50 protein-coding genes (1 of these 50 running past the window's edge) are annotated in these 57,671 nt (G+C 48.6%); 40 read left to right on the top strand and 10 right to left on the bottom strand.

All coding sequences use genetic code 11. The annotated features are described in order from the left end of the window. The 17 genes from JXQ28_08705 to JXQ28_08625 all read left to right on the top strand — a co-directional run. On the top strand, positions 1-1,472 hold the 3' portion of the coding sequence (locus tag JXQ28_08705; GenBank protein ID MBN2277810.1) for an SLBB domain-containing protein. The gene continues 805 nt to the left of window position 1, outside the view; the window shows 1,472 of its 2,277 coding nt (coding positions 806-2,277); its start codon lies beyond the left edge, outside the window; it ends in the stop codon at positions 1,470-1,472. 283 nt (positions 1,473-1,755) lie between these two features. Then, on the top strand, positions 1,756-2,580 hold the full coding sequence (locus JXQ28_08700) for a PHP domain-containing protein (protein ID MBN2277809.1): 825 nt from the start codon (positions 1,756-1,758) through the stop codon (positions 2,578-2,580). 32 nt (positions 2,581-2,612) lie between these two features. Beyond that, the gene (locus JXQ28_08695) at positions 2,613-3,824 is read left to right on the top strand and encodes an aminotransferase class I/II-fold pyridoxal phosphate-dependent enzyme (GenBank protein MBN2277808.1); all 1,212 of its coding nucleotides are present in this window, start codon (positions 2,613-2,615) and stop codon (positions 3,822-3,824) included. A gap of 198 nt (positions 3,825-4,022) precedes the next feature. After that, positions 4,023-5,522, top strand: coding sequence for a sugar transferase (locus JXQ28_08690; protein ID MBN2277807.1), 1,500 nt, complete (start codon positions 4,023-4,025; stop codon positions 5,520-5,522). Positions 5,523-5,553: 31 nt separating this feature from the next. After that, positions 5,554-7,023 carry a hypothetical protein gene (locus tag JXQ28_08685; protein ID MBN2277806.1) on the top strand — a complete coding sequence of 490 codons (1,470 nt, stop codon included), beginning with the start codon at positions 5,554-5,556 and terminating at the stop codon, positions 7,021-7,023. A gap of 143 nt (positions 7,024-7,166) precedes the next feature. Further along, positions 7,167-9,236, top strand: coding sequence for a thioredoxin domain-containing protein (locus JXQ28_08680; GenBank protein MBN2277805.1), 2,070 nt, complete (start codon positions 7,167-7,169; stop codon positions 9,234-9,236). 118 nt (positions 9,237-9,354) lie between these two features. Further along, on the top strand, positions 9,355-9,774 hold the full coding sequence (locus tag JXQ28_08675) for an OsmC family protein (GenBank protein MBN2277804.1): 420 nt from the start codon (positions 9,355-9,357) through the stop codon (positions 9,772-9,774). 3 nt (positions 9,775-9,777) lie between these two features. Continuing rightward, positions 9,778-10,164, top strand: coding sequence for a DUF302 domain-containing protein (locus tag JXQ28_08670; protein ID MBN2277803.1), 387 nt, complete (start codon positions 9,778-9,780; stop codon positions 10,162-10,164). A 177-nt stretch (positions 10,165-10,341) separates the two neighbouring features. Then, positions 10,342-10,536 carry a zinc ribbon domain-containing protein gene (locus JXQ28_08665; protein MBN2277802.1) on the top strand — a complete coding sequence of 65 codons (195 nt, stop codon included), beginning with the start codon at positions 10,342-10,344 and terminating at the stop codon, positions 10,534-10,536. Between the two features lie 45 nt (positions 10,537-10,581). Further along, the gene (locus JXQ28_08660) at positions 10,582-11,121 is read left to right on the top strand and encodes a hypothetical protein (protein ID MBN2277801.1); all 540 of its coding nucleotides are present in this window, start codon (positions 10,582-10,584) and stop codon (positions 11,119-11,121) included. Positions 11,122-11,375: 254 nt separating this feature from the next. After that, positions 11,376-11,804 carry an NfeD family protein gene (locus JXQ28_08655; GenBank protein ID MBN2277800.1) on the top strand — a complete coding sequence of 143 codons (429 nt, stop codon included), beginning with the start codon at positions 11,376-11,378 and terminating at the stop codon, positions 11,802-11,804. Between the two features lie 35 nt (positions 11,805-11,839). Beyond that, positions 11,840-12,769, top strand: coding sequence for an SPFH/Band 7/PHB domain protein (locus tag JXQ28_08650; GenBank protein MBN2277799.1), 930 nt, complete (start codon positions 11,840-11,842; stop codon positions 12,767-12,769). A 148-nt stretch (positions 12,770-12,917) separates the two neighbouring features. Further along, positions 12,918-14,354 carry an AmmeMemoRadiSam system protein B gene (gene amrB, locus JXQ28_08645; GenBank protein ID MBN2277798.1) on the top strand — a complete coding sequence of 479 codons (1,437 nt, stop codon included), beginning with the start codon at positions 12,918-12,920 and terminating at the stop codon, positions 14,352-14,354. A gap of 162 nt (positions 14,355-14,516) precedes the next feature. Then, entirely contained in the window at positions 14,517-15,509 is a 993-nt protein-coding gene (locus JXQ28_08640; protein MBN2277797.1) for an NAD-dependent epimerase/dehydratase family protein, read from the top strand. Further along, the gene (locus tag JXQ28_08635) at positions 15,506-15,928 is read left to right on the top strand and encodes a hypothetical protein (GenBank protein MBN2277796.1); all 423 of its coding nucleotides are present in this window, start codon (positions 15,506-15,508) and stop codon (positions 15,926-15,928) included. The genes JXQ28_08640 and JXQ28_08635 overlap by 4 nt, the downstream gene beginning before the upstream one ends. A 19-nt stretch (positions 15,929-15,947) precedes the next feature. Further along, positions 15,948-17,114, top strand: a complete 1,167-nt coding sequence (locus JXQ28_08630) for an aminotransferase class V-fold PLP-dependent enzyme (GenBank protein ID MBN2277795.1) — start codon at positions 15,948-15,950, stop codon at positions 17,112-17,114. A gap of 138 nt (positions 17,115-17,252) precedes the next feature. Next, complete coding sequence (locus tag JXQ28_08625; GenBank protein ID MBN2277794.1) at positions 17,253-17,762, top strand: DUF2914 domain-containing protein; 510 nt, start codon at positions 17,253-17,255, stop codon at positions 17,760-17,762. 106 nt (positions 17,763-17,868) lie between these two features. Here JXQ28_08625 and JXQ28_08620 read toward each other — a convergent pair whose 3' ends face one another. From JXQ28_08620 to JXQ28_08600, 5 genes are all read right to left on the bottom strand, one after another. After that, on the bottom strand, positions 17,869-18,252 hold the full coding sequence (locus JXQ28_08620) for a hypothetical protein (protein MBN2277793.1): 384 nt from the start codon (positions 18,250-18,252) through the stop codon (positions 17,869-17,871). Further along, positions 18,216-19,049, bottom strand: coding sequence for a glycosyltransferase family 39 protein (locus JXQ28_08615; GenBank protein MBN2277792.1), 834 nt, complete (start codon positions 19,047-19,049; stop codon positions 18,216-18,218). Before JXQ28_08615 ends, JXQ28_08620 begins: the two co-directional genes overlap by 37 nt. A 438-nt stretch (positions 19,050-19,487) precedes the next feature. Beyond that, a complete protein-coding gene (locus JXQ28_08610; protein ID MBN2277791.1) occupies positions 19,488-20,573 on the bottom strand; it encodes an SGNH/GDSL hydrolase family protein in 1,086 nt (361 codons plus the stop codon). A gap of 13 nt (positions 20,574-20,586) precedes the next feature. Beyond that, entirely contained in the window at positions 20,587-20,766 is a 180-nt protein-coding gene (locus JXQ28_08605) for a hypothetical protein (protein ID MBN2277790.1), read from the bottom strand. A gap of 43 nt (positions 20,767-20,809) precedes the next feature. Beyond that, the gene (locus tag JXQ28_08600) at positions 20,810-22,549 is read right to left on the bottom strand and encodes a carbamoyltransferase (GenBank protein MBN2277789.1); all 1,740 of its coding nucleotides are present in this window, start codon (positions 22,547-22,549) and stop codon (positions 20,810-20,812) included. Positions 22,550-22,918: 369 nt separating this feature from the next. Between JXQ28_08600 and JXQ28_08595 the strand changes: the two genes are divergently transcribed. From JXQ28_08595 to JXQ28_08580, 4 genes are all read left to right on the top strand, one after another. Then, positions 22,919-23,335 (top strand): hypothetical protein, encoded by a 417-nt coding sequence (locus tag JXQ28_08595; protein ID MBN2277788.1) that lies wholly within the window; start codon positions 22,919-22,921, stop codon positions 23,333-23,335. Between the two features lie 220 nt (positions 23,336-23,555). Then, positions 23,556-24,290: a DUF4159 domain-containing protein gene (locus JXQ28_08590; protein ID MBN2277787.1), complete on the top strand. Its 735-nt coding sequence runs from the start codon at positions 23,556-23,558 to the stop codon at positions 24,288-24,290. Between the two features lie 19 nt (positions 24,291-24,309). Continuing rightward, the gene (locus JXQ28_08585) at positions 24,310-27,720 is read left to right on the top strand and encodes a hypothetical protein (protein ID MBN2277786.1); all 3,411 of its coding nucleotides are present in this window, start codon (positions 24,310-24,312) and stop codon (positions 27,718-27,720) included. Beyond that, complete coding sequence (locus JXQ28_08580; GenBank protein ID MBN2277785.1) at positions 27,710-29,569, top strand: hypothetical protein; 1,860 nt, start codon at positions 27,710-27,712, stop codon at positions 29,567-29,569. Before JXQ28_08585 ends, JXQ28_08580 begins: the two co-directional genes overlap by 11 nt. Positions 29,570-29,572: 3 nt before the next feature. Here the strand turns inward: JXQ28_08580 and JXQ28_08575 are convergent, their stop codons facing one another. Further along, on the bottom strand, positions 29,573-29,824 hold the full coding sequence (locus tag JXQ28_08575) for a hypothetical protein (GenBank protein MBN2277784.1): 252 nt from the start codon (positions 29,822-29,824) through the stop codon (positions 29,573-29,575). Between the two features lie 167 nt (positions 29,825-29,991). Here JXQ28_08575 and JXQ28_08570 point away from each other — a divergent pair, with 167 nt between their 5' ends. Next, positions 29,992-32,748: a DUF2723 domain-containing protein gene (locus tag JXQ28_08570; GenBank protein MBN2277783.1), complete on the top strand. Its 2,757-nt coding sequence runs from the start codon at positions 29,992-29,994 to the stop codon at positions 32,746-32,748. A gap of 49 nt (positions 32,749-32,797) precedes the next feature. Here JXQ28_08570 and JXQ28_08565 read toward each other — a convergent pair whose 3' ends face one another. After that, a complete protein-coding gene (locus JXQ28_08565) occupies positions 32,798-33,271 on the bottom strand; it encodes a DUF2087 domain-containing protein (GenBank protein ID MBN2277782.1) in 474 nt (157 codons plus the stop codon). A 145-nt stretch (positions 33,272-33,416) separates the two neighbouring features. On the opposite strand from JXQ28_08565, the gene JXQ28_08560 reads away from it, so the two are divergent. From JXQ28_08560 to rpmA, 12 genes are all read left to right on the top strand, one after another. After that, on the top strand, positions 33,417-34,259 hold the full coding sequence (locus tag JXQ28_08560; GenBank protein MBN2277781.1) for an EamA family transporter: 843 nt from the start codon (positions 33,417-33,419) through the stop codon (positions 34,257-34,259). Between the two features lie 16 nt (positions 34,260-34,275). Next, a complete protein-coding gene (locus JXQ28_08555) occupies positions 34,276-35,790 on the top strand; it encodes a glycosyltransferase family 39 protein (GenBank protein MBN2277780.1) in 1,515 nt (504 codons plus the stop codon). A gap of 68 nt (positions 35,791-35,858) precedes the next feature. Continuing rightward, entirely contained in the window at positions 35,859-36,230 is a 372-nt protein-coding gene (locus JXQ28_08550; protein ID MBN2277779.1) for a helix-hairpin-helix domain-containing protein, read from the top strand. Beyond that, complete coding sequence (locus JXQ28_08545) at positions 36,224-37,075, top strand: hypothetical protein (GenBank protein MBN2277778.1); 852 nt, start codon at positions 36,224-36,226, stop codon at positions 37,073-37,075. Before JXQ28_08550 ends, JXQ28_08545 begins: the two co-directional genes overlap by 7 nt. Before the next feature lie 3 nt (positions 37,076-37,078). Further along, the gene (gene rsmD / locus JXQ28_08540) at positions 37,079-37,630 is read left to right on the top strand and encodes a 16S rRNA (guanine(966)-N(2))-methyltransferase RsmD (protein ID MBN2277777.1); all 552 of its coding nucleotides are present in this window, start codon (positions 37,079-37,081) and stop codon (positions 37,628-37,630) included. Then, the gene (gene coaD, locus JXQ28_08535; protein MBN2277776.1) at positions 37,617-38,117 is read left to right on the top strand and encodes a pantetheine-phosphate adenylyltransferase; all 501 of its coding nucleotides are present in this window, start codon (positions 37,617-37,619) and stop codon (positions 38,115-38,117) included. The genes rsmD and coaD overlap by 14 nt, the downstream gene beginning before the upstream one ends. 41 nt (positions 38,118-38,158) lie before the next feature. Beyond that, positions 38,159-39,388 carry an ABC transporter permease gene (locus tag JXQ28_08530; GenBank protein MBN2277775.1) on the top strand — a complete coding sequence of 410 codons (1,230 nt, stop codon included), beginning with the start codon at positions 38,159-38,161 and terminating at the stop codon, positions 39,386-39,388. A 102-nt stretch (positions 39,389-39,490) separates the two neighbouring features. Beyond that, positions 39,491-40,198, top strand: coding sequence for an ABC transporter ATP-binding protein (locus tag JXQ28_08525; protein MBN2277774.1), 708 nt, complete (start codon positions 39,491-39,493; stop codon positions 40,196-40,198). Between the two features lie 3 nt (positions 40,199-40,201). Continuing rightward, the gene (locus JXQ28_08520; GenBank protein MBN2277773.1) at positions 40,202-40,723 is read left to right on the top strand and encodes a UvrB/UvrC motif-containing protein; all 522 of its coding nucleotides are present in this window, start codon (positions 40,202-40,204) and stop codon (positions 40,721-40,723) included. 5 nt (positions 40,724-40,728) lie between these two features. After that, the gene (locus tag JXQ28_08515) at positions 40,729-41,781 is read left to right on the top strand and encodes a protein arginine kinase (GenBank protein MBN2277772.1); all 1,053 of its coding nucleotides are present in this window, start codon (positions 40,729-40,731) and stop codon (positions 41,779-41,781) included. Between the two features lie 55 nt (positions 41,782-41,836). Next, the gene (locus tag JXQ28_08510; GenBank protein ID MBN2277771.1) at positions 41,837-44,296 is read left to right on the top strand and encodes an ATP-dependent Clp protease ATP-binding subunit; all 2,460 of its coding nucleotides are present in this window, start codon (positions 41,837-41,839) and stop codon (positions 44,294-44,296) included. A 97-nt stretch (positions 44,297-44,393) separates the two neighbouring features. Next, the gene (gene rpmA, locus JXQ28_08505) at positions 44,394-44,645 is read left to right on the top strand and encodes a 50S ribosomal protein L27 (GenBank protein MBN2277770.1); all 252 of its coding nucleotides are present in this window, start codon (positions 44,394-44,396) and stop codon (positions 44,643-44,645) included. 127 nt (positions 44,646-44,772) lie between these two features. Here rpmA and JXQ28_08500 read toward each other — a convergent pair whose 3' ends face one another. From JXQ28_08500 to JXQ28_08490, 3 genes are all read right to left on the bottom strand, one after another. After that, positions 44,773-47,322 (bottom strand): hypothetical protein, encoded by a 2,550-nt coding sequence (locus JXQ28_08500; protein MBN2277769.1) that lies wholly within the window; start codon positions 47,320-47,322, stop codon positions 44,773-44,775. Positions 47,323-47,577: 255 nt separating this feature from the next. Then, a complete protein-coding gene (locus JXQ28_08495) occupies positions 47,578-50,175 on the bottom strand; it encodes a hypothetical protein (protein MBN2277768.1) in 2,598 nt (865 codons plus the stop codon). A gap of 119 nt (positions 50,176-50,294) precedes the next feature. Continuing rightward, positions 50,295-51,197, bottom strand: a complete 903-nt coding sequence (locus JXQ28_08490; GenBank protein ID MBN2277767.1) for a DMT family transporter — start codon at positions 51,195-51,197, stop codon at positions 50,295-50,297. Between the two features lie 213 nt (positions 51,198-51,410). Here JXQ28_08490 and JXQ28_08485 point away from each other — a divergent pair, with 213 nt between their 5' ends. From JXQ28_08485 to JXQ28_08460, 6 genes are all read left to right on the top strand, one after another. Further along, positions 51,411-52,253, top strand: coding sequence for a fumarate hydratase (locus JXQ28_08485; GenBank protein ID MBN2277766.1), 843 nt, complete (start codon positions 51,411-51,413; stop codon positions 52,251-52,253). Positions 52,254-52,283: 30 nt separating this feature from the next. Further along, a complete protein-coding gene (locus JXQ28_08480; protein ID MBN2277765.1) occupies positions 52,284-52,841 on the top strand; it encodes a Fe-S-containing hydro-lyase in 558 nt (185 codons plus the stop codon). Between the two features lie 949 nt (positions 52,842-53,790). After that, the gene (locus tag JXQ28_08475) at positions 53,791-55,449 is read left to right on the top strand and encodes an NFACT family protein (GenBank protein ID MBN2277764.1); all 1,659 of its coding nucleotides are present in this window, start codon (positions 53,791-53,793) and stop codon (positions 55,447-55,449) included. Positions 55,450-55,595: 146 nt separating this feature from the next. Next, positions 55,596-56,171, top strand: a complete 576-nt coding sequence (locus tag JXQ28_08470; protein ID MBN2277763.1) for a hypothetical protein — start codon at positions 55,596-55,598, stop codon at positions 56,169-56,171. 12 nt (positions 56,172-56,183) lie between these two features. Further along, entirely contained in the window at positions 56,184-57,020 is an 837-nt protein-coding gene (locus tag JXQ28_08465; protein ID MBN2277762.1) for a nitroreductase family protein, read from the top strand. Continuing rightward, the gene (locus JXQ28_08460) at positions 57,017-57,508 is read left to right on the top strand and encodes a hypothetical protein (protein ID MBN2277761.1); all 492 of its coding nucleotides are present in this window, start codon (positions 57,017-57,019) and stop codon (positions 57,506-57,508) included. The genes JXQ28_08465 and JXQ28_08460 overlap by 4 nt, the downstream gene beginning before the upstream one ends. Positions 57,509-57,671: the final 163 nt, after the last annotated feature.

Here is a 57,671-nt window from a genome sequence, read left to right as displayed (position 1 = left end):
TGACTATCAAGGGTGAGATCAAGCGTCCCGCCATTTATGAATTGAAAGGTTCGGAGACCATCGGCGAGTTGATGGAACTGGCCGGAGGGCCGACTGCGGAGGCTTATCTCGACCGCCTTATGCTGGTCCGAATTTCGCCCGATGACGAGCGCCATGTTATTGATCTCAATCTTAACGATGCCATCGGAGAAGTTGATGATATCGAATTGATCGATGGTGATGATTTGACGATTTTTTCCATTTACGATATGAAACGCAATGTGGTGGCTGTGGCCGGGATGGTCAAACATCCGGGGCAGTTCGAAAGGACCGATTCGACTACCCTGCGATCGTTACTCGACCAGGCGGAATTGCTTCCGAGTGATGTTTACTTTGATCGCGCCAACCTTTTTCGCCGTTATGCCGACCGGCGGGTGGAAATCATCCCGATTGATTTGAAAGAAGTTATCGATGGTTCCATGGACTATCCCCTGTGTGATCTCGATTCCCTTCATATTTACAGTATCGATGAAGTGAAGCGGAAGGAATACGTTTCTATCGAAGGTGAAGTAAAAAAACCCGGACAATATCCTCTTTATGACAACATGACGGTTGAGGATTTGATTTTCATGGCCGGGAGTCTCAATAAGAACGCCAACCAGATTAATATCGAGCTGGCCCGGACCGACAGTCTTGGGGGTGTCTCGGCCATAAAAATCGATCTGACCGATCCTGGGATGCACCACTATCGGCTTTGCGAGGACGACCGGTTGTTTGTTCGAAAGATTCCCGAATGGTCGCACCAACTTACGGCAACCATTGATGGCGAAGTCATGTATCCCGGCCAGTATGCCCTTTTATCGAAAAATGAGACCCTCTATGATTTGATTCAAAGGGCCGGCGGATTTACCGAAAATGCCTTTCCGAAAGGAACCATTTTCACCCGAAATACGATTTCTCGTGATCTGGAACGCCAGAAACTCCCTGAAATTATTGCCCATACTCATCCGTTGCGCGAGGATTCTACCGGTAATATTCAAAGGGTGGAACTCGGCGTATTTCATCCCAATGATGTCAATCGGATTATAATCGATATTAATCAGATTATGAATTCCAATGGAAAACAGGGTAATCTGGTTCTGCAGAATGAAGATTATGTCTATGTTCCGGATATCCCGACCGGGGTTTCGGTTATGGGGGCGGTGGGCGCCAATGGAACCATCAAATATGTAGCCGGTAAAAACACTAAATATTATATCGAACGGGCGGGAAATTTCACCAACCAGGCGGATAAAAAAGGAACCCGGTTGATTAAGGCCGATGGACGGGTTTTTTCAGGGGGTGGTACTATCGGTAAAAGAGTCGAGCTTGGAGATGTTCTCTATGTCCCGATCGAAATCAAAAAGGACCGCGACTGGCTGAAAACCATATCCACGACAGTATCTATCATTGGAGGTATTGCTACCTCGGTATTTATAATCGATAGGCTTTAAAGGCAACAGTAATATTTACCCATTCTCACCTTCCAGTGAGCGTCCGGGGTCAGATCCTGACTTCCGGACGCTCTTAATTTATATGGAAATTTTAAGCTCCACCGGCCGGAAATCTTTTCTGGTTGGATTCCGAAAAAGGGTTTGTAGTATTTTCACAGAACATCCGACCGAGTCCGCATCATATTGTTAATCAATGCATTAGGTGCATATGTGCAAAATTTTTCCGGTCCGGCATTGGTCTTGCAATAATAAAAAAACGGAAGGTAGAGAATGAGAGGAAGCGATGAGAATCGATCTGCATATTCACTCGGAACACTCGTTTGATTCAAATACCAGTATCAAATCCATAGTCCGCCGCGCCGAGGAAATGGGTCTCGGAGCCATCGCTATAACCGATCATGATACCATGTCGGCCTGCAGGTTGGCCCGCAAAATAGCCAGGAAAGTTACTATCATCCCGGGTATGGAAATCACCTGCGAAGGCGGAACCCACCTGATCGGGCTGTTTCTCAAAGATGAAATAAATTCTCGAAACATTTTCGAAGTCATGGATGAAATTCATAGTCAGGGAGGTTTGGCGGTTATGCCGCATCCCTATCGCCCCCGTACCGGACTTGTATTCGGCCGCGAGAAGGAACGGCTTTTCGACGGTGAGGAATTCGCTCGTATCATGACCCGTATTGATCTTGTCGAAACAGTCAATTTTCATGATAAACCCGAAGATGTGGTTGCGGCCGACCGCTGGTCATTGATGCATCCTGATCTTCCCCGGGTGGCCGGTAGTGATGCCCATCTGGTTCATGAGATCGGCCATGCCTATGTCGAACTGGAAGAGGTCAAATCGGAGTCACTCGATGATATCAAAAGAGCGCTTTTATATTCACCGCGCCTGATTCGCTATGAAGCCTATACCCACGAACAGGAATGGATCGAGAAGACATCCCGGAGCCTGGGAAGGAAACGGTCCCTGATATTTAGAACCAAGAACCTGGTGCCTGCGGTTATTCGCAAATCATTTCGCAGAATTTATGAACGATCGGCCGGGAAAATTCGGACCGAGCAGAATCACCCGACTCGAGAAATCGAGGAAGCCCGTCGGGACCCATGATTGATTAAAAATTTGTCGGGAGTTTCAGGAGCATGGAAAGCACCACCCCAAAAGACATGGAAGCCGAAAATCAGAGAAAATCGGGAAATCTCATCCGTCTCAACATCCCTGATTCCAATCAGAAATTCCGTTTGAATTCTTGGAAATCAGGAATCGACCGACATCTTTCAACATCAATTATCCGGCAGATACAGCAACTGATCCATAATCGGATCAATCATGGTAATTTATCGGAATATCAAAAGGAGCTGAATGGAAGGCTAAGCCGGTATTTCGGACTTCCCGAAACGAATTTTGGGCTTTTCTCCGGACACCGTTATACGCTGGAACGACTGATAAAATCGTTTTGCCGTTATGGTGAAAAGGCGGTCATATCCGGTCCGGCCGATGATGAAACCGGTCTTATTCTGGATAAATACGGAATAAGAAATGAGATTCATTACGGGCCATCACCCTTTACAGCCGATCCTGACGGCTTAATCGCATCCGCCCGCGAGGCGCGAATCGTTTTTCTTAATAATCCCAATCACCTGTCGGGAACGGAGTACAGCCGTTTTGACATTGAATTGATTCTTTCCGGATGTCCCCGGGCCATCCTGGTTATTGATGATGCCGGCAGTCAATATCCAGGCGATTCTCTTGCCGATCTGGTCGCCGAATATCGTCATCTAATAATCCTGAAGTCATTTGGAAGAACCATGGGATTGGATACCCTTCCGGTCAGCTGTCTGTTGGCCCACCGGGATACCCTGGCGGAATATGATTCCGGTCACATAAGCGAACAGGCTAAAATTCTGAGGGTGGCCGCGGCCACCGCCGTTCTCAATCATCTCGATCGTTTGCGGATTGATGATGACCAGATGGGGGAGATTATTTTGTGCCTTATGGTACGATTACGCCGGGTCGGAGTGACATGTCGTACGGGATGCGGTAATCATTTATTGATCCGGGTTGATAATCCCGCCCGGGCGCAGTTTTTCCTCAAGAAAGCCGGTTTTGTCGCACGCAATCTCGGCCGTTATAAACAGCTTGATGGTTATCTCTCGCTGGCGATTTCGGTCGATTGTCCCATTAACAGACTGGTCGAGGCTTTTGAACGAATGCCGGCCGGAAATTATTGGCGGACCGAGCGCAGATCCAGGGATAATCAAATGATTTTCGCACCGGATCGATCATTTACGGTTTCTGATTCGATGCCGGATGCAAAGGATAACCGGTTGAGTAACGGCTTCATACAACAATAATGAAGAAGAAGCATGGAAGTCAATTCCGCAGAAAAGATGGATCATATGGCCGGCATCCACAGGCAAAAAATGAATGAAATAGTCGATTATCATGAGGATTTGCCGAAGACAATGATAAGCTCGAAGGATGCTAAAGGTATTGACAGAGTCGTCGAAATAAAGCGAAGAGGGAGCTTTAAAAAGGGGTTAAGCAAATTAATGAATTTTTCAGCGGATACAGCCGCCGTAAAATCTCTGCGCCGGGAATCCATATCACCTCACAGAATCATTACCGGGGATATCGAGAAAGCTGCCGGGGTCAAGAAAACGGCCGCAGGAATCCCGTTCAAAATCGAAACGCTGTTATATCATGGAATAAAGCTGCTTCTTTTGCCAATAGGACTATGGCTTACCGATAAAATATCTTCTGGTGGCGGATCGTTACCGGTTATGATGGTTTTAATTGTGGCCGCCTATTTGGCATCCGGTTTTGCCATACCATCAGAGCGGCTTACATCCATCCGCGTCAGGAGAGCCAGTATAAAGACATTTGTCATCGGCCAGGTGAAATTTGCCCTGATTCTTACGGCCATTGTTTATTTCAGCGGATATTCGTTATCAGGCGAGACTCTGGGTTTGTACCTGTCGATTAACGGCGCTATTCAATCATTTCTATTTATTTTCTGGCGCAGTTATAATCAAAAATTGACTGCCTATGGCAGAAAGACGGCCAGAGCCAGAAAGATGCTGGTAATCGGTACCGGCCGACGAGCCCGGGCCGCGGTCGATCTTATCATGAGTGATAATAACCCCGACATAAGCCTTGTAGGTTTTATCGATTTTCGCGCAGAAAGACTATGGCGATATCACGATATCCCGCTTTTGGGGGATACCGGGCGTTTGACGGAAGTAATTATTCAAAATCATATCGATGGTGTTATCCTGGCAGTTGAACCCGATGATTTCGGGGCCAGCCATGACGTATTCAACGTGGTGGAGCAAATGGGTGTGGACATATGTATCTTTTCCGGCCTCTACCAGCCCCGGCTATCGAATTGTCATCAGGCCGATCTTAATGGCCACCCGGTTTTAATTTATCGGACCGTGAATGGAACCGATCTGGGCCGGTTTCTCAAGAACTTCGGCGATAAGCTGGGAGCCCTGTTGGGTCTGATAATCGCTTCCCCGATTCTTCTGACGGCGGCCGTAGCCATAAAGCTGAATTCACGAGGTCCGATCTTTTTCAAGCAGAGAAGATGCGGCAAGAATGGCCGGACATTCCAGATGTACAAATTGCGTACGATGTATAACGGGGCCGATAAGCAGAAAGAAAAATTGCTGCATTTAAATGAGATGACCGGGCCCGTGTTCAAAATCAAAAATGATCCGCGGGTGACACCAGTGGGCAGAATTTTACGCAAATTTTCCATAGACGAATTTCCCCAGTTTATCAACATTCTCAAGGGAGATATGTCGCTTGTCGGTCCCCGGCCCCCGCTACCGTCGGAAGTGAAGCAGTATGAACCATGGCAACGGCGAAAATTATCGGTCAAACCCGGAGCGACTTGTCTCTGGCAGATCAACGGACGCAATCATGTCGATTTCGATAAATGGATGAAACTGGATTTGCACTATATCGACCACTGGTCGTTGAAAGAGGATTTCCGGATCCTGATGAAAACCGTTCCGGCGGTTTTTAAGGGAAACGGCGCCTCGTAGTCAATCATGCCGACCAGGCATAGGACAGCCGATGAAATATCTCGGGAAAATACTGTTTCTGACCATAATTATTGTCTGTCTGGCCATATCACTTAAGGCGGCCCTGTTTCTTCCCGTCAATCAGCCCGAATATGGATTTCTATACGAATCCGCTCGTCACGAGGAAATTGGTTCCGGTTTTTATAATTATAATTACAATGTCGGACCGTACGATTTCGAGACTATCCGGATCAACAATCCCCTGGTTAAAACTCTCAATCATCCCGATCAAAATAGCTTGACGATTTTTCTTTTCGCGGCTGGGAATTTCCGTGGTGCGGACGATATTCGGGGAAGGGTGTATCAATCATTCCGGGGCGGATTGGCCGCCCGACCGCTTAAGAATGTCTTTGTATATGGTAATTTCCTGATAGATGAAGCGCTGGCTGACAATCCCGATTACACCGGCAAAATATGGCATGGTGCCGGGGGGGAAACGGAAAATGCCTATATAGCCTATTCCACCAAAAGAATCGATATTATTGTCGGTCGTTACTCATCCTTCTGGGGCCCGGTCGCTCATTCCCTGATTTTATCATCGACCGCTCGTTCGATGGATGCTCTTTCATTTCGTCTGAAGTGGGGCCGACTGGGTTTCACTTTTCAGACGGGGAAGTTGAATTCCAGCCTTCTCTTAACCGACTCAATCGAAGTCTATGAAAACCGTTATTTTGCCGGACATCGTATTGATTTCAGAGTTTATGACAATTTACAGTTGGGTTTATTCGAGACTATAATCTATGGCGGGATGGGACGCGGTTTGTCATTGTCGTATTTCAATCCCCTGTTATTTTACCATGCCGTGCAACTCAACGACAATACCGACGACAATACCTTCCTGGGTCTGGATCTTTGCTGGTATATCAACAACCGGCATAAATTATATGGTCAGGTACTGGTTGACGATCTTCAGATCGATGATGACGAACCCGGTGACCGGGAACCGCCGGAAATCGCCTGGCTGGCCGGTGTGCATACCATCGATCTTTTTAATTTCATTGATTTGCAGATCGAATATGTTCGGATCGCCAACCGAACTTATAATCAAAAACTGGAACTCAACCGCTATGAAAACCGGGGCGAACTACTCGGTTATCCGATGGGACCGGATTTTGATCGCGTGAATCTTGTGTTGACCCACTGGTTTGAATCACATCAAAAGGCGGCTATCGCTCTGACATACCAGCGCCGGGGAGAGGGGCGGTACGATGATCCCTGGACCGAACCATGGCTTGAAATGGAAAGTGATTACCATGAATCTTTTCCTTCCGGTACGGTCGAAAAAACCGTAATCGGTACGATTTATCTGTCAGGTTTTTACTTCGATCATTTGTTTATGGATTTTAATGGCGGCTTGAAGAGAGTCACCGACTATGATAATCAAGCCGGTGATAACCGCACGATCCCATTCTTTAAAGCGACCATCTCTCTTTTTCTCTCGACCGATTTGAATATCGACTGATATTAAACATTATTTCGGAACATTAAAATATCCCTCCGGTTTATATCAATAAATATGGCGGGATTTTGCACTTGTTCGGGTCATTGAATATTATGACAAGCGTCCCCGGTCAAGTATTGGTCGGAACGACGAAGGATTGAAGTATGGATTTGAATTCGCAAGTTAAGGATACATATAAATACACCAATCATCTGATAAGGGAGAGCTCTCCATATCTGCTTCAGCATGCCCATAATCCGGTGGATTGGTATCCATGGTCGGAGGAAGCGCTGGAGAAAGCCAGAAAGGAGGACAAACCGATTTTTCTATCAATCGGTTATGCGTCTTGCCACTGGTGTCATGTAATGGAACGGGAATCTTTTAAAGACGAGATGATTGCCAAAATTCTAAGGGAGCATTTTATCTCCATCAAAGTTGATCGGGAGCAGCGGCCGGATCTCGACCAGATATATATGGCCGCCACTCAGGCTGTCACCGGTTCGGGGGGATGGCCGATGTCGGTCTTTTTAACCCCCGATCTGAAACCCTTTTTCGCCGGGACATACTTCCCGCCCGAAGATCGTTATGGCCGTCCGGGATTCAAACGCCTGCTTACCGAATTGATCGAGATGTATGAGACCGATCGGGCGCGGATTGAGGATTATGCCGGGCGACTGGTGACGGCCTTGCAATCGTCATACCGGGCGAGTACTGATTCCGTTTTGCCGGATCGCTCTATTGTGATGTTGGCCGCAGAATCGCTCTTAAATAATTATGACCGGATTCATGGCGGATTCGGGAATGCCCCTAAATTCCCACATCCGACCGAGCTTTCCTTCCTGATGAAAATCTATGCCAATTCGGGGCGGACGGAGATTCTGGCGGCAATCGAGCAGACTCTTACTTCAATGGCCCGCGGCGGCATTTATGATCAGATCGGCGGAGGTTTTCATCGATATGCCACCGATTCCCTCTGGCTGGTACCGCATTTTGAGAAAATGCTTTACGATAATGCTATGCTGGCGGTCGTATACAGCGAAGCCTTTCAACTGACCCAAAAGGACTTTTACCGGAAAATTGTTAGGGAAACGCTCGATTTCATGATTCGGGAAATGAAGGATGGTTCCGGCGGTTTCTATTCCAGTATCGATGCCGACAGTGAGAGCGAAGAAGGGCGATTTTATGTCTGGACCAGGGCCGAAATTAAGCGTTTACTGGGTGATAGATCTGACATTTTCTGTCACTATTTCAATATTACCGAGAAAGGTAATTTTGAGGGAAACACCAACATCCCCAATATTGACAATAGTTCAATTGAGTATAAAACCGGCTTCGGTTTAGATGATGGGCAATTCGAAAAAGTAATCGATGAGTCGAGGAAGATTCTTTTTGAGGTGCGGTCAAAACGAGTCAGACCGGTCACTGATGATAAAATTCTTACTTCATGGAACGGTCTGGCCATATCGGGTCTGGCTAAGGGATACCAGGTAACAGGTAATATCCGTTATCGTGAAGTTGCGCTGAAGGCCGCTGATTTTATAAAAGAAAATTTGTACCATGATGGAAAACTGATTCATTCCTATCGCCAGGGAGTGATTTCGCCGGGGCTGTTTCTCGAAGACTACGCTTATTTGGCAGCCGGGCTGATCGATCTGTACGAAATCAGTTATGATTATGATTGGATTAATATGGCGGCGGGTCTGGCCGGGGAGGCCGTTGATCTTTTCTCCGATGAATCCGGGAACCTGTTTCTTTCCCCGGCCAATCAATCCGATCATTTCATGCGGCCCAGGGATATTGGCGATGGAGCCCTGCCGGCCCCGGGCTCGATTCTTATCCAGGTTTTCCTTAAACTGGCCGATATTACTGGCCGGGAAACTTTTGCAAAGCAGGCTGAAAAATCTCTTGAGCTCCTGTCGGGTAATATGATCGGAATGCCATCGGGTTTGATATCAGCCGTAACAGCTCTGGATTTCAGATATTCGCCCAAAACGGAAATAGTCGTGGTAGGGAGACAGGATAGAACAGTCCTTATGGATGTCATTTATAGGCATTACCTGCCGCACCGGGTAATAGTCGTTTCGGACCGGGGAGATGAGGCCATCCCGCTTCTTGAAGGTCGTGGTAATGATACCACAATTGCCTATGTTTGTCGTGATTTTGCTTGTCAAAGGCCCGCACGGACACCTGATGAACTCAAGCGGCAACTCAACCCATTCAGATTCCCCCTATAATAATCACTGCCGGAATAGTCCCAATACGGGTCTATTCGGACGGTTAAAACTTTGTTTTTTAGGGAACAATGCCTATAATAAAGTCATTATAAAATAACAGAAAATTGGGGATGATGGTATGTTCGAGACCAGAGTTAAATGGACGGGCGGTATGAGATTCGAAGGTGTTTCGGCTTTCGGTCTCCCGATTGCCACCGATGCCTCCCGTAAATCAGGAGGTAATGAAAACGGTTATAATCCGGTCGAACTGGTCTTATTCGGATTAGCCGGATGCACCGGAGTCGATGTTCTCAATATTCTGAAAAAAATGAAACAGCAGGTATCCGGACTCGATATCGAAGTCAGAGGACATCAACCGGAGCAGTATCCAAAACCGTTCAATCGGATTGAGGTAAAATTTATTCTGAGGGGAAATAATCTTAACCCGCAAAAGGTTGAACAGGCGATCGAGATGTCCGAGGAGAAATATTGTTCGGTGAGTCTTTCTCTCAAAGGAGTGGCCAATATTATTACGTCATATGAAATCATCGAGGATTAACCCATGGATAAAATGGCCTACACGGTTGTTTCGAATAAATCATTTAATGAGGTCTCCCGTCTGCTTGAAAGCACCTCGAAGGACAAGGGATTCCGGGTTTTGACGATTCATAATGTCCGGGAAACACTGGCGGAAAAAGGATTCGAGGTTGCGCCGTTGAAAATCTACGAACTGTGTAATGCCGGTTTCGCATATCAGGCAATCAAGAACGATATCAACGTGGCGATGTTCATGCCCTGCAAAATAGTGGTGCGGCCCGAGGGTGACAAAACACTGATGACTCTGGTCCGGCCGTCAATGATCGCTGAAATGATGCCTGATACCGGATTGGACAATATGGCGGTCGAGGTGGAAAGACAGCTTATAGGGTTGATTGATGGCATTAAATAAAAAGCCGCTTGTCAGATTGGTTTTCGGCGTTATATTGGGTGGACTGGCCGGGGCCGGTATGAGTTTTATTTATGCCAGGGTTGGAGTAACCTGAGCGTTGATGTGTAACACTGCCCTGGCGGCGGTGCTGGGAATGGTTGCCGGTGCAGTCGTGGCCATGAGTGGAGTGAAATAATTATGCCGATGTACGAATATACCTGTCTGGATTGCAGCGAGAAATTCGAGGAACTGGTCTCTTCTTCGACGGTAACGGTTACCTGTCCGCACTGCCAATCCCAAAATACGGTCAAGCAGTTTTCCACATTTGCATCCAACGCCTTAAAATCCAATTCATCTTGTGGAACCTGCAAGCCGACATCGGGATTCAGTTGAGCATCATGTAAGTAGGAGGTCGGTCGACCTCATAGCCTTTTCGTTATGTCGAAGCTACTGCTAAAAATAATCATTATACTTGGCCTGATGCAAATAGCCTGTGGGGGCAGTCAAAAGACTCCGGCCGATATCAAGGATCGGGTGGCCTGGCTTGACGCCCGTTCGGCCCTGCCGGTGTTCCCCTTCGGCACCAATCCCATCTACCTTTATTTCCATTCCGAAGGCAGTCCGATTTGCTCCAGTATGACGGCGAATGTATTTGACCGCCCGGAAATTATCGAATACATGAACAAGCATATTACCAGTATTTCGGTGATGCCGGAGATTCTCGATTCCACCGATTTCATGGGCCGTCGAATTAGCTCCGGGGACCTGATAAAAGTCTTCCAGGTTGAGGGTTATCCGTCACATTATTTTTTTAATAAACAGGGCCAACTCAAAGGCGCCCGAACGGGTTATATTGGATTGCGGGAATTCAAACAACTTCTTATTTACATATCTGAAGGTTATGTTGAGAAAATGGATTTCGGATCCTTTTTGGGTACCGATGGAGCTGATATCGACACCGTTTGGGGCAAGTTTTAACAGCCGGTTTTAACGCCGTTTGCTTTCGAAGATTAATTAACCGGTAGCCATTGGATATTTACCAATTCCGGTTTTAATAGCCGGGCCACCGTTTCCATCTATGTTTCTTCTTGACAAATAAGCACTTAAACGATTTTCATTGAGCGTTACTGATTTTTTCGAATAGCCGAAATACAACCGGGTATATATATCGAAGATTTTTTTTAAGTTAAATCCGGAAGGAAATAAAAGTTTTCAATAGAAAGGAGTATCTTATGCCCACTATATTTTGGCTCTGGCTGGCCGCGGCGGTAATATTCTTGATTATCGAGCTTGGCACACCCAGCCTGGTTTTTGCCTGTTTTACGGCCGGTTCCATAGGGGCCGCCATAACGGCTCTGATTACCGATAATTACCTGGTCCAGGCGGCGGTCTTTGCCGGGATTTCCATAATCCTGATCCCTTTAACTCGGCCGCTGGCCAGGAAAATAACCAAACCTTCACCGCAACCGACCAATGCCGATGCTATGATTGGCCGCCCCGGAGTAGTGACCAAAAAGATTGATCCTGCCCATGATATCGGTCAGGTTCGGGTTGATGGTCAGGTCTGGCAGGCTCTGGCCGATGATGTTATCGATGAAGGAGTTAAAATTAAGGTAAATAAAGTTATCGGGGCCCGGCTTCAGGTCTCGAAACAGGAATAGAAATACCGGGAAGATAAAAGGAAAGGATGGATAAAATGGAAGCATTAGCCTTTGTCGCCGTAATAGTGGTTTTGGCGTTTATTCTGGGCGCCATGTCAATCAGGATAATCCGCCCCTACGAAAAAGGATTGGTGGAACGTCTGGGTCGTTACCAGAGAACTCTGGATTCGGGTCTTAATTTGATTCTGCCGTTTTTTGATACGGTCCAGAAAGTCGATATGCGTGAGATTGTGCTTGATGTGCCGCCACAGCTGGTTATCACCCAGGACAATGTCAGTGTTGAGGTGGATTGTGTTATCTATTGTCAGGTGACCGATCCGGTGCGGGCCAAGTACGAGATTTATAATTATATCATGGCGGCTTCGAAACTGGCCCAGACCAATATCCGTAATGTCGTCGGCGAGATGGATCTGGATCAATCGCTATCCTCGCGTGATACAATCAACGCCCAGCTTCGTGATGTTCTCGATACCGCCACCGATAAGTGGGGGGTCAAGGTCAACCGGGTGGAAATACAGCGGATTGATCCGCCGGTCGATATCACCGAAGCCATGAGCCGTCAGATGAAGGCCGAGCGTGATAAGCGAGCGGCTATTCTTGAGGCTCAGGGGTCAAAACAGGCGGCCATCACCCGGGCCGAGGGAAGCAAGGAATCAGCCATTCTGGAAGCCGAGGGTCAGGCCGAGGCAGTTCGGAAACGGGCCGATGCGGAAAAATACCGCCAGGTGGCGGTGGCCGAAGGACAGGCCGAGGCTATATTGAATGTCTTTAAGGCTATTCATGAAGGTAAACCGGATCAGGAACTGATCACCCTGAAATATCTCGAGATGCTGCCCAGCCTGGCTCAGGGTTCGGCCAATAAATTGTTTCTTCCTTACGAGGCCAGCGGGATAATCGGGGCGCTATCAGCAATGGTCGAAGGGATCAAGAACGATAAAAAGGCGGCATCAACCCCGGCGGCATGATTAGACAAACAACGATATTGAAATAACTCAATTTCTAAGGCGGCTTCTCAATAATGGAGAGGCCGCCCATCTTTTTTGCCATTTCTCCTGTTTACAAGCGTAATCAATTTGTGTACATTGTTGCGGGTTTTGGATTAGAAGAACTGATATGAAAAATAATTTGGAAATAAGACGGCCGGCCGTGGCCGGCGCATTTTATCCCGGCGATCCGGTTGCTCTTTCACAGACCATCGCCGAGTTGTTTTCCAAGGCTGATAAAAAACCTCTCACCGGTCGGCCGATAGCGGTGATTGCCCCCCATGCGGGATATATGTATTCGGGGCTGACGGCGGCCCGGGCATACAAGCAGCTTGAGGGGTACAATTATGATACGGTGGTGGTTATTTCACCATCCCATACCGTTTTTTTCGCGGGGGCTTCCGTTTATGATGGGGGGGCCTATCAGACTCCCCTGGGTGAACTGGAAATCGACCGCAAATTATCCGAAGCTATAAGTTCAATCAATCCCGCGGTTTACCGCTCCAATAAGGGTCATACCGGCGGTTCAATCCGGGGTGAACACGCTCTCGAAGTACAACTGCCGCTTTTACAGCAGGTGCTTGGCAAGTTCCGGCTGGTGGCCATTGTTATGGGCGACCAGGAAGAAACTACCTGTTCTGCCCTGGGTGAAGTTCTGGCATCGGTGCTATCAAAACAGAATTGCCTGATTGTGGCTTCCACCGATTTATCCCATTTCCATAATGAAAAAGAGGCCCGTCGACTGGATAAAAATATCCTGCAAGCGATAGAGGAGTATGATACTGATAAATTACTGGGAATCCTTTCCTCGGGACGGGGTGAAGCCTGCGGCGGCGGTCCGGTAGTGGCAACTCTTATGGCCTCAAGAAAGTTGGGTGGTGAAAAAGTGGTAATCACCGGCTATTCTACTTCAGGGGAGACTACGGGGGATTTCTCGGAAGTCGTTGGTTACCTTTCGGCCGTCGTCGTCTCATCCAAAGAGGCTCCGCAGCGGAATCATGTCATGGGAACACCGCTTCGGAAGAAGCCCAATGTTCTGACCAAAACCGATAAAGACTATTTAAGAGAACTGGCCGTTGAATCCATCCGATCCGCTCTGAAGCGTCGGGAGCCGCAGTACCGCGAGCCTGAATCATGGATTCTCAAAGAAAACCGGGGAGCCTTCGTGACCTTGAAAATACGGGGTATGCTACGCGGGTGTATCGGTATGATCCGCGCCGCCAAACCTCTTTATGAAACGGTTCTTGAGATGGCCCGTGAGGCGGCCTTCGGAGATCCGCGATTCGTACCTCTATCGGAGGATGAACTGGATCATCTGGAGATCGAAATTTCGGCCTTATCCCCGCTGGCCCGTGTTGCCGACCTGAATGATATCCAGATTGGCCGGGACGGGCTGATGGTTATTCTCGGTTCTCATTCGGGATTGCTCCTCCCGCAGGTAGCCACCGAGAATAATTGGGATTTAACGACCTTCCTGGAGCAGACCTGTCTCAAGGCGGGATTACCCAAAATCAGTTATCGCGATAAAGCCGCTCAGATTTATAAATTTTCCGCTGATATTTTTTAGTCGATACCTGTTAAATCGGTTTATCGAATTAATCCTAATTTGGGAAAATACTCGATTTTGATGCGGTTAATATGGATCAGCCGCTACAGCCGCCGACAGCCTAATATAGCTCGTAATTCGATTTAGGTTGTCTTATGACAGGAGATAACGTACATTCGTTATATGCCCGAGGAAAACAAAAAAAGCATTCTGATTACGGGGGCGAATGGTTTTGTCGGCAGCAGGTTGTGTCGCCAGATGATTGCCGGGGGATACCATGTTATTGCGGGAGTCCGCGATGGGTGCGATGCCTCGCTTATCGATGATCTTAAGCTGGATTACCGGTTCGGCGATATTCTCCATCCCGAAACCCTGGCCGGAATGGTTGATGGTGTCGATTATATCATTCACAATGCGGGAGTGGTGAAAGTCAAAAACCCGGAGATGTTTTTTACCGTCAATCAGACCGGCACCATCAATATTCTCAATGCGGCCAAAACCAATAGCCGTTTGAAAAAATTGGTTTACATTTCATCGATGGCCGCTTCCGGCCCATCGCAACCCGGTTATCCCCGGACCGAGGATATGAAACCAGAACCAGTTACGGTTTACGGACGATCAAAGCTGGCCGGGGAACAGGAGGTTCTTCGGGAATCGAATCGGATTAATTCGGTAATTCTGAGGCCATCGGGAGTCTATGGGCCGGGTGATAAAGAAATGTATGCCTTTTTCGGTGTTTTGAATAACAGGATTAAACCGTATCTCGGTAATTTGAGACGCCGGATACAGTTAGTGCATGTTGATGATCTTGCTTTGGCCGCCGCCAAGGCTTTAAAAGCCGATACTGTATCAGGTTCGATTTATTTTGTTGCTGAAGGCAGAAGTTACAGCTACTATCAACTGGTGAAAAACCTTCGAAAGGCGGTTGGCAGATCAGGTCTTCCGATATATATTCCCGGTTTTATGCTGAAAATAACCGCTTTGGTATCGGAAAGGACCATGAAATTGCTCGGGAAAGTACCCATGTTTACAACGGATAAAGCCAAAGAGCTTCTGGGCAACTGGGAAGTGTCGGTGGTAAGGGCCGGAAATGATCTGGGATTCGAGGCGGAAATTTCATTTCCGGAAGGAGCCCGGGAAACGGTTTACTGGTATCGCGATGAGGGCTGGTTGTGATTTTTAGTTTTAAATTGCTGTCATATTGCCTGATTCTGGGCGGGGCATATCTGATTATTATTGACCTGATAATAGGGCGTCTTGAAAAACGTGTTCCGCTCCTGGGTGATTTCCCCCGGGAACTGGTCGAAGATAAGAATTTCGCCTGGTATTTTTACAATTTCATCGTTGAGTTCATTTTTTTCGTTATGATGCCTGCGGTTATTTATGATCGGTTCTATACGGTCATGCCGTTTTCCGGGATTCGCGGCGGCATGGCGGTCGGGCTGTTCCTGTTTGTGTTCGGGATGGTACCGCTGGCGATTCTCCATATTTTTCGGATTCGGATTCCGGCGGTTTTTATATTGTACCAACTACTGGGAATGATGCTTCGGGTAATCGGAACCATGACCATTATCGGTTACCTGTACTCACTGTAATATTCAAGGGTGAAACCTGATGAATAAAGAAACAATGAAAATGTTTGCGGAAGTACGGCGTAATTTCCCGCTGACGGATCAGAATAAGGGAATTACGTATTTAAACAGCGCTTCGACCGGACCGCTGTGCCGCCCGGTCAGAGAGGCTCTGGAACGGTACTATGATGCCGCTCAGTTTCTGGTCAGCGAGCATGATACGGCGGCCTTCGCGGATTTGGAGAAAATCCGCAAATTGGGGGCAAAGTTTATCGGAGCCGATTCTGATGAAATCGGTTTTGGTTTTCATACCGGGTTCGGATTAAATATTGCGGCTTTCGGGCTGCCTCTGAAACAGGGCGATGAGATTCTTCTCTCCGATATAGAATTCCCTTCCAATGTTTATCCCTGGCTGGCTTTAAGGGAACGCGGGATTGATATCAGATTTATCGAATCGAGCGATCACTTTTTCGATATAGATAAATTCGAACGGGCCATCGGCTCCAAAAGCCGGGTCCTGTCATTATCTTTCGTTCAATTTTTCAATGGTTATAAAAACGATCTGAAAAAGATTGGAGAAATCTGCCGGAAGCATGGCCTCTATTTCGTGGTGGATGGAATTCAGGGGTGCGGTCACCAGATTCTTGATATCCATGAATGTCAGGTTGATATCTTCTCCACCGGGGCCCAGAAATGGCTGTTATCGCCATTGGGAACAGGGTATTTTTATGTCCGGCGGGAACTTCAGAATAATTTGCAGATGCCATTTGCCAGCTGGCTTTCGGTTGACTGGAAATTGAATTTCGGGGATTTGTTTCATTATGATTTACCTTATTTCGATTCGGCAAGGAAGTTCGAGATGGGGACTTATCCTTATGCCCATGTTCATGCCATGGCGGCGGCCCTGGAGTTGATCGATAACCTGGGAGTGGAAAATATCCAGAAGCATAATCACAGTCTTCTGGATATATTAATCGACTACCTGAAGTCATCAAATACTTATACCGTTGTTTCATCGCTGGATAAGAATCATCGGTCGTCGATTTTATCATTCACGTCAAGCCGGGCGGGAGATTTATTTCAGGAATTGAAATCGCGAAAAGTAATATGTTCCTTCAGGCAGGGTGCTATCCGAATTGCCGTACACCTGTTCAATGACGAATCGGATATCCGGCGGTTGCTTGACGTTTTGGAAATTTTCGAAAATTAATTCTGATTGTCGCAAGGATTGCCGTCGATACGGAATCCGCATCACCGGGGAATTTCATCCGGAATTAAAAATCGTTGCGTATCAGTTTCAAAAATAGCTTTTTGGCTTTAACCGGAAACCAAATCAGAGGAGGAGAGCATGAGTAGAAAAATTCTGGCTATTATGATTCCGGCCCTGTTTGTCCTGGTGGCGGCGGGTTCGGCTCAGCAGTCGGAATCGACCAAAATACCGGTCAAGGCGGAACCTGTGACCCAGCCGGTCGATAGTATGAAAGCCCAGGCCGAGTCAAAGCCGATACCCAAAACAGAGCCCAAACCGGTCGTGGCATCGGGTATTACGGTCGAGGCCAAAATCTGTACCGGAATAGAGGAACGCCAACCGACCGGCGCGGCAGAAAAATTCCCCCCTGAAGTCGATATGCTGTACCTCTGGTCCCGGATCGATGGTTGTATGGATACAACCGTGGTGCATCATAAGTGGTATCATAATGGGATGGAGATGGCCAATGTTGAATTGCCAGTTAAAAGCGGCTACTGGAGGACATGGTCCTCGAAAACAATTCTGCCGTCTTGGACGGGAAACTGGGAAGTCAAGGTAACCGATGCCGAGGGTCGAGTTCTGGCGACGGTACCCTTTGTCATTGAATAGTCCCGAAGTGTGGTCTCGAATTCGCCATTGAGGCAGTCGAATATGTGGCGGGTGGACGATTGTTCACCCGCTTTTTTGTTGATACTTTCCGTTTCAGGTTACCCAACTATCCGTTGATATATCGGTAACCGATGCGCCAATGAAATCTACCGACAATGCGACCTAATTTCACAACCGGTTCGGTGGAGATTTCTCCAAGGCTGTTGAAATGGCCACCGAGGTTTGAATCTTCAAGGCTTCCACGGTCAAAGCTGACGAGAATTATATTTTTACCCGCGGCCATTGTTCCCGAAAGCCATTTATTCCATATCAAACTCTCGCCGCCCACAAGTCGTCGTCCGCCGAATTCGTACAATTCGTCATATAAGTCGGCATCATTAAGATCATAAATATTATTACTGTCATCGTCATAAAAGCTCAACTCGCTTGACAACCAGTAATGATCCATGCCGATTATAATGGTTCCTGACCCGATTCCGCCGTATCCCATGCAACCAGCGGCAGGGCCGCAATCCAGACCGGTTCGGTCCAGTTCAGCTTGAGTTGGCTGTGCAGACTGAAAATAATAAAGACTGCCAGCGGTATTAAAGTATAAATCATCAAAAACAGGCGATTTCTTCCGGTTGGTTTTGCTTTGGCATATGAATCCGGGATTGGCCGGTTTTTTTTAATAGGGACCTTGACTACCGCCACCAGGCCGGTTGGCGTAAGAAGGATTAATGCGCCGCCCAGAAGCAAATGCAGAGAAAACTTCGAATCACCCGACCAGCGACGCGGACCCTGGAAGAAGAATGAGGCCCAGTCGTTATTGTAATTCCAGATAATAACCGGGGAAAAGATGACTGCGGCCATTATGGCGGCCAGATACGGCTCCGGGCGAGCGAGCCAGCGCCGCGATTTTCTGTCTATCAAGATAAAAGCCAGGGTCGCTATGTCCATCAGCCCAATGGTATATTTGGAGAGAAGTCCCAAGCCAAGGGATATTCCGACACCATACCAGGCATGCCTCTTTTGCCCCAATAAAGCTCTTTCCAGGAAATATAGGGCCGCCGACCACGCCGCATACATCGGCAAATCGGGGGTCATAAAACACCCGGTGGTGAAAAAAATCGGGAGGGCTACAATCAGAACCAGACTTCGAATGGCGGTCGATTTATCGAACAGGTTAATGGTCAAACGGTAGAGAAACAACGCGGCAATAACCCAACTGATAAAAGCAGGCAGGCGGACGGTGAATTCATTGTTACCCAACAGGTGAGTCGAAAGCCAGATCAGCCACCCCACCATCGGGGGTGATCGAGATATCCGATATCAATATGCCGGGCGTAATTCTAGTAATAGGCTTCTTCAGGAAGAAGATCTATCAATCCGGAAAAAACCAGCCTGAGGATAATGAAGTAGGCTATGATTATAATGGCCGGTTTTTACCAATCGTTCGATGACTTTTTTTCGTCTTGAATAGAGTTCATTTTATTCTATTTGTTTTGGTCACGAGATATTAGGCCCATCATTCAGTTGTTTGATTTTCAAAGGTGAATAATGATAATCCGGCAATATTCGATTCCTTCATAGGCAGAGTGCTGACAACCGGATACCAATCCCGGCGATATATCAAATGCCGGAATATAAGATTATCCTTTCCCCCCAATTTGCCCGTAATATAATATGTATTTCCAGTTTACCGGTAACAGGTTTTCATGGATAATTGTTCCTCCTGCAAGTCTTTTAATTTACTCCCCTATTTAATATCTGCGGATTTTTTTTAATAAACCCGTAAATTGTTTCCGCCGCCACCCGGTGACCACGGGCGTTGAAATGGATCGGATCATAAGCGGCATCATCGAATAAATCGTCATATTTATCGAATTCAGCCGCGAGATCCACCATGAATGTTTCGGTACTGCTGGCCACCAACCGGGTTTGCCTAATATAACATTCGTGATAAGTATGCATCAGGGAACGACTTCCCGGCGGATAATAACCTGTCAGTGAAGGAATTGGCGAGGTAAGTAGAATCGGCGTGAGACCTTTTATCCGACAGGCTTGAATTATGGCCGTCAGGTTATTATTTAAATCGGTCTCGCTTACCCGATAAACCGGATTCTCTTTTATCAATTTAGTTCGCAGCGGTTGTTCCACAGCCGAAAGAGCCAGCTTTTTTATCAGACGGTAGATTTTCAGGCGGGAAAACAGATTCTGAAGATCGATGATAAATTGCGGCGGCATTTTCTGTTCACAGTCGGGTATGTTATCGGCAGCGGCCCATTGATCATTCCAGGCAAACATAATCAGGACCACTCGGGGTTTCAGAGGAAGAATATCCGATTGAAAGAGACGCCGTCCCTGCCATGAGCTGTACCCCGGAATACCCGCGTTAATTACTTCAACCTGAGGCAAATCTGAATCGCTGTCGATTAGTTTCTTCAATTGGTTGATATATATCCCGCTGTCATCAATTCCCCAGCCGAAGGTGCAGGAATTGCCAAGAGCCGCGATTCGGATTTTATCGGTTTGGAGATCGATTTCATCACCGCGCAATCCAAGGGAGTTGATATGATAGGTTTTGTTCTCAAAGAAACGGGACGAGACGGTTTGTGAGGGGCGAAAACGCCAGAAAAGATTTTTATCTTTCTTGAATACTTCCAGGTAATCCAGGGCGCGGTTGACCAGAAAAAATCGGTTTTCGAAACGGGTGTTAATCGGGATAAGTGTCAAGATTAATTCGCTTACAAAAAGGAAGGCCGGAATCGAGACCAGCATAAGAGTGATCTTCCAACCGCGCGGGATTTTTTTTATATTATTGGCAGTCAATCCGGATTTCCGCCTAAAAGAGGGAATAGATGAACGGGGCCAGGGCTGATGATTCGGTGAAGACAATCAGCAGTGACAGCAGGATTAAGAATAGAATAATCGGGGTCAACCACCAGCGTTTGGAAGTTTTAAAGAAATACCAGAATTCCCCGAAAATTTTCAGGCGGTCTTTGATAGTTTGAATAAACGTCATATTTTAAATATAAAAGACATCGGTGAATCTTCAACCGAATTTTTCAATCATGACCGCTTACGATTTTGAATTCGGAGAAGTCCGGTAAAACCAGTCTTTCTTTTTCCAGAAAATAATCTTCAATCAGGAGAATATCAATCCCCGAGGAAATAAATGTGGCAAAGGCTTCCTCGGGCGTTCGGACAATCGGATGTCCGCGCAGATTTAATGAGGTGTTGAGCAAAACCGGCACGCCCGTAATTTTTTCGAATTCTTCCAACAGGCGATATAGAATCGGATTGGATAAAGGATCCGCTGTTTGAATACGGGCGGTTCCGTCGATATGGGTTACCCCCGGAATAACCGATTGCATCTCTTTTTTAACTTCAAAATTGAAAAGCATATAAGGCGACTTGACCGCCCCCTCAAAATAACGGGCGGCTTTTTCCTCGATAATCACCGGTGCAAATGGCCGAAACGGCTCGCGAAATTTAACGGCCTTGTTGATCTTCTCCTTTACTGCGGGATCGCGCGGATCGGCCAAAATCGACCGGAAACCGAGCGCCCGCGGTCCGAACTCCATCGCTCCATTGAAGAGTGCCACGATTTTACCTTCAGCCAATTTCCCGGCGACCAGGCGGGTTCTATCATTTTCATCCAATCTCCGATATGGCACCCTGATTTTATTTAAAAAGGTTCCAACCTGATCGGAAAAATAGGCCGGGCCCAGACCGAAGTATGGCTGACTTTCGGTCTTTGGCCGATCGGTCAGAGAATGCGAGATATATAACGCCGCTCCGACTGCCCCGCCGCTGTCCGACGAGGCCGGTTGAATATAAATATCATCGAATAAACCGCTTGAAAGTAATTTGCCCGCCGCCGCGCAATTAAGTGCCACCCCGCCCGATAGACAAAGGTTTTGCCGGCCGGTGATGGTCCTGGTATGAGAGGCCATCTTGTAAATTATTTCCTCGGTTACCTGTTGAATCGAAGCCGCGATATCGCGATCGGAATCGGTCAATTCCGCTTCCGGTAAACGCCTCGGACGGCCGAATAATTTTACGAAACCTCGTCCAGTCATTTCCAGGCCGGAATGAAAACGGAAATGTTTCAAATTCAGGACAATCGAGCCATCATCACAGATTCGAACCAGGTTTTCTTTTATCAGGTCGACATATTTCGGCCGGCCGTATGGCGCCAATCCCATGACTTTGTATTCCGCGGAATTAACCCGGAACCCGAGAAAATAGGTGAAAGCAGAATAGAGCAGACCTACCGAATGCGGGTAGTTCATCGCCTGCAGAAGACGAATCCGGTTACCCTCGCCGATACCGATCGAAGCGGTGGCCCATTCGCCGACCCCGTCGATGGTCAAAATAGCTGCTTGTTTGAAAGGCGAGCCAAAATAGGCTCCAGCGGCATGGGATAAGTGATGCTCGACAAACAGCACCTGGCCCCGATAGTCTAATTGTTTTTTTATAATAATCGGTAACCACAGTTTTTCTCTCATCCAGACTGGGATAGCCAGTCGAAAAGCCCGGTATGAGAATGGAACGGTTTGAAGATAACCGTTGAGTATCCGGTCGAATTTGATCAGGGGTTTATCATAGAAAGTGACTTTATCCAACCCATTGATATCGATTTGGCCTTTTTCAAGGCAGAAATGAATAGCATTGATGGGAAAAGCGGCATCATGTTTGATACCGGTGAAGCGTTCTTCAAGTGCCGCCGCTGTCAGGTGACCATCCTTGACAAGGGCGGCCGCGGAATCGTGATAGAAACATGAGATTCCCAGGACATTCATTTTTTAACTCTGATGTGAGGCTTTTTTGAGATCAAAATCACCGGATTCGATTTTTTGCCAGTTGCTTTTGCCGCTGAATTTATTCCGCAGGGGATCAAATCCAAACAGCCGGAATAACAAACCAAGCGGCGTGAATATCAAAAAATAAAAGAGAAATAATACAATTTCGGTATTTACCCTTCCGATAAAATGGGCGAATTTGGTCCACCCGATCCAGAGTTTTTTAAGGAATAATTTCATCCCAGATTATATTAAATGATTAACCGGCTCTTGGCAAGCCGCGTCCCGAAATGTTTATCTTTTATTTTCGAATCAGGAGAGTTATTTTAACGCCAATCGGGAGCCTTTAATTTTCAATTGGAGCGAATTATGAACTCATTACGATCGTTGATATTATACTGGATCTTTTTATTTTCGGTCGCCGGACCGGTGTTTTCTTTACCGACCATTGACGGACGGGTGTTCGGATTATACCCGATCACCAACGAAATTTCATTATTCAGGAATGTCGATGATGCCGGTTTTGACCGGGGAACGACGGTTCAGGTGGTTGCCATTAACAGCTTCAAAATTTTGACAGAATTCACGTTTGAATTTACGGCCGATTTCAATTATGAACTGTCCTATGATGTCATCAATGATCAGCGGGATTATTTTCGGGATCATTATATTGAGTTATCTCTGGTCAAACCGATCGCCGGCCATATAGCTATCAATTATCAGCGGGTCATTTCTACTTTTGAAAATGATTCAATCAACCAGGTGGGTTTGCGGATTTCGTTTTAAACAGGCCAAAAACGCTGTTTATCCGGGATTTTTATGATTTTTTGGACTTGACAAGGGCAGTATTTAATATATATTTTATTTATCTTTATACATAATCCCTCCCACCTCTTGGCTTGCAAGAGCCAAGGGGTTTTTTTGCCCATATCCGATTCCCGGACAACATTTTTTCGCCGAAAACCCGATTTTTAGAGTATATTATATGATATAACCGGGTATAATTATGATCCGAATTGCACTACTTGCCTGTTTACTGGCCATTTCGACGAATCCGCTTACCCTGGCTCAGAGCCGGGGAGGAGATATTTTAATGCCGCAACAACTCCTTCCGACTCCTGTTCGGAGTAGTCCCCCGATTAATCCCTCGGCGGTAACCATAGCTCGATTGCATTATGGAGGAGGCGGCGATTGGTACTGGGGGAGTTCGGCCCTTCCCAATTTACTTAAATTTATCAGGAATAACAGCAATTTGCCAGTGGATACGGTTGAAAAGGTAGTCCAGATCATGGATGACAACCTGTTTCGCTATCCCTTTTTATTTGCCACCGGACATGGTTTGATGAAATTCAGCGATGATGAACGGGAAAGACTGAGAACCTATTTATCCCATGGCGGTTTTTTGTTTATCAATGATTCCTATGGCATGGATAAAAATCTCAGGGTGGAGTTGGCTCGTCTTTTCCCGGAACGCGAACTGACTGAAATTCCATTCGAACACGAGATCTATCACAGTTATTATGATTTCCCCGGCGGGCCACCCAAGATCCATGAACATGATAAAAAAACCGCGCAGGGTTTCGGTATTATTATCGATGGCCGGGTAGTGCTTTATTACCTGTACGAATCCGATATCGGCGACGGCTGGGAGGACCCGCAGGTACACAATGATCCGCCGGAAAAAAGAGAGGCGGCCCTCAAGATGGGTCTGAACCTTCTTGCCTACGCCTTGAGTCATTAAAAAACGGAAGTGGTATATTATGGCCGATACCGAGAAAATAGTCGCATTGAAAAAGAGAATAAAAAATATCCTTCTCAAGGAACGGTTGATTTTATTTCTGGCCGGTATTCTGGGAACATTCTCCGGCCTGCTGGCGGTCTGGATAGTCCTTTCACTTCTGGCCGGAATTGTTATACTGCCGGTCTGGACTAAGATTGGATTATTAAGTGTAGCCGGGCTTTCTACCTTCTATGCCTTCTGGCGACTAGCCTTTTCGCGATTTTTCCATGGGACGCCGGAATCGGTTGCTATTCGGCTGGAACAAAAATTCCCGGGTTTGAAAGGGCGTTTAATTGCCGCCTTGCAATTTTCCGCATCCCCCGAGACAGAAAAAATCGGGTATTCCCCGGATTTGATTGAAGCCACTCTGATCCAGGCTGCGGAGACTGCAAATGGATTAAATTTCAATGAGATTGTCTCGCCCCACACTCTGTGGCGTAATCTGAAAACGCTGGGTATATCAACGGCCCTGGCATTATTACTGTTGTTTGTTTTCCCGGGTCTGTTTTCATATTCGTATCAGGTTTATTCTAATCCGACCGAAACTGTCGCACCACCCCTGGGGTATCAACTCAAAGCTTACCCGGGAAGCGGACTGGCAGTGAAATACCGTGATGTCGATCTGGGAGGGGTGCTTCTTGGAGATAAATTCCCCGAAGCGGCCACCGTTTACTACAAATTCGCCGGTGGTATCTGGCAGAAGACCGAGATCGAATTGACGAATCGGCCCCGTATCTCCGGATCTCTCGGAGATTCCCTGATGTTTTTCACGACTCTCAAACAGGTTCGCCGGTCTGTTGACTACTATGTCAAAGCCGGACGCGAAACCACCACGGTTGAGCATATCGACGTGGTTGATCGTCCGAGAGTGACCGGGATTAAGATGTCCATGTTTTATCCGCAGTACACCGGTTTACAGCCAACCGTTATTGATGAGAATGAAGGTTCGATATCGGCGGTGTACGGCACCCGGGTCAATATGCAGATCGAAACCAACTTGCCGGTCGTCCGGGCGGAAATGGTTTTCGCCGATTCCTCTCGTGCGCCCTTTACCATCTCCGGTCAGACAGCCGAGCAATCTTTCAGGATTGAGCAGGATTGGAGTTATTATATTTACCTGGTCGATGTGCAGAATGAGGTCAACCCGGATCCGATAGAATATCATATCACTTCCATCCCGGATGAATATCCTGTAATTGATGTCATCCGCCCGGGCATTGATGTCAATCTTAACGAGGAAATGATAGTTCCGCTTCTGGTGAGAATTTCCGATGATTATGGTTTCTCCTCGCTGGTGTTGAAATACTCCATAGTCTCGGAAGGACGGAAGAGCGATGAGAATGTGGCGGTTCTTCATTTCAACGATCGTATCAAAACCGAGGGAGAAATAAATTTCAACTGGAATGTGGAACCACTTAATTTGATGCCCTCAGACTATATTCAGTACCATTTTGAGCTGGCCGATAATGATCGGATCAGCGGTCCCAAAATAACTTCATCGCGGGTTTATATCGCCCGGTTGCCCTCGCTCGAGGAGATAATCGCCCAAACCGATGAGGAATACAATCAGAATATTGATAGATCCGAGCAGTTTTTAAAGGCCTCCAAAGATCTGGCCGAGCGGCTCAAGAATATCGCCCGGAAACTCGACCAGGATAAGGGTCAGACCGATCAAAAACTGCCCTGGCAGCATAAAAAAGAGCTGGAAGAAATCGCGCGGAAGAATGCCGAGATTTCCGAGGAGATGGATAAAACTGCCCAAAAAATAGATGAGATGGTTAACCGGTTGCAGGAAAACCGGCTGGCCAGCCGAGAACTCCTGGAAAAGCTGGCCGAGATTCAGAAGCTGTTCGAGGAAGTCGCTACCCCGGAAATGAAAGAGGCCCGACTGAAACTTCTTGAGGCTCTCAAGCAGATGGACCCGCAGAAACTCGATGAAGCCATGAAAGATTTCCAGCTTTCGCAGGAAGAGATGATGCAGCGGCTGGAGCGGACTATTGCCCTTCTAAAGAAAATGAAAGTCGAGCAGAAAGTTGAAGCCATGACCGAGATGGCCCGTGAACTGGTTGAAAAGCAGACCCGGGTCAATGAACAGACGGCTGATGCAAAATCAGAACAATTACCCTCGCTGACACCGGCCGAGCAGAAAGTCAAACAGGGTCTGGAAGGCCTGAAAAAGGAGGCCGCCAATCTGCGCCAGATGCTCGGAGCGACCCAATACCAGAAGGCCAATGAGGCGGACCAGTTCTGCAAGGCGGTTGAAAACAGCACCGCCGGGGAGAACATGGAAAACATGATGAATAATCTGGATGGGATGAAAAAAGAAAAATCACTTCAGGAGGGAGACCAGGCACGTTCGAAATTACTCTCCATGCTCGATAAACTTCAACAGGGTCAGCGGAGTATGTGCCGCGGCGGCGGGCAGGAAGTGGCTCGAAAAATGCGTGAGGCCATTGATGATATCAATTACCTGTCCAATGAAGAAGAGGGACTGATTGGCGATGCTGCGTCATTTCAGGGGGAATCGGAAGTCCTTCGTGATCTGGCCGCCCAACAGCAGATTGTCAAGGAATCGGTTGGGGGACTGGAACGCCGGATTGAGGCCCTTGGCAAAGAATCGCCTTTTATTGCCGCCCAGTTACAGAGCCTGATCCAGAAATCGATGGGGAATCTCGATCTGGCAATCGATCAGCTAAGTGACCGTCATGGCTCGCAGGCCATCCAGTACCAGCGTGAGGCGCTTTATAATTTGAATCGAGCAGCAGTCCAGATGCTTGATGCCCTGGAATCACAGAAAAACTGCGATAAAGGCGGCAATTGCGACAAACCATCACAAAAATTGAGTTCCCTATGCGATAAGCAGATGGAGCTTAATCGGCAGACCCAGTCGCAATGTCCCAATCCGAGCCAGATGAATCCAGGCGGAGAGGAAGCTATGCGGCGTTTGGCCGGCGAACAGGGGACTATCCAGAAGTCACTCCGGGAACTGCAGGATGAATTCGGCAACAGCCGGGAAGTCCTGGGTCGTCTGGATGCTATTGCCGATGATATGCAGAAAGTGATCGATGAACTCAGTAGCGGCGAAGTCGGGCAGAATACCCTCGATCGCCAGTTGAAGATATATTCACGGATGCTCGATGCTTCACGAACCATGCAACGTAAAGACTTTACCGAGCAACGCAAGGCCTCGGTTGGGGAAGATGTCCTTCGCAATTCACCACCGGCTCTTTCTGGCGACCAACTTCAGGGCGGATTGGATATTGAGGATCGGTTGCGCCGATTCCTTAATGAAAGCTATCCCCCGGAGTACGAACAGCATATCAAAGCCTATTTTAAAGCCCTGCTGGAACAAATCGAAAATAAGGGAAATCCTGAACAGAATGAAAATTAAGCTACTTTCGATTTTGATATTGATGTTTGTGGCGATGTCTGGATTTGTCGGAATCGTTCTGGCCGATGATCAATCGCCCAAAGCCATCCCCGGTTTGAAGATGGGCAACGAAAGCGGGAAGGCGAGATCAGCCGCCGATGAAATAGCTATGGTTCGGCAATTCATGAGTCGCGGAGCTTATATTAGTGCCGCCGATATGCTGGAAGATATGTATTCGAAGGATCCTTCCAATCGTGAGGTGGTTGATCTTTTATTGACTTGCTATGACATTCTCAAGGCCTATCCCAAAGCCGAATTGCTGTTGAATCGACAGCTTGAAAAAAATCCCTTCGATTATCAATACCATGACCGCCTGCTGGAAATCTATTTGCGGCTTGGAGTCGATTCCGTTATCACCACCTGCCTGTCCAATATTTTGATCAGGTTTCCCGGTAATCCCGATGTCTATCGATCGATTATCGCCAAACTGGTGCTTTTTGGCTACAATGACCGGGCGGCCGAGATGATTGCCGAGGGCCGCCGGACATTCGGAAACGTGGCCCTTTTTGCCATGGAAAACGCCTCGATTCTGGAAATCAAGGGGGAATATTATCGAGCGGTCAGGGAGTATTTTACGGCGGTTCAGAATGATAGTTTACTTAAACCTCAGGTGGATCGAAAACTTTCTCTTCTTGTTCGCTATCCCGATGCTCCTGATGAAGTCATCCGGGCGCTTCGAGAAATCACTGATAGTCTGCCGGGGAACCTTTTCGCTCATACTGTGCTCCAGGAAGCCTACATGACCGGCCGCCGCTATAGCGAGGCCTTTGATGTCAGTCTCAAGGTTGATTCCCTGATGGCGGGTGACGGTCGGCAATTGCTTGTTTATCAACGTCGATGTTATGAACGGCGGCTTTATGACCAGGTTATCCGGGTGGCCGAATATATTGAACGCCGCGATTTTAACAGGGATATTATTTCGGATTATAAATTTTATTATGCCGATGCCCTGGCCCAGTCCGGCCGGCCGGCGGAAGCGCTAACCCAATATTCCGAAATAGTGAAAAAATATCCCCAGCGGCGCGATCAGGCCCGAGCGCTAATTGAGATGGGGCGGGTGTACCGTTACCAGATTCGTGATTACGATTTAGCCCGTGTTTATTTCGATTCGGTAGCGGCCATGCATCACGGCGGGACTTTTTATGCTGAGGCAATGGAAGAAATGGCCCTGATGGCGATGGTCGAAGGGCAACTCGATTCGGCCGAAGCGGCCTTCGATCGCATCGGGACGTTGCGGAATCAGGAGGAATTAACCGAAAAAATTGACTACCATCGAGCCATGATTCTGCTCTTTCGGAAAAAATACGAGGAGGCTGATCTGGCTTTCAGAAAGTTAATGACGATCTTTCCACGCGGCTTTTATTTCAATGACGCCTTGGCCAACAGCCTGAATATTCGCGAATCCCAATTGGGGTATCCTAAGGCCCTGGATAAATATACCGAGGCACTTTATTATGAAGTCAGGCTGATGCCCGATTCGGTCGAGGAGCGATTTCGGGAAGTCATCGGGATGGGAGAGACACCCCTGGTCGGTCAATCATCCTACCGGCTGGCCGGATATTATCTGGAAATGCAGGATACCATTTCTGCCCTTGAAGTGATCAATGAAATGGAAAGGAATTATCCCGAGGATTATTATTTTCCATATTGCCTGAAAATGAGAGGAGATATTCTGGCTCAGGGAGAAGCAACCAAAGACCGGGCGGCTGAAATATACAGAACCCTGTTGGGGAAATACAATACCTATCCGTTTATCGGCGAAGCCCGTGAGACGCTTCAAAAAATCAAATTACTTCAGCCGCCCAGTTAATGATTAAAAATCAGCCGAGACTTTTTCTTTATCGTTCTCCAGCTTTTTCAGTGTCATTTCGAGATTGTGAACCCGGCCCTGTAATTCTTCCATCCTGGCCGCCTTGATTTTAATCGTGGTTCGGACCAGTAAAGCCAGTGAAATCAACATGAATAAAACCGAGTTAATCTGACGGAAAATCTCGCCATAATTGACTATGGAATCCAGAAAAGCGGCTATGCCCAGAAAAAAAAGAATGGCACACCAGATGAACATGTATCCTCCTGATTTTTTTGGTCTTTGATCTCTTCCTAATGGTATAATTTTTGTTGTGAATTATGCTTTTATAATTATATTTGAGCCAAATTTTATTCAGGTTTCATTAACATATATTGACTTATATGATTATCGGTAAGAGGATATTAGAGCTTTAGGAGGTCCTTTTGGATAAGACCAACTCATCCCCCGGCGGATTTGATAAAATAAACGCGATTATTGGCGGCCTGGTCCTGATTTTCAGCCTCATTGTCTATCAATTAACCGTTGCCCCCACACTATCTTACTGGGATTGTGGTGAATTTATAGCATGTTCCCATATTCTGGGAATCCCGCATCCACCCGGGTCTCCACTTTTTATTGTGATCGGTAGGATTTTTTCGGTACTGCCTTTGGTTTCGGATATTTGTATGAGAATTAACCTGATATCTGTTATTACTTCGGCTATAGCTGTGCTCTTCGGATACCTTTCGGTGGTAAGAATGATCCGGTTTTGGCACAATGATATGTCGGCTGACGGCTGGTCAAGAATTATCACCTATCTGGGCGGAGTGACAGGGGCTTTATTTATGGCCTTTTCAACCACCTACTGGGGGAATGCGGTCGAGGCGGAAGTTTATGGCATGTCCTTGATGCTGATGACAATCATTCTCTGGCTGATGCTCAAATATTATAATGTCCGGGGAACGATGGAAGGAACCCGGATTATAATTCTGGCCTGTTACCTGGCGCTTTTGGGAGTGGCGGTTCATCTCACCACATTTCTGATTATGCCGGTTGCCGCCATATTCTTTATTCTGAAAAAAGATTCTCCCCCGAAAGCCTGGATTATTCTCTGCTGTTTATTCGTAGCCGAACTTCTGGCTATTTTTATCTTCTCCAATATGGAATTCGGTTATCAGGCCTTTTTGTTTGCATCGGTTTTAATGATGATGGCGGTGGTTTTTTTCACCTTCAGGTACATCAACTGGCCGGTTTTAATCGGGATCGGTGCCTTCTCACTGATTATGATCGGATTTTACCAGTTTATTTATGGTCTTCTGGCAGGCTTAATTGTCATGCTGGTTATCGCTTTTGTGGCTCGTAAGCTGGACTGGAGAACCGGCCTGGTGATAATCATTCTTGCCGTGGTCGGATATTCCTTCCACCTTTTTATTCCCATTCGTTCCGGGGCGGAACCTAATCTCAGGATTGATGAAAACAATCCGTCGCGGGATTTCAGCATAGCTCCCTGGGCATTTTTCGACGGGAAAAACAAGGCTTTTATCAATTATCTTGATCGCAAGCAATACGGCAGTGAATTAATGGTTGAGCGTTCCTTCAAGCGGCGGGGAACATGGGCGCACCAATTCGGACGTCACCCGCACATGGGTTTCTGGAGTTATTTCGAGGAGCAGTATGGTTTGAAATCGATCCATCTGATTATCTTTATTATCGGATTGTTCGGGACCGCCTTTGCCATAATGCGCCGTCTTGAGGTAGGTTTGCCGTTTCTGATATTACTTCTTCTGGCGTCGGTGGGGTTGGTTCTCTATATGAACTTCGCCGACGGCATCAAGTATAATCCGGTGTCGGGCGATGCCTATCTTGAGGTTCGGAACCGAGATTACTTCTTCACCCCGGCCTTTGCCTTTTTCGGACTGGCTATCGGGCTCGGGCTGGCCGCCCTGATGGAGGTGGTCAGGAAAGAAACGGCTTCGAAAAGTTATCAAAAGCCACTTCTGGCGATTATGTCACTTCTGGTTTTACTGCCGGGATTTCCTCTGGCCAATAACTATTTTTGCAATGATCGATCCAAAAACTATTACCCGCTGATATATTCGCAAAATATTCTGAACACCTGCAAGGAAAACGCCATCCTGTTTACCTCGGGAGATAACGATACTTTTCCGCTCTGGTGTGTGCAGGAAGTTTACGATCATCGCAAGGACGTCCGGGTAGTCAACCTCTCCCTTTTTAATACCGACTGGTATGTGGAACAGATGAAAAACCGCTATGGTGTTCCAATTTCGCTGAGTGATGACCAGATTCTGTGGAATGATTATGAGTACCGCGGACAAACCGTTCGCCGTCCGGAAAAGCCGTTCTATGACCGTCCGCGAAAACGGCGAACCTACTTAATTCCAATGCCTTTTGAGGGCCGGACGGTGAAACTTCAGGATATGATGGTCGATGAGGTCGTTCTTGAGAATAAATGGCGGGATCCGGTTTATTTCTCGTCGGAACCGTATGCCGAATCGCCCCTGAAGCTGAGGGATATTTCGGTTGCCACCGGGATTTTATACCGGCTGGATACGGCTAACTGGCCGCGAGGAATCGATGCCGAGGAAGGATCCCGGTTGTATCATGAGGTGTATCGTTACGACGGACTCGACGATCCCACTATATATCGCGACGAAAACGCCACCGGGGTTATGATGACCCTTGGTTTCAATGCCCTCAGAATCGCCAATGAATTTCATCGGACCGATCGAATCGATCGAGCCAAGGAAATCCTTACTTTTATAATAGGGAAATACCCGGAATTCCTTCAGGCTTATGCGCAACTTTCGGATTATTATAAAGCCGAAGGCGACAGCGCCGCGGCCGATTCCATTCTGGCGCAATTCGAGGGCGTGGTCAAAGATCTTCTCGCCCGCGATCCCCAGAACCAGTTTTATCTCGGGGATCTGGGATTGGTGGAACACTATCGCGGCCGTTCCGAGGACGGCGTACAGCATCTCTGGGACGCCTTTCGATTGAATATGAGTAACGGTCATGCCTATCACAAGCTGGCCCAGACTCTTTTTGAAACGCGGCGGATGACCGATCTTTACAATGCCACCATGATGTATGCCGATTATAAGAATAATATGGATGATCCTCTGGTTCGACAGATAATGGGAAGTGTCCGCCAGCAAAGCCCGATTCCCGGGACGCCGTGAGATATGAGGCAGAATATTTTAAGGACCGCCATGATCGGCGGTCCTTTTTTTATTTCTGAAAGATATAAGTCCCGTTTCGGTGATACTTGCCCTGGGATCTGGTCATCATCCGTTCCATAATGAATTCCCGACGGACCGTGCAATAATCCTCAAAATGCCCGGAAATGATATTATTGACCTCCTTTTCAGTATACACCCGGTCGAGATCGAAATGGCGAAGAATGTATTCCAGAATATATTTTCTTTTTTTCCGCTGGGCCGGCAGGGCAGTCACCCGGCCGTTTTTAACGAAATTGCCTATGATCTTTTCGCCCGGATAGACTGTTCGCCGGTTGGAATGCTTCTCCAGCCAGGTCCATAGATCGGTTTCGGCAATCCGCCAGTCCTTGCCGATTTTATAACCGGGAATATCCCCCTGCTGTAATTTCCGGGCGATAACTTGGACATTCATCTTGAGGATATCAGCCAGCTCGGTGGTGGTGAAAAAGCGGGGAGACGTATTTGGATTTTGTTTATTTTCCATTTTGCAGACCCTCACTATAATTAATAACGTATTATATGGTATTTTAACGTATTGTCAATGGTTTTGTTGCATAATTGTGGACCATAATTCATTTGACTTAATTGTCAGGCAATGATTTATTCCCTCGACAGCCATGATCTATGTGATGTATACCATCCTGTGCCTTATCTGGGGTTCCACCTGGCTGGCCATCAAACTGGGGTTACAGGATGCTCCGCCAATCTGGTCGGCCGGATTGCGATTTACATTGGCCGCTCTGATAATTGTTTTCATAAATCTCATTCGCAAAGCCCGCTATCCCGATTCACTATGGGAAATATTACGGTTGGCCATCCCGGGAATATTTATGTATGCCCTCAGTTACATGTTTCTCTATGGCGCGGAGGTCTATATTGATTCCGGATTGACGGCCATGCTATTCGCCAGTTTTCCTTTTTTCGTGGCGGCTTTTTCGATCGGAATGTTGAAAGATGAAAAGCTGGGTCGCGGCGGATGGACCGGTCTGGTGGTTGGCTTTATCGGGATAGTAATAGTCTTCTATGATTCGCTGACCAAATCGAACCTGTTATCATTGGGGGTCTTTCTGGCTGTTCTCGGATCGGCCGCGTCGGCCTATGGCACTGTTTATATCCGCGCCTATCAGCGGGAATATGATATAGGGATTATGGCCGCAGTTCAGATGGGAATCGCGGCGCTGATAACTCTTGTCTGCGCTATTGTTTTCGAGTCCTGGGGCGATTACAATATCACCGCCCGTTCGGTAGGCGCATTATTTTATCTGGCCGTGTTCGGTTCGGTGGTAGCCTTTCTTATATATTACTGGCTGCTTAAAAAACTAAAGGCAATCATGGTGTCGCAGATCGCTTTCATTACCCCGGTAATTGCCATTATTCTCGGTTATTTGGTCCGCAACGAGACTTTTTCGGCCTTTACAATGGCTGGTTCAATTCTTATCATGGTCGGTGTCGGATTGGTCTTAAGGAGGTAAGCGGACTCTGTTTCGGTTGATAAAAAATCACCCCCTTCTATTTTGCATGATGGTTGCCGGGATTCTTCGCCTGGTGGCGGTCGGTTATTCCCGGGGCTTTATGGCCAATGATGATCATTTTGAAACGGTTCAGATTGCTTATGATGGTCTTCAACGAGGTCTTATCAACGAGGAAGGCGTCATTCGCTGGAATGCCATGAAGGGGACCGATGTCGGTCGTTCGCCCCTTTATACCATGTTCAATTACAGTATGATGTACGTCCTGAAGGCGATCGGCGTTGAGCAACTGGATTCCATGATGTATTTCATTCGTCTGGCGCATGCTCTGTTGTCGATGCTCATGGTCTATTTCGGTTTCAAATATGTCCATTGTGTTACTGGCAGCGACACGGCCGCTCTTGTAACGGGGTTAATAATAGGGGGGTATTTCCTGATGCCGTATCTGGCGGTTCGCAATCTGGTCGAAATGGTTTCGGGAGATTTGCTGGTACCCTGCCTGTTCCTGGCATACGTTGGAGTCAAAGAAAATAATGGGCAATATCTGGTTCTGTCCGGGATTCTGGGGGTGTTGTGCTGGATGATTCGATTCAATACCGGGCTGGCGGTGTTGCCGGTCCCGTTGGCGATCTGGTTTATGGCGCGGAATATCAGGCCGGCCGTGTATTTTTGCGCCGGATGTGTCATGATGCTGGTTTTTGCCGCAAGTCTCGATATCATTTATCAGGGAAGCTTCGGGCGTTCGACCATTAACATTTTTAACTCGTTTCTTCATGTCACCAAAAATCCGCCGTTGCCGCATCCGTTTTATACTTTTGCCGGATTGATACTGGGTATCTTCATTCCACCCTTTTCGCTCTATTTCATCTTCAGCCTCTTTCGCAAGAAGGTAATTCTGGACAATATCATTGTATTTTCCGCCGCGGCCTCATTTTTCCTGATTCACAGCGCCATTGCCCACAAGGAAGAGCGTTTCATGATTCCGATTTTCCCGTTGATTGTCATTCTTGGTGTAATCGGTTTGCATAACTGGCTGGGTTCCGGCCACTGCCGGCCATTGAATCGGAGAATTTTCAAAATATCGGCGGGTCTGGCCCTGGCCATCAACCTGATTCTTCTGCCTTTATTTACTCTTAATTATGCCCACAAGGGAATGGTCGAACCGTTTGTCTATCTCGGTCATCAGAAAAACATAAACAACATCCTGGTGGATCGAACCGAAAGAAAGCGATATATCGCCATCAGTTATGCCGGTTTTAAGAGGCCGCGTTATTTTAAGATTGACAGCTGGCCGGAATTGACGCGGATTTACGAAAATATGTTCACTGCCGACCAACCCGATTATTTCGTTATTTTCACCGATGATAGTCTGGCCGACCATCTCGATTCGCTTTCACGGTACTACGGGCCAGTGGAGGCAGTTTTTAATTCAACCCCATCGCTGGTGGACCGCATTCTGCATTTGCTGAATCCAAAACACAATCACCTTAACGAGTCATGGGTGTACCGCCGGGTCAATAATTTTGAATCCTGAAGATAGTTGCTTTTTGGCGGAAGATATATATATTGACCGGGTAATTATGTCTCTTTTTTGTTAATTTGATGAACCGATTTTTTAATTTTTCGACACCTCAATTGCGTGTCGTGATTTTCCTTTCAGGAATGCTCATAATCCTGTCGGTTTATTCATTTCTGCGTGATTATTCCGAAGTGGATGAAAGCCGGCTGAAATTTTCAGTGACGCTCGGTGATAATGATCAGCGCTATCGCCCGATTATCAGAATCGATTTGAATTCTTCTCCGGCCGATTCTCTGGAGCTTCTGCCGGGTATCGGCCCGGTTCTGGCATCGAGAATTATATCCTATCGCGATACCGCCCGATTTCAAAAACCGGAAGACATAATGAAAATTAAGGGCATTGGTTACTCCTCCTTTGAAAAGCTCCGGGATTATATCGAGGTCCGCCCGTGGTAACTCTGAAGGGAAAAAAATACGGGATTGATTTTTCCGATGGAATGGTCAGTCTGGCAAGCCAGACATATGCCCACGGTAGGGAAAGGGTCGAGGCGCTTCTGGCAATTCCTTCCGAACAACTTCGGCCCGATTTGATCGAATCCGATGGTGAATTGTTTCTGGCCATCCCGGAAAATGAATCGGTAATCAAACGAATAAATATTGTTTCCGACTATGGTTTAAATCCCGGGAAACTGGCGGTTTTTGAATTATCCAGTTCGCTTCTGATCGATCAAAGCCATTATTATCTGGAATCTTTCGGTCGTGAGGGATCGTCGGAACGGCTGGCGATTGCCTATAACCGTGATGCCGTCGATAAACGGATCGATTTTCTGAAGGAGGTTTTGGCCCGCCCGACAGGATTTAAACTGCGCTCTTGGGCCCTGGCCGCCGGCTACCGGCATTTCTGTCGCCGCGAAGGGGGACAATTAATCGGTCTGGTCGACATCAGTAGTAATCTTGCTTCCTTTTGTTTCCTTCGCGATGATTATCCGGTTGAGATCGGGGCAGTGATGGCTGATCCCGCCTCAGTCAATAACGGGGGGAACCTGTCGAAGGCTTTTTTACTGGATTTGGTGGCAACCCTGCAGTACCGCCGAATGGCTCTGGATCGAACTTTTCATTCCCTGCCTCTATCGATGCTGGTTATTACCGGTGAGCGGACCAATCAGAATCTGGTCGAAAAGCTGGGGGAGGCAATGGGAGTTCGAGCCGTATTGCCAGTTATAAAAAAGGAGCTGTTTTCGGAATCATCAGGCGAACAGGCCGGAAAATTTTTGGTGGCCCTCGGCCTGATGGTTGAGTGACCAATGAGAATCACTGGTGGCATATTTCGGGGGAGGATAATCTATGGGATTCCGGGGATGGCCACCCGGCCAACCTCTGATAAAACTCGCCAGGCCGTTTTTAATATCCTCATGAATGATATTGAGCAGGCAAGGGTCCTGGACCTGTTCGCCGGATCCGGGGCACTTGGGATTGATGCCATTTCCCGCGGGGCTGTCTCGGCGGTTTTTGTCGAGGCTAACCATAAACCGGCTGAGATGATTCGACGTAATCTCAAGTCCCTGGGTTTAACCGAGCGAGTTATCGAATCCGATTACCGGGAGGCAGGGAAAATTCTGTCCGAACATAAAACGCGGTTCGATCTTATTTTTGCCGACCCGCCATATGATCTGGTAGCACCGATTGAAGTTATAGAAATGATTGTGCAATATAACTTGCTTAGTCCCCAGGGAATCCTTATCATTGAACATAAATACGGCCGGGCGGCAGAGACCGCGCCCGGTCTGGTTCGGTTGAAGCAAAGAAAATTCGGCCAAACCGAGGTGTCCTTTTATGCCCACAATGAAACGCCATAATGAGAGAATCGCCATCTATCCCGGGACTTTCGATCCCATCACCAACGGCCATATTTCTTTGATAGAACGGGCGGTAAAATTGTTTGACCGATTGATTGTGGCGGTGGCCCTGAATGCGGGAAAAAATCCGCTGTTTACCCACGATGAACGATTCGCTCTGGTTAAAGAAAGCCTGAAGAAAAGCCGGTATATCGAGGTCATCCAGTTTGACGGTCTGCTGGCCGATCTGGCCCGAAAACAGAAGGCCTGCGCCATAATCAGGGGCCTTCGGGCGGTTTCCGATTTTGAATATGAATTTCAGATGGCCCTGATGAACCGGAAAATGGCTCGCTCCGTGGAAACGGTTTTTTTAATGCCGGCCCTGTCCTGGGTTTATCTGTCATCCACCATTGTCAAAGATGTTGCTTCCAATGAGGGTGATGTTCATACCCTGGTACCGTTGCCGGTCGAGAAAGCCCTGAAGAATAAATATCGGCCGTCCCGATAGTTTATCATTGCCAATCATCACCAATCATGACTATATAAGGCATGCGATATGAGCGTTTTATTGCCGGCCGGTATCTGAAATCCGGTCGCTTTTTCACGTCAGTATCGACCTGGATCACAACTCTAGGTATTACTCTTGGTGTGGCGGTGGTCTGTTTTGTCATGTCGATGCATAACGGTTTCGAAACCGAACTTCGCAGTCGTCTTCTGGGAACCACATCTCACATAACCATTTTCCCGCGCAATGTGATGACCATCAGTGAATATGATAATATTATTACCCAGGTTGAAAAGGTCGACCAGGTTATTGCCGCATCACCCTTTATATATTATAAGGCGGCCATTTCATCGGAAACGGCCGGTGATGGGATTGTAGTACGGGGAATCGATCTCGAGAAAGAAAAGCGAACCGCCAATATTGCTGACGACATTATCCTCGGTGAATACTCCTTTGATATCGCTCTTATGGATTCGTCCGAAAATGCATCAGGTATGATAATCGGGGAGGGTTTGAGGAATCGTCTTGGGGTCACGATAGGTGATCCGGTGGTGCTTTATTCATTGCGCGGCGATGATCTTCGCCGCGCAACGCGACCCCGGGTTTCCAAATTTTATATCACCGGGATTTTCGAAACCGGGATGTACGAGTTTGATGAGCAACTGGCCTATATTTCTCTGGTCTCCGCCCAGCATCTGTTTCAGATGAACAATGAAGTCACCGCCATCCATCTCAAATTGACAGATATTTATCTGGCCGACCAGGTCGCCCCACGGATTCGGGAAATCCTGGGTTTTAAATATGATATTGTGCCCTGGAATGTGCTTCACAAAAATCTTTTCTCTTGGATTGCCCTGGAAAAGAAAGTCCTTTTTATAGGATTCATTTTAATTGTCCTGGTGGCGGCTTTCTCGATTATTTCAACCCTGGTCATGCTTGCCATGGAAAAAAGGGCTGAAATCGGTATCTTAAAGACCATCGGTTCCACTACCGCCTCAATCCGGCGTATTTTTGTCATGAATGGTCTGGTGATAGGTGCTATTGGGATTATATGCGGTTGGTCACTGGCTCTGGCGGCCTCCTGGATACAGAATGAATACGCCGTCATTTCACTTCCCAGCGAGTTGTATTTTATTGATTATCTTCCGGTTGAAGTTCACCTGGTGGATTTTATTCTGGCCGGCCTGGTAACTATTGTAATTTGTTTTCTGGCCGCTCTCTATCCGGCCATAAGAGCCTCTCGCCAATCGGTAATCGATGTCATCCGGCAATAATAAGTTGATGAATATAGGCGGCTTAGCTAAATAATTTGACGATTCTGGCGAAAATAGTTATATACTTAAATAGTGACGTTGGGATATATGGGAGCTTATTGATTGGAAACGGCCAATAACAATCCCCTCCTGGTCGCAAGGGGCATCTGCCGGAATTTTGAAACTGCCGAAGGAACCCTTAAAGTTCTTCAGGGTATTAATCTTGATGTAGCCTTTGGTGAGATGGTAGCTGTGATTGGGGAATCGGGGGTCGGCAAATCAACCCTGATGCATATTCTGGGAGGTCTTGACCGTCCGACCAGTGGCTCGGTCAGGATTAAAGATGAGGAATTCGGATCGAAAACGGAAAGCGATCTGGCCCGTTTCCGTAATCATAATGTCGGTTTTATCTTTCAGCAACATCATCTCCTTGAGGACTTTACGGCGCTTGAAAACGTTATGATGCCGTCATTGATTGCCGGACGCACTATGGCCGAGGCCACATCAGATGCGGAACAACTTCTGGCTGATGTTGGTTTAAGCAGTAGGATCAGGCACCGGCCCAGGCAATTATCCGGAGGTGAACAGCAACGCGTGGCCGTGGCGCGCGCTCTGGTCAATAATCCGGCAATTGTGATTGCCGATGAGCCTTCGGGAAACCTGGATATAAAGAACGGAGAAAGATTGCACAGTCTTTTGAGCGATCTGAGTCAAAAGCGCGGAATAACTTTCCTTATTGCCACGCACAACAAAGATTTAGCCGGAAGCTGTCGAAGAATCGTCAAATTGGAAAATGGCCTTTTAAGCGGGGTCGAAAAAGATTGGGAATAAATTATGCTTTGTCAGGATTGTAAGAAGGAACAGGCGACGGTCCATCTGACGCAAATCGTCAACAACGAAAAGCTTGTCCTGTCTCTGTGCAAGGAATGTGCCGCCAAGAGAGGCTTTCATTCGCCCCTGGATAATGTTGCTTTTCCTCTGTCCGATATCCTGGCCGGTTTGATTCAGCAACAATTCCCAGAGCAGAAGGGTGACATGCCGGATCTGAAATGCGAGGGATGCGGCTTGACTTTCGAGGAATTTGCGCGGCAGGGAAGATTCGGCTGCGGTCAATGTTATCAGGCTTTTCGGCCCAGGCTGGAAATGATAATGCGTAAAATCCATGGTTCTTCGCTTCATAAAGGCAAGTTACCGGTTTCATCGGCCGATCAAACTCTGCCGATTCGTGAAGAAGAAAGACTTGAAACGGAATTAAAGAAAGCCATAAAGGCTGAAGATTTTGAGCGGGCGGCCGATTTACGGGATAAATTAAAGGCCGTTAGAAAGGCTCATCTGGTATCCGAGGATAAAAATTGAGGACTATGTTTGAAGATATGGCCAAAAGTCTGACGGGCTGGTTGTCCGGTAAAGGCGATGAGAATATGGTGGTCCTTTCATCACGGGTCCGCCTGGCCAGAAATATCGCCGGTTGCGCCTTTCCGTCCGCGGCTCATGCGGATACAAAGGAAAAAATCATTGGCTATTTTGAATCGGCCATTACCCGCTCCAATATACTATCGCACGGTAAGGTTTATCATGCCAATCAATTGACCGCCCTTGATCGCGATTTCCTGGTTGAACGTCATCTGGTTTCCCCGCGATTTATGAGCGACGATACCGCCCAGGCTTTATTTATCAGTGATGATGAAAAAGTCTCGATTATGATTAATGAGGAAGATCACCTGCGGATACAGGCTCTTTCCTCCGGACTGAATCAGAAAGAACCATTCGAGACAGCCATAAAATACGATAATGAGATCGGTTCACTTCTGGAGTTCGACTATGATCCCGATTTCGGTTTTCTGACAGCCTGTCCGACCAACGTCGGAACCGGGATGCGGGCCTCGGTGCTGATACATCTGCCGGGGTTGGTGATTACCAAGGAGATCGACCGGGTTATTCCGAAAATCACTCAGATGGGTGTAGTTGTGCGCGGTTTTTACGGCGAAGGAACCGATGTTCTGGGTAATTTGGTACAGGTTTCCAACCAGAATACTCTGGGCGTTTCCGAGGCGGAAACATTGGAACTGATTGGCAAGGTTACTCGTTTGATAATTAAAGAAGAGGAGCAAGCCCGGGGGCGCTTAATGGAAGAGGCCTCCGATCAGATTGAGGATAAAATCTGGCGGGCTTATGGTATCCTGCAGTACGCCCGGGTGCTGACTTCGGAAGAAGTGATGAATATGTTATCTGCCCTGCGTTTGGGTGTGGCAATGAAAATTATTGATTCAATCGATATAGGTCTGATTAATGAACTTCTGCTTCTGTCGCAACCGGCGCATCTTCAGAAGTACTATGGCGAGGAGATGCCATCCGATCAACGTGATGCTTTAAGAGCAGAGATCGTCAGAGAGAGACTTAAATTAAAGACATGATATTATGATTATCATATATCGTTTTAGCGGAGACCATAACTGAAAGGTATATAAAATGAACGAGATGTTTACGGAATTAGCCCGGAAAGCCATCGAGTATGCCAGGGATGAAGCGGCTCGGCTTCGTCATGATTATATCGGGACCGAGCATCTCCTGCTGGGACTGATTCGACTGGGTGACGGCCGAGCTATCGAAATCATCACCAATCTGGGATTGGAACCCCAGGATTTGAAAGCTTCGATCGAGGAAGTCGTTCAGCCCTCGGGTGGAACCATGACCATGGGCCAGGTGCCGTTGACCGCCCGGGCCAAGAAGACATTGGAAGTTTCCGGGCAGGAAGCCCGGGCTCTTAAATCCAAAGATATCGATACCGAGCATATCCTGCTGGCTCTTCTCAAAGATGAAGAGGGTGTGGCCGCGCAGGTTCTCTCGATGTATGAGATAGACTATAAAGAAGTTTATGAAGAGTTGAAAAACGTTCAGAGCGGCAAGCCTTCATCTTTCAAGCGGAAACGCAAAAAATCCAAGACTCCGGCTCTGGATCACTATGGCCGCGACCTGACCGAACTGGCCCGCCGCGGACGGCTTGATCCTATTATCGGTCGTAACAATGAAATCGAGCGGGTCAGCCAGATTCTGTCGCGCCGCAAGAAAAACAACCCGGTTTTGATAGGTGAACCCGGTGTCGGCAAAACCGCCATAGCCGAAGGTTTGGCCCAGCGGATTGTCGAGGGGAAGGTCCCGCAAAACCTGGAAAACCGGCGTCTGGTTACGCTTGATATGGCTTCCCTGGTGGCCGGTACCAAATACCGCGGCCAGTTCGAGGAACGCCTCAAGGCCGTCATGACAGAAATTATCAATTCCAAAGATGTTATCATTTTCATCGATGAATTACATACCATCGTCGGGGCCGGCGGAGCCGAGGGATCACTTGATGCCAGTAATATTTTTAAACCGGCTCTCTCCCGTGGCGAGTTGCAGTGTATCGGTGCCACCACATTGAACGAATATCGAAAATATATCGAGAAAGATGGAGCGCTGGACCGCCGTTTCCAGACCGTTATGGTGGAACAACCGTCGGTGGAAAACACCGTTCATATCCTTAAAGGGCTTCGCCCCAAATACGAAGAGCATCATAAGCTGACTATTTCCGATGAAGCCATCGAGTCGGCGGTGAAGCTATCCAATCGCTATATCAGCGGGCGTTTCCAGCCTGATAAAGCCATCGATGTAATCGACGAGGCGGGCAGTCGGGCTCATCTGGCGACCTATGCCAAGCCGAAGGAATTTGCCGAGATCGAGAATGAAATCACTTCTCTTCAGGAGGAAAAGGAAAAGGCCGTTAAAAATCAGGCGTTCGAAACCGCCGCTCAACTTCGCGATGAACTGAAATTCAAAAAAGAACGTCTTCAGGAAATGAAGAAGGAGTGGGAGGAAAAACGGGAAAAAGAGCGTGTCGTTCTTCAGGAAGATGATATCTCGCAGGTCGTTTCGCAAATGACCGGTATCCCGCTTTTCCGGCTCGAAGAAAAAGAATCCAAGCGCCTGCTCCGGATGGAGGAAGAACTGAGGAAGAAAATTGTGGGGCAGGATGAGGCTATTGCCACTATCACTCGCTCCATCAGGCGTGCCCGTGCCGGCCTGGCCGATCCGCGGCGCCCGATCGGATCATTTATTTTCCTTGGCCCCACCGGGGTTGGAAAAACCGAACTGGCGCGTGCCCTGGCCGAATTCCTGTTCGAGGATGCCGAATCGTTAATCAGGATCGATATGTCCGAATATATGGAAAAATTCGCGGTTTCTCGTTTGATTGGTGCTCCTCCCGGATATGTCGGTTATGAAGAGGGCGGACAGCTGACCGAAAAGGTTCGTCGCCGGCCCTACTCCGTGGTTCTTCTCGATGAAATCGAGAAAGCCCATCCGGACGTTTTCAATATCCTGCTCCAGTTGATGGATGATGGTTCTTTGACCGATTCTTTCGGGCGCAAGGTTGATTTTCGCAATACCGTGGTCATTATGACTTCCAATATCGGAACGCGACGGATTCGCGACGGTAAGACGGTTGGTTTCGGATCGACTGAGGCCGATGAATCGCATGATTCGATGAAGAAAAAAGTTACCGAGGAACTCAAGAAAATATTCAACCCGGAACTGCTCAACCGGATCGATGAGACGGTTGTATTCCATTCGCTGACTCTCGATCATATCAAGCAGATTGTCGATATTTTGCTGGAGGATGTTGCCAAGCGATTGGCCGACAAGGGCATCAGTTTCACGCTCACCGACGATGGTCGTAACTTTTTGGCAGGCAAAGGGTATGAGCCGATGCTGGGAGCCCGACCGCTACGCCGTGCTATCCAGAAATATCTGGAAGACCCGCTGGCCGAGGAGCTTTTGCGGGGTCAGTATGCCGGTGATTGCGATCTGAAGATTGGGGCTGATGAGCAGAAACTGATTTTCAGTTTCAATGAAAAACCGGTCAATGACGAAAAACCGGAGAAGGTGACCAAATAAAAGGCTTGATTTTTTCGGGATTCTTATTATAATATCAGGCCCGGTGAAAGCCGGGCCTTAGTTTTGAAAAAAATAGTTTGAGATACGGAGTAGCATTATGGCTCACAAAAAAGGTGTTGGTTCCTCCCGCAATGGCCGCGATAGTCATGGTCAGCGGCGCGGCATAAAAGTTTTTTCGGGCGAAGCCGTTCCGGCCGGTTCGATTCTTGTCCGCCAATGTGGGACCAAATTCCACCCTGGACTCAATGTCGGTCGCGGCAAAGATGACACTCTTTATGCCAAAATCACCGGCGTCGTGCGTTATCATCAGAAAGGCCGCGATAAGAAATTTATTTCGGTCGAGGAATAATTTCCAGGCGATAATCGGACACAAAAAAAGAAAACCCGTATCATAAACGACACGGGTTTTTTATTGATATTATTTCCACCGGAATGAAGAATAAACATTCCGGGACAACTGATAATGGCTGTAAATGCTACATGATGAGCACAATCTTTCCCAGCTGGCTACCATACTCCGATTCCACTGAATAATAGTATATCCCCGAGACCGGAGCCTGGGTGTTACGGGTGATGACATCCCATTTATCATGCATACTCTGTGGATCATCAAGCGGGTAATCATGTACGATTTCACGGATCAGGTCGCCATCGATGGAGAAAATGCGGATAGTGCATTTATGCGGCAGGTTGGTAAAATGAATTGCCCGCACCCGATCATCCGGCGCATTATCCTGGCCGCGGCCTTCAAAACCCAGGGCTCGATATTGCCCGTCAATCCGGTATGGATTGGGATATACGATGACATCGAGGCCCTGGCTCTCGACCAGGCTGGTTCGATTCTGAGCATACTCGGCGACAGCGTTGGTCCCGGGATTTGTTTCCAGTGATTCCAGACCGCTGGCCGGGGCACCATAGTCAAAGGCCGTCACCGAAACATAATAGAGCCGGGAGGGCAGGAGTCTATCGATAATATATTCGTACTCATAATATTTAAAGTAACCCTCTTCGGTCAATTCCTCGGGATAATAAACAGCCACGGAGTCGAGGTTAAGAGTGGTCGGCGGCGGCTGATCGGGGTACATCTTGTGAATATACCGATTATCGGAAAGATCCGATTGATTCCAATCCTGAGCCGCGAAATAGAAAGCCGAATCCATCCAGTGGAAAATGTTGTCGCGACCATAATATTCCGGGTGGTCACCGATATTCGGATAAAGCTCCTTCAGAGAATCGATAGTAAACGGCGGATCAAGCAATTCCCAAAGACTGCGGTGGCTGTTCCAGACATATTTATTGTAATCCTGGAGATCAAAAGAGCAGAGGACAATGTAATCACGGGCCAGGTTGGATAATGACATATACACCCGATAACCCTCAAAATCGACCTGGCTACTGAAAACATCTTTGGTGGTTTCCGAGAGGAATCCATTCCATAGGATTTTGAGTTCTCCCTGGTTAAATTCGTCGATCCGAGGTTGGATTCTCAGGACAGGTGCCGGGGGAGGCGATGCGCCCCTGAAATCCGGGACACCGTCGCCCTCATACCAGAGAGTATCCGCCTGAAGATAAACTAGGCTGGTTTCGATTACAATTTCCGGTTCATATTCTATGGTATCGAAAACCAGAGTTGATTCATAGGCGCAAATACGATATTTACCGAAATTTTCGCCATCACCATCCGTATCGACACCGGGGTTGTCATATATCCACGAGGCCCACATGGCGTTTTTCCCCAGTTCGCTGAAATTGAGATAATCGTAATAGCGATCCGCCTGAGTCGGGTTGGTTTTAAATAGCTCGTCAAACGCTTCGCAGCGGGTATGGAAATCGGCTCCGGCCACCAGGGCAAAACTGACCGGCAGGATTTCACCGGGACTTATGGTAAAGGGTCCGAATGACAGTAAAAAGCGGGTATCATAACCATCGGCGAAATTGGCGGCATCGGGCGAGGGCGGCAACCAGCCCGCGGCGGTATGGTCCATGGCGCTGAAAAGCTGATCGTAATCGAATTCCGTATGGCGCATGACATAATATTTGTTTTTATCTCCCTCGGGCGTGCCGAGAAAACCGCCGAAGTCACGGAAGGGATCAACAGGGGTTCCGGCCATCCTGGGACCGAAATCAAGCGAAGCATCGGGATTCGATATCCACCAGTTGAAGGAATATTTCAGTGAGTCCGATGGCGTCCGAACCACCCGCATCCCGAGGACCGAGGTGAGCTCGAATCCTGAGGAGCAGGGTTGAGGAACTCCGGGGCGGCCATCGTTGTCGGTCACCCAAGCCACATTGATGGTATCGATAAAACCACATCCCTGATGCGAATCGACATAGCGTCTGAATCCGCAAATATCATCAGTGAAATCATCATAATTGCCGCTGGACGGCGTTACCTCGGCGTCGAGATATAATCCCATATAGATCTGGTCGAGCTCATGCCGGCCAATATTCTTGATGGAATAGTCGAAGAGGATAAAATCCTCAGCATAAGAATAACTCCAGCCGTAGGAACGCTGGGTGATTTCAATATTGAGAGGGCGATGCGGGCGGCCATCGGTAGGATCAATACTAACATAGCCGGGATTGGTCACGGTATCGGTGTAAATGGCGATGAAATCCTGCTCCGAAAGCGCCTCCTCATCCTCGGGATCGATAATGGAATGGGATTCAATTTCCCCGCGGGGATATGGATCGGGCCACATTTCACGGGTGAGCTGCCAGCCATCAGCTCCGACCGAAACCAGTGTATCGCGGCCAACCACCGCCCCGATCCAAAAAGTCCCGGCAAACATGTATTTGAGATTGGTCGGATAGGGGTAATTGCACGATGGAGCCGAGGATCCAGTGACCTCCTCGCCTATATACCCGGTCCCGATACTACCCATGTTGGTAATAGTCACACCGAGTTTATTGATATCGTGAATGGTGAACATGACATATGGGGCATCGGCATTCACTTTCGCGACCGGAACCGGCCGGGAATCAGATTGATAAAGAGCGCGCCCCCGGGAGTTTCCAACAATCATCAAGACAGACACCAGGATTATAATAAATATATGGTTTCCGGCATAACTCTTTTTCATATTACGCTCGACAGGTTACCGTCCGGCTATAGTATATTAATAGCTCATTTTATCAGCGTTGTCAATGAGCTTGAGTACCCAGTCAAAAGCCCGGTATAAAAAAGCCGCTTCCGGCGTTCAAAACGGGCTGTTCCAGGGTCCTTTTGAACATATCGTGAAGCGGCTTCGTTCAAACCACGGCACTGACTGTGAGAGGTTTTACATTATCAAAACTATTTTCCCCAATTGACTGCCATATTCCGATTCGACCGAGTAATAGTAAATACCTGAAGCCGGAGGCTGGGTATTGCGGGTGATTACATCCCAAGTATCATGCATGCTCTTGGGATCATCAAGCGGATAGTCATGATCGATTTCCCTGATAAGATCGCCATCGATGGAAAATATTCGAATGGTGCATTTGTGGGGCAGGTTGGTAAAATGGATGGTCCGAACCCGGTCATCCGGAAGATCACCATGGCCGCGGCCTTCAAAACCGTTCCTGCGGTACTCACCGTCATTCCGATAGGGATTGGGGTAGACAATAACTTCAAGTTGCTCTTGTTCCACCAGGCTGGTTTGATTCTGGGCGTATTCGGAAATCATATTCAGTGATATCCTGCTCTCGAGCGCCTGCAAACCGCTCGACGGAGCGCCATAATCGAAGGCCGTGATGGATACGTAATACAATTGTGATGGAAGTAAACTGGGAATCTTATAGGCATATTCGAAATATTTGAATTGCCCCTCCTCGGTCAACTCCTCGGGGTGATTGGCGGCCGCCGAATCGAGATTGAGGACGGTGGGCGGGGGTTCATCGGGGTACAATTTATATATGCAGGTGGTATCCCGGAGATCGGATTGATTCCAGTCCTGGCTGATAAAATAGAAAACCGAGTCGATCCAGTAAAAGGGATTATCCCGGTGATAATATTCCGGGCTGAAACCGGGACCATACAGTTCCCGGAGCGAATCGATACTAAAAGGCGGATCGCGAAGTTCCCAGAGTCGCCGGGAGGAATTCCAGGTGTATTTATTGTAATCTTGTATATCGAATGAAGAGAGCAGAACGAATTCACTGATCATGGGTGAAACCGAGAAGTACACCCGGTAACCCTCAAAATCGATTTTTTGGCTGAATACATCTTTTGCTGTTTCGGTCCTGAATCCGTTCCAGCGAAGGGTAAATTCCCCCCGGTGGTATTCATCGATCCGGGGATAAATTTTAAAATCCGGTGGAGGCGGGGGGGAAGCGCCCCGGAAATCGGGAACCCCGTCGCCTTTATACCACATGGTGTCGGCCAGCGTATATTCATAATGTTTTTCGATTATTATACCGGTATCGGTCACAATGGTGTCGTAAACAAGAATCGATTCCATGGCGCAAATTCGATATAAACCGGAATCAAGTCCGTCGCCGTCGGTATCCACTCCGGGGTTATCATATATCCAATCCGCCCAGCGCGCGTTAAGTCCGAAATCCTCAAATCCCAGCTGGTCATAATAATCTTCAGGATGATAGGGACTGAATAGCCGTTGATAGGCATCGCAGTCGGTGTGGAAATCTTCTGCGGCCACATAGGCAAAAGAAATCGGTAAAACCTCACCGGGATTGATATCAAAAGGCCCGAAAGAGAGCAGATAGCGAGTATCATAGCCTTTGGCATAAACGGCGGCGGCGGCCGGCGGCGGTAACCAGCCATCGGCGGAATGATCAAGAGCGGTGAAAAGCTGATCGTAATCGAATTCCACATGGCGCATGATATAGTACTTGTTTTTATCGCCCATGGGGGTTCCCAAAAAGCCGCCGAAATCCCGGAACGGATCGTTGGGTGTTCCGACCTTGCGCGGGCCGAAATCATCCTGAGGATCTTCGCCATTGGATATCCACCAGTTATAGGAAAATTTCAGCGAATCGCTGGGAGTCCGAACCACTCTGACCCCGGTCACAGATGTGAAGTCGAAGGTGGTCGGACAACCCTGGTTGTCATCATCCCGGCCATTGTTATCGGCGATATAGGCGATCCTGATGGTATCCAGAAAACCGCATCCCTCAGGCGCCGGAACTGACTCCTTAAAGCCGCTGATATCGTCTTTGAATCCGCTGGTGGCTCCCTGGTAGTGGACGTCCCCATCGACGTAGATTCCCATATACACCTTTTCCAAATTCCTGCGACCGATATTCTTGATCTCATAATCAAAGAGGGTAAAATCCTCGGCGTAGCTGTAACTCCAGGCATAACTTTTCTGAGTAATTTCAATGTTAAGGGGGTGATGCGGGCGACCCTCGAAATCATCCGAAGCTACATAGGAGGGATTGGTGAGAGTGTCGGTATAAATGGCGATGAAATCCTGTTCGGAAACAGCCGCGGTATCATCTTCATCGGAGATGGAACGGCGAATAATTTCGCCTTTCGGATACGGATCGGGCCACATTTCCATAATAGGGTGCCAGCCATCGGCGCCGACCGAAACCAGGGTGTCACGACCGACCACCGCCCCGACCCAGAAACATCCCGAATAATGATACTGGAGATTACCGGGGTACGGGTAATTGCCCGACGGCGCCGCTTCGCCGGTGACCGGATCGACCACATCCCCGATAAAACCGGTCCCGAAATTGCCACGGTTGGAGATGGCAATTCCCAGCTTGCCGATATTATGGACGGCGACTTCGGTATAGGGTACGTCGGAGCCGATTTTGGCGGCGATCGTGCCCGATGGTTCGTACAATTCCCGGCCAGCAACTTCGGCGATTCCCGCCCCAAGCAGGCATATTACAACAACGGCCGGGAGGGCCTTCCTGTAGATTATCATGATAGCGTCCCTTGTTAGAGAATACATATCCCTCGTTACATACAAAGGGACGGCCGGAAAACGTAATCGTCAAAAACTAAAAAGAGAAAAATCGGACATTAATTTGATGAATACCGGTGTCAGGAGATAAACAGCAACATCACTCCGCCGACAGTTATGATGGCTCCGAAGACGGCCCGGAAGGAGACTTTTTCATGGTAGATGAAAATCACCAGGGGGATAACCAGGACCGGCACGGTGGCCATGATGGCGGCGGCGATCCCGGTTTCGGTGTGGCGAACGGCCACGAGCGAAAGCCAGACCCCCAGGAACGGGCCGCAGACGGCCCCTCCGGCGGCGAGAAGGAGAGCCCGATAATCGCGGGCTTTTTGTATTGTCCCGATGGTATCGCCCCGGAAAAGGCCATAAAGCCAGATGGCCGCGGCGGCGGAAACCATGCGGATGAAAGTGGCCGGAAGGGGATCGACACTTTCGCCCATCCCGGCTTTGGCCAAAACCAGCCCGATAGCTTGCCCGACGGCCCCGCCCAGGGCCAGAAAGATGCCCAGGGTTTTCGAGGATGAGGGCCGGTCGGAAGTATTGTTTTTTATCTGCCGTTCGGCAGTTACCCAGGCAATCCCGGAGATGGTTACTGCAATCCCGGTGATGGCATAGAAGCCGAGAGTCTCACCGAGCATAATCCAGGCAATCAGGGCGGTGATGATGGGCGAGGCGGCGAAGATCAGCAGGGTCAACCGGGTCCCCAAAATTATGAAGGCTGAAAACAGGCAGAGATCGCCCAGCGAGAGACCGATAATGCCGCTGGCGATAAGATAGTAATACGAGGTATTGCTGATCCCCTCGGGAAAAAGACGGCCGGTTAAAATCAGCAGTGTGACGGCCAGGAAAACGGCGGCGAAGGGGATGCGGTATTTATTGAGATAATAGGAGCCGATTCGTCGGCTGGCCGAGGTAAAAAAGATCGAGGTGAACGACCACAGAAAGGCCGTTCCCAGGGCGGCGAATTCTCCAGCGTATGGCATGGCCCAATATAATCGTTTCCGGTCGCGGGGGGAAGAAGATACTATCGGTATATTTAAAATGCCCAATCGAATTTCGGCTATGTTGACATTCGGGCGGCAATTGGCTATTTTCCATAACCTGAATAAAGCAAGGATTAAAAATCGACAAAACTCTTCGCGAAATTGACGGTATAAGGAAGAGTTTAAATTAAACGGTTCAGCTGGAGAAACAAGATGCGTGAGATCAGGACTGATAGGATAACTGAAGCGGTGCGGGAGCTGGTGATGAACGCCGCGACCGACCTGGGCGAGGATGTGGTGGCGGCACTCAAGAAAGCGCGCGGGCACGAGGAATCGCCGGTGGGGCGGGATATTCTCGACCAGATTATCGAAAACGCCCGGATTGCCCATGATGAAAAGGCGCCGATGTGCCAGGATACGGGTTACGCGGTTCTTTTTGTGGAGCTGGGACAGGAGGTGCATATAGTCGGCGGCGATTACGCTGCGGCGCTTAATGAGGGTGTCCGACAGGGTTATAAAGACGGGTTTTTGCGCAAGTCGGTTCTGGGCGACCCGATCGAGCGGAAGAATACCGGCGACAATACTCCGGCCATCATTAACACCGAAATCGTCCCGGGCGATAAAATGAAAATCATTATCGCGCCCAAGGGGGGCGGTTCGGAGAATATGTCCGAGGTGCGGATGATGAAACCATCGGACGGTATTGAAGGGGTCAAGAGTTTCGTGATCGACCGGGTTCTCCGAAGCGGGGGTAATCCCTGTCCCCCGGTGATAATCGGGGTCGGGATCGGCGGAACATTCGAAAAATGCGCCTACCTGGCCAAGAAGGCGCTGTTGCGCGAGGTGGGAAACCGTCACCCGAACAAATTCTACGCCGACCTGGAACTGGAACTGCTCGATAAAATCAATAAGCTGGGGATCGGCCCGCAGGGGCTGGGCGGGACCACGACGGCTCTTGATGTGCATGTCGAGGTGCATCCGTGCCATATCGCCTCGTTGCCGGTGGCGGTCAATACCCAGTGCCATGCGGCGCGGCATAAAGAGATAGTTCTGTAACCGTGAATAATTGAAGCTGGAGATAAAACCATGTCGGAAAAGAAAAAAATCACCCCCCCGCTGACCGATAAGGTGGTTGAGGATTTGAAGGTCGGCGACAATGTTTTGATCACCGGGACGATTTACACGGCCCGTGATGCCGCCCACAAGCGGCTGGTGGAACTGATCGAGAAGGGCGAAAAACTGCCGTTCGATGTGACCGGGCAGATTATTTATTTTGTCGGGCCGACCCCGGCCAAGCCGGGTCAGGCAATCGGATCGGCCGGACCGACGACCTCGTACCGCATGAACGCCTACACCCCGAAAATTATCGCGGCCGGGCAGAAAGGGATGATCGGCAAGGGCGAGATGGGGCCGGAGGTGGTCGAGGCCATGAAAAAGCACAAGGCGGTTTATTTCGCGGCGGTCGGAGGGGCCGGGGCGTTGATCTCGAAGGCCATCACGGCGGCCGAAATAGTGGCCTATGAGGATCTCGGGGCCGAGGCGATCAGGAAACTGACGGTCAAGGAGTTTCCGGTGATCGTGGCGCTGGATTGTCATGGCGGCAATTTGTATAAAGAGGGTATCGCCAAGTACGGCAAGAAATAAGCGCCGGGAAAATTGGAATATCAGGTTCGCCGCCGGGCATTGACCCGGCGGTTTTTTTGTGGGGCAGATGGGGGATGGGGGAGGGAAATGGGTTCGTTTCATCTTTTGGGAAATTTTTTGAAAATGGGTTCGTTTTATCAGTAAAAAAGTTTCTTGTGGGATTTGGTATATAAGTGGTGTGATTTTTGTCCGGTGCATACGGGAGGTATGGGTATTCATACAAATCGGGGAAGGGTATGGATTAAGGGTGATGCGGTGGGGAAAACGGGGGGTTGCCGCCCAGGAAAATGTTCAAAGTCTCCTCTTGAGAGGGGATTCAGGGGTGTGTAAAGCGGATTGGATAACACACCCCGTCTCCGCCTGCGGCAGATCCACCCCTCTCGAGAGGGGTGGAAGATGGATTCCCGATCGGGTCGGGAATGACGGACTTTTTTCTGGAAAGAAAGGCTTTTTTTCAGGGATGCGGTGGGGAAAACGGGGGGTTGCCGCCCAGGAAAATGTTTAAGGTCCCCTCTTGAGAGGGGATTCAGGGGTGTGTAAAGCGGATTGGATAACACACCCCGTCTCCGCCTGCGGCGGATCCACCCCTCTCGAGAGGGGATGAAGATGGATTCCCGATCGGGTCGGGAATGACGGACTTTTTTCGGGAAAGAAAGGCTTTTTTTCAGGGATGACAGGGAGATTACGGCTGGCGGACGAGAGCATCTGCCACCCATAAAATCAGTGATGGGGAACAGGCCCGCACCCCAAGGGGTGCGCCACCGGAGCTCAAAGTAGAAGAAAATAGTCAGGAGCGCAAGGCTCTGAGACCTGCTCGGTTGAAGACGTGGGCCACCGGTTTTTAACTTACAGGGATTCAAGAGGTTATTGTTTGAGGCGAGTTTTGCGGAATTTTTGTTGTTTTTGAGGCGATAAAATCGGTAGTTATATACAGACTATGCAGACAGCGTTGCACATACATTCTCTGGTGGCGGAATTAAAAGCCAATATCATCGGGGCATCGTTTAAAGAGGCCGAGTTTTATAAAAAACAGCGCGAGGCCTATCTCCATTTCAAGAACGATAAAGCCACATTGGCCCTGGGACTGGTCTACCACCCGCAGGCCTTCGGGGCATTTATGATTCCCCGGGGTAAAGTGCAGATGGAAACATCAGAAAAACCGTGGCCGTTTTTCCAGCCGGCCCTTGAAGGGGTCGTGGTCGAGGTGGCGCAGTACGATTTCGACCGGATCTTCAGGATTATTCTCGAGAAAGAGGGCGAGCGGTTTACGATTGTGGTCGAGGCGATCGGTCCCAACGGTAATTTCTGGCTTCTGGATGCCAATGATAAAATTATGGCAACCCTGCGGAACAAAAAATTCGAGCCGGGGGAGGTTTATACCCCGCCGCCGGCGCCGGATAAACTTAATCCTCGGGAACTGGAATTGCGGCATCTGATCGAATTATTCCGCCGGTCGGATCAATCGGTAGAGAATACTATCCGCAAAAATATTCTGGGACTTGATAAGGTGTTGACCGACGAGATTCTGGAACGGGCCGGGATGGAACATGGTGAAGCGGCCTGCGCCCTGAAAGATGAGCAGTTGGAAGTGCTGGAAGGAAAAATCAAGCGGATCAGCGGATTTTTCGATGATTACTCGAGCGGTTATTTTTTCGCGCACGAAACCGGCAACCTGGCCTACCCATTTAAGCTGCGTATCTGCGGCGAGGAAGGGGTTAAGTGCAAGTCGCTGTCGTTTGCGGTTTACACGGCCATCCGGACCAGACGGGCGGAACGGAGCGAAGCCAGCCAGATGCAGACGGTAATAACGGCGGTGGAGCGGCATATCAAGAAGTTGATGCGGAAGATCAGGAAAGTTGAGGAGGATTTCGAGTCGGCGGGGAATTTCGAGCAGTATCGGAAGTACGCCGAGTTGATCCAGATATATATTCCCAAGATCGAGAAGGGGAGCGATTACGCCGAGCTGATCGATGTTTACGGAAGCGGTAAGCCGATCGTGATCGAGCTTGATCCATCGTTAAGTCCAGCCCAGAATGCCGAGGTATATTTCAAAAAATACCGCAAAGGCAAAGACGCCCTGGATTTGCTCAAGCGGCGGCTGGAGATCGCCAAACGGGAGCTGGAGGCGGCGCAGGTGATGTACACCGAGATCGAGACGAGTTATAACGAGGCGGTACTGAAATACGAGGCGGAGCTGGCGGGGATTATCCCGGCGGCGGCAGAGCGGAGGATTCCGGTGGTGCGGTTACCGTACAAGGATTACACGCTCTCCAGCGGGGTGACGATTTTTGTGGGGAGGGACGGGGCCGATAACGACAGCACTACCTTTGGCTACGCCAAACCATACGAGCTGTGGTTCCACACCTCGCAATGCCCGGGATCGCATGTGGTGATGAAATTCCCGGATAAGAATTTTGTACCATCGAAAGGTGAGATCGCGGAAACAGCGGCGATCGCGGCGTACCATTCCAAAGCGCGTAATTCCAAGACGGTGCCGGTGATATATACGCAGAAGAAATATGTCCGTAAACCGCGCAAGGCTAAACCGGGGCTGGTGACGGTGGAGCGGGAGAAACTGGTGATGGTCGAGCCGAAGGCGCCGGAGTGAAAATGGCCGGGTCGAAATTAGAATCATAAATTAAATCCTGAAAAAGCAGCTCTTTCGATTGCTGTAATAATCTTCTCTTTTAAAATAAATGACAATTTTGCGGGACCGGCGTATATTGGAGTAAACCGGAAATTCGGAGGACAGGTATGACCAGGAAAATCAATCGCGGGATCTTTATCAAGCAGGAAGGAATACTTGTGAATAAAAAAGCCTATTATATTATACTGGCAATCCTTTCAATGACAGCGGCCTTGGCAGTTCTAAATTGTACCAGTGATAAAGAGAAGGCGGTTAATCCGCTGATTAAATATCTGCCGGGCGATGATGCCGTTCCGGGCTGGAGCAGGGTCGATACGGCGGAAGTATATGTCGGCGAAGACTTGTACTTATATATCGACGGCGGGGCGGATTTGTATCTTAAGTACGGTTTCAAGCAGGTCGTGACATGCGAGTACCGCGATTTTCTCGATACGCGGATAATCGTGGAAATTTTCGAAATGACCGATTTCTCGGCGGCGGCCGGAATATACGGTGAGAAAACCGATGATACCGGGACGATTCCCGGACTGGGGGATAAATCATCGCTGGAGGGCTATTATCTCAATTTTACCCGGGGGCGTTTTCTGGTGACCATGACCGGGTACGAGCAATGCAGCCGGTTTCCGGACGGTCTGATTTATATTGCAGTGGCGATCGACGAGACTATCGGAAAGCAGGAATGAGCGGAGGAAACGATGAGCGGGATATTCTTTTTTAAGACCGGGATGCTGAAACAACTGAAGGAATTTTATACCGGGCGGATCGGATGCACGGTGTGGCTGGAGCAGGCCGATTGTGTTATCCTGAAGCACGGGAATATGCTGTTCGGGTTTTGTGACCGCGACCGGATCGAGCGGGAGGGGATGCTGACTTTCTTTTTCGAGATCCGGGAGCAGGTCGACCGATATTATGAAAAGCTGAAAGATATCGCCGTTTCGGGGCCGGTCGATAACGAGAAGTACGGCATCTACCAGTTTTTTGCCCGTGATCCGGAGGGAAGGAGTCTGGAATTCCAGTATTTCAATCACCGGACGGCCGGGTACTATGACGGTGAAGAACTTCTGGTGACCCGGCGGTCGGTCAGGAAATTCAAACCGAGTCCGATCCCCGATGAGGTGCTGGCGAAGGTTCTGGAAATCTGCCGGTATGCACCGACAGCGTTGAATACCCAGGGGTACTATTTCCGGCTGATCCGTGACCGCGGGACGATCGAATGGTTATCGGAGCGGCGCGGGTCGAGCACTGGACCGATTGCCGGGTCGCCGATGGCGGTGGCTATCTGCGCCGATTCATCGCTGACCAAACGGCCGGAGCAGGACGGGTGTATCGCGGCGTACCATTTCATGCTGGCGGCCTGGACCCAGGGGCTGGGGACATGCTGGATCGCGGCCATGGACCGGGAGGATATCAAGGAGAGGCTTCAAATCCCGAAGGAGCATTATGTCGCCACGGTCACGCCGCTGGGTTACCCGGAGAAACTGCCGCTTCGGGTCCCGGAGCGAAAAAGCCGGGACTGGTTTGTGCGGGAGTGATATTAAGTCCGGTCGTGATTCATGATGCCGTCAATTATATGCTTACCCCCAATGACCTGATAGCGGCGCTGGTGACGGCTTATGAGCACCTTCGGCCGGGCGGACTGGTGATCACTTTCGCCGAGGAGTGGAAGGAGCATTATATTCAGAACCGGGTCAAAGGGTTCACCTCGGAAAAAGACGGAACGGCGATTACGTTTATCGAGAACTGCCATGATGCCGACCCCGATGATTCGGTGTATGAGAGCGTTTTTATCTATATTATTCGCCGCGAGGGAAAGACCGAGATTGAGTATGATCGGCATGTGTTCGGGATTTTTCCCCTGGCCTTCTGGCCGGAGGCGTTACGGGCGGCCGGTTTCGAGGTGGTCGAAACCGAGGACCTAGTGCATACCGATTTCGGGGAAAACGAGGATTATCCCATGTTCGCGGGGATAAAACCATGTATCGGTATGAGAAATTTATATAAAAAATCCATACTCATTTAATATTTCCAATGTCTGAAGACGTAGGTCACCCGTCCAAAGTCCCCTCTCGAGAGGGGACTTGGGGGTGTGTAAAGCAGATTGGATAACACACCCCGTCTCCGCCTGCGGCATAAATGCCTCCGGCGGATCCACCCCTCTCAAGAGGGGATAATTAGGATGGATT

The sequence above is a fragment of the Candidatus Zixiibacteriota bacterium genome (genome assembly GCA_016933955.1).
Taxonomy (GTDB): Bacteria; Zixibacteria; MSB-5A5; order GN15; family PGXB01; genus JAFGTT01.
This window is presented reverse-complemented; position numbering and strand designations above follow the sequence as displayed.

What these genes read in the sequence shown, in the direction of transcription:
- JXQ28_08565 (MBN2277782.1), bottom strand. Translation starts at nt 33,271, where the DNA reads ATGGAAAATAAACAAAATCCAAATACGTCTCCCCGCTTTTTCACCACC.
- JXQ28_08675 (MBN2277804.1), top strand. Translation starts at nt 9,355, where the DNA reads ATGTTCGAGACCAGAGTTAAATGGACGGGCGGTATGAGATTCGAAGGT.
- JXQ28_08520 (MBN2277773.1), top strand. Translation starts at nt 40,202, where the DNA reads ATGCTTTGTCAGGATTGTAAGAAGGAACAGGCGACGGTCCATCTGACG.
- JXQ28_08680 (MBN2277805.1), top strand. Translation starts at nt 7,167, where the DNA reads ATGGATTTGAATTCGCAAGTTAAGGATACATATAAATACACCAATCAT.
- JXQ28_08510 (MBN2277771.1), top strand. Translation starts at nt 41,837, where the DNA reads ATGAACGAGATGTTTACGGAATTAGCCCGGAAAGCCATCGAGTATGCC.
- JXQ28_08615 (MBN2277792.1), bottom strand. Translation starts at nt 19,049, where the DNA reads ATGGTGGGGTGGCTGATCTGGCTTTCGACTCACCTGTTGGGTAACAAT.
- JXQ28_08585 (MBN2277786.1), top strand. Translation starts at nt 24,310, where the DNA reads ATGGCCGATACCGAGAAAATAGTCGCATTGAAAAAGAGAATAAAAAAT.
- rpmA (MBN2277770.1), top strand. Translation starts at nt 44,394, where the DNA reads ATGGCTCACAAAAAAGGTGTTGGTTCCTCCCGCAATGGCCGCGATAGT.
- JXQ28_08665 (MBN2277802.1), top strand. Translation starts at nt 10,342, where the DNA reads ATGCCGATGTACGAATATACCTGTCTGGATTGCAGCGAGAAATTCGAG.
- JXQ28_08630 (MBN2277795.1), top strand. Translation starts at nt 15,948, where the DNA reads ATGAATAAAGAAACAATGAAAATGTTTGCGGAAGTACGGCGTAATTTC.
- JXQ28_08685 (MBN2277806.1), top strand. Translation starts at nt 5,554, where the DNA reads ATGAAATATCTCGGGAAAATACTGTTTCTGACCATAATTATTGTCTGT.
- JXQ28_08465 (MBN2277762.1), top strand. Translation starts at nt 56,184, where the DNA reads ATGAGCGGGATATTCTTTTTTAAGACCGGGATGCTGAAACAACTGAAG.
- JXQ28_08580 (MBN2277785.1), top strand. Translation starts at nt 27,710, where the DNA reads ATGAAAATTAAGCTACTTTCGATTTTGATATTGATGTTTGTGGCGATG.
- JXQ28_08655 (MBN2277800.1), top strand. Translation starts at nt 11,376, where the DNA reads ATGCCCACTATATTTTGGCTCTGGCTGGCCGCGGCGGTAATATTCTTG.
- amrB (MBN2277798.1), top strand. Translation starts at nt 12,918, where the DNA reads ATGAAAAATAATTTGGAAATAAGACGGCCGGCCGTGGCCGGCGCATTT.
- JXQ28_08550 (MBN2277779.1), top strand. Translation starts at nt 35,859, where the DNA reads ATGAACCGATTTTTTAATTTTTCGACACCTCAATTGCGTGTCGTGATT.
- JXQ28_08640 (MBN2277797.1), top strand. Translation starts at nt 14,517, where the DNA reads ATGCCCGAGGAAAACAAAAAAAGCATTCTGATTACGGGGGCGAATGGT.
- JXQ28_08600 (MBN2277789.1), bottom strand. Translation starts at nt 22,549, where the DNA reads ATGAATGTCCTGGGAATCTCATGTTTCTATCACGATTCCGCGGCCGCC.
- JXQ28_08500 (MBN2277769.1), bottom strand. Translation starts at nt 47,322, where the DNA reads ATGATTGTTGGAAACTCCCGGGGGCGCGCTCTTTATCAATCTGATTCC.
- JXQ28_08650 (MBN2277799.1), top strand. Translation starts at nt 11,840, where the DNA reads ATGGAAGCATTAGCCTTTGTCGCCGTAATAGTGGTTTTGGCGTTTATT.
- JXQ28_08595 (MBN2277788.1), top strand. Translation starts at nt 22,919, where the DNA reads ATGAACTCATTACGATCGTTGATATTATACTGGATCTTTTTATTTTCG.
- JXQ28_08690 (MBN2277807.1), top strand. Translation starts at nt 4,023, where the DNA reads ATGAATTTTTCAGCGGATACAGCCGCCGTAAAATCTCTGCGCCGGGAA.
- rsmD (MBN2277777.1), top strand. Translation starts at nt 37,079, where the DNA reads ATGAGAATCACTGGTGGCATATTTCGGGGGAGGATAATCTATGGGATT.
- JXQ28_08590 (MBN2277787.1), top strand. Translation starts at nt 23,556, where the DNA reads ATGATCCGAATTGCACTACTTGCCTGTTTACTGGCCATTTCGACGAAT.
- JXQ28_08495 (MBN2277768.1), bottom strand. Translation starts at nt 50,175, where the DNA reads ATGATAATCTACAGGAAGGCCCTCCCGGCCGTTGTTGTAATATGCCTG.
- JXQ28_08515 (MBN2277772.1), top strand. Translation starts at nt 40,729, where the DNA reads ATGTTTGAAGATATGGCCAAAAGTCTGACGGGCTGGTTGTCCGGTAAA.
- JXQ28_08660 (MBN2277801.1), top strand. Translation starts at nt 10,582, where the DNA reads ATGTCGAAGCTACTGCTAAAAATAATCATTATACTTGGCCTGATGCAA.
- JXQ28_08490 (MBN2277767.1), bottom strand. Translation starts at nt 51,197, where the DNA reads ATGCCATACGCTGGAGAATTCGCCGCCCTGGGAACGGCCTTTCTGTGG.
- JXQ28_08605 (MBN2277790.1), bottom strand. Translation starts at nt 20,766, where the DNA reads ATGACGTTTATTCAAACTATCAAAGACCGCCTGAAAATTTTCGGGGAA.
- JXQ28_08625 (MBN2277794.1), top strand. Translation starts at nt 17,253, where the DNA reads ATGAGTAGAAAAATTCTGGCTATTATGATTCCGGCCCTGTTTGTCCTG.
- JXQ28_08700 (MBN2277809.1), top strand. Translation starts at nt 1,756, where the DNA reads ATGAGAATCGATCTGCATATTCACTCGGAACACTCGTTTGATTCAAAT.
- JXQ28_08485 (MBN2277766.1), top strand. Translation starts at nt 51,411, where the DNA reads ATGCGTGAGATCAGGACTGATAGGATAACTGAAGCGGTGCGGGAGCTG.
- JXQ28_08560 (MBN2277781.1), top strand. Translation starts at nt 33,417, where the DNA reads ATGTATACCATCCTGTGCCTTATCTGGGGTTCCACCTGGCTGGCCATC.
- JXQ28_08470 (MBN2277763.1), top strand. Translation starts at nt 55,596, where the DNA reads ATGACCAGGAAAATCAATCGCGGGATCTTTATCAAGCAGGAAGGAATA.
- JXQ28_08670 (MBN2277803.1), top strand. Translation starts at nt 9,778, where the DNA reads ATGGATAAAATGGCCTACACGGTTGTTTCGAATAAATCATTTAATGAG.
- JXQ28_08480 (MBN2277765.1), top strand. Translation starts at nt 52,284, where the DNA reads ATGTCGGAAAAGAAAAAAATCACCCCCCCGCTGACCGATAAGGTGGTT.
- JXQ28_08530 (MBN2277775.1), top strand. Translation starts at nt 38,159, where the DNA reads ATGCGATATGAGCGTTTTATTGCCGGCCGGTATCTGAAATCCGGTCGC.
- JXQ28_08575 (MBN2277784.1), bottom strand. Translation starts at nt 29,824, where the DNA reads ATGTTCATCTGGTGTGCCATTCTTTTTTTTCTGGGCATAGCCGCTTTT.
- JXQ28_08695 (MBN2277808.1), top strand. Translation starts at nt 2,613, where the DNA reads ATGGAAAGCACCACCCCAAAAGACATGGAAGCCGAAAATCAGAGAAAA.
- coaD (MBN2277776.1), top strand. Translation starts at nt 37,617, where the DNA reads ATGAAACGCCATAATGAGAGAATCGCCATCTATCCCGGGACTTTCGAT.
- JXQ28_08620 (MBN2277793.1), bottom strand. Translation starts at nt 18,252, where the DNA reads ATGGGATACGGCGGAATCGGGTCAGGAACCATTATAATCGGCATGGAT.